Source organism: Acinetobacter sp. BMW17, from assembly GCF_001592855.1.
In the GTDB taxonomy this organism is placed as follows: domain Bacteria; phylum Pseudomonadota; class Gammaproteobacteria; order Pseudomonadales; family Moraxellaceae; genus Acinetobacter; species Acinetobacter johnsonii.
In genome coordinates, this window is sequence record NZ_LSOD01000028.1 from 1 (window position 1) to 57,671 (window position 57,671).

Consider the following 57,671-nt stretch of genomic DNA (forward strand, 5'->3'; position numbering starts at 1 on the left):
AAAAGCTTTATTTTCACCCGATAAAATACCCATAAAACAAGAGGAAGCTCATTTGAGCTTCCTCTTGTGAAAAATTGTGGGACAGCAATGGCCTTGAGCGCCTTTTTTTATGTTGTTTTGCGAGTCATGGAAATTATTGTGTGCGTTTTCAATACCGTCGCTTAATAACAAAAACGCACTGTTTATGGCTTGAAAGTTGCGTAAAATTTATTCTTTTCAAACATTATAATAAGAAGTTGAAAATGAATGGATCAAAACAACATATCTATATTGTGCATGGCTATCAAGCATCGCCCAATGACCATTGGTTTCCGTGGCTAAGTCAAAAACTCAGTCAGATGGATCTGCATGCTGAAGTAAAACGTTTAGTGCTTCCGCATAGTGATGCACCACATTTCGAAGAATGGCAACAGGCTTTGGCCCTGCAAATGACCACTTTGGATGAAAATACCATCATTATTGCGCATAGTTTGGGGTGTCTGGCGACTTTACATTATCTCAGTAGTAAACTGCGTGAACGTCGAATTAAAGCGATCTTCTGTATTGCGGGTTTTAAAGCGGCTTTAAAAAGCTTACCTGAGTTAAGTGGCTTTATTGCGCAAGCGAAGTTGGACAGCGGTATACTCCACTCTCACATCGCTTCACGTGTGGTTATGTTTTCCAATAATGACCCTTATGTTCCACCTCCTTTGGCACTTACCTTTGGGCACTTCTTGAGTGCAGAGGTACTGGAGGTGAAACGTGCAGGGCATTTTATGCGGGAAAATGGCTATGCTGAATTTGAGCTACTGCTTAATACCTTAAAACCCCTTTTACAACAGCAGGCGGTGGCTCAGGGGTGATGCTGAATATAATATTGTAGTCCTTTAAGTAATAAATCATTTTCAATGCATGGTGCATACTCTGCCAAATAGCGTGCAAATACAGGCGCATCACCGCCAGTTAAAATCAGTTGGCGTGGAGACTGTTGCAAGACTTTTTCAATGGTACTGACCAAACCGAGCAAAATCCCATGATGCACTGCGTCGATGGTATTACGACCGGGACCGAGTTCATCAAAAGCCGCATCTGGAATTTTAATGCCTTTGGTGTTTTGGATCAGCGAGTCTCTTTGTAAGTAGAGATTTGGTAAAATATAGCCGCCCAAATGCTGTAAACCATCCGCCAAGTCGATGGTCAACGCCGTGCCACAGCTAATCACACAATAGTTCTGCTCTGGATTACGTGCGACAGCTAACACTTGCAACCAACGGTCAATTCCGAGTTGTTCTGGATGTTCATAACCACACTGTAGGCCAGCATAGTTGGCCTGTACTTGAGCAAAGGTGATCGGCACATTTAAACTTTTTAAAAGTCTACGGATTCGGTCATTATTTTTTTTGTCCTGAACCGAAGAAACACCAATCTGTTGGATGTTTAAGTTTTTAAAATGCTGAATTAGACCTAAAAGCAAATCGGCAGGGGACTGTAAATGTAACTCAGCCCCTTGTTCCAAAATTTGATCTTCCTGCGTAATCCAATACTTCAGACGAGTATTACCAATATCTAACCATAAATTTTTCATGATGATGCTCAATCATTTAAACAGGAATTATTGGGCGTAAACGGCCTTGATAAAAGTTTTCAACACCATTGGCAGTCTGAATTTGTACCGCACCATCATCTTGAATGCCTAAAAAGATGCCTTGAGACAGACCTTTCATGTATTCAAATTCAACCTGTTGCTGCATAAATGCTGCGTAATGATTGAAACGAGAAGCCAAATTTGCACTGTTATGGGTGAACCATAGGCCTGCTTGTTGAATCGCTAGATATAGTTCCGCCATTAAGCGAATTCGCTCTGCTTGGGCTAAACCCAGCTGTTCAAGTGAGCTGGTGGCTTGATCAAGCTGGGTATCTTCGACTTGGTTGATATTGATACCCACCCCAATAATAGCTTGGTGGCTTGACAGTGGTTCAACTAAAATCCCGCCCCATTTACCTTGAGCACTATAAAGGTCATTCGGCCATTTCACTTGCAGAGCAAGGCCTTGCAAACTCGGCATTTGCAAGATATTTAACGCAATTTCTAAAGCCAAGCGCCCATCTATAGGTGTTTTGGTCTGTAGCAATGTGCTTAAATAGATGTTTCCTTCAGGAGAAACCCATTGTCGTTGACGCTGTCCACGACCTTGAGTTTGTCGTGTACTGCAGACCAAAACGCTCTGAATCCCTTTTTGCGCAATTTCACGCACATCGTCATTGGTGGATGTGGTAACTGGCTTAAGCAATAAAACTTCAGGAAGTTGCTGTGCTTCAGCGAGAAGCTGTTGTAATTGGCGTGTCTCTAAATCCATATGAATCTGAGAAAAGTGAAAAATGATCATGGAGTTAATCATATATTTACTGATTGGTGCAATCGCTGGTTTTGCTGCGGGGCTATTTGGGGTCGGTGGTGGACTCATTATCATCCCGATTTTATATGTGGTGTTTACTCATCTGAACTATGACCCGAGTGTCATTATGCATATGGCGGTTGGCACATCACTGGCTACGATTATTGTCACGTCAATGAGTTCAGTGAGTGCACATCATAAACGTGGGGCAGTGTTGTGGTCTGTGTTTCGCAATTTGGCCCCAGGTTTAGTTATGGGCGCTTTTTTAGGTGCAGGCATTGCAGACTATATGTCAGGACATGGCTTACAACTGCTGATCGGTTTTTTTGCGATATGGGTGGCGTACAAAATGTTTAGTGGCGCACATGTTGAGGTCGATCCATCGCGTCAGTTGCCCTCTACAGGCAAACAGTTATTTGTCGGTGCAGGCATTGGTGTGGCTTCTGCGATCTTTGGCATTGGTGGGGGCAGTTTGACAGTGCCGTACTTAAACCGTCATGGTGTGGTTATGCAAAAAGCGGTAGCGACGTCAGCTGCTTGTGGCTTACCAATTGCAGTGGCTGGAGCTTTAGGTTTTATGTGGTTCGGGCATCGGGCTGAAGTGAATGTACCGAATACCATTGGTTATATTCATGTCTATGCCTTTTTCGGGATTGCGGTCATGAGTTTTATCACCGCCAAGTTTGGGGCAAAAGTGGCGCATCTTTTATCGCCTGCGATGTTGAAAAAGTGTTTTGCTGGTTTGTTGGTGGTAGTTGGTTTATATTTTATTTATCAAGGTTTTAGTTCTTAATTTCTTTGACAATGTTGTATGCGTTGCTGTTGATTGGCATTATAGACGGTAAAATTGTTAGACAATGACATAGTGTTTAGCGTTTAAGATCGGGTAAAACCTAAAAATAGGTCACTAAAGACCATGGATTGCATCTTATAAAAACAAGTTAGGAACAGTATGCAAGCACATGATACAGAGAGTTTGTCCGAACAAATTGCCAAGCACATCAGTGAACAAATCATTCGCGGTGAGTTGGTCGAAGGTGAGCGCATACAAGAATTACGTATTGCCGCTGAACTGGATGTGAGTCGCGGCTCGGTGCGTGAGGCCTTGTTACTGCTTGAGCGCACACATCTGATTGAAATCTACCCGCGCCGCGGCGCTATAGTCTCTGAAATGTCCGCTCAGCAAGTGCGCGCCTTGTTTGATATCAGTAGTCTGCTGTTGGGGCAAATTGTGCAACGTATTGCGGAGACATGGCGTAGCTATGAAGCGGAAAGTTTACAGCTGTTATTGGATGAGTTGGGGAATCAACTGAAACAGGGCAGTATCGAAAAATTTTATGATTTGATTTTTGAAGGATTGGCACGCCAGCATGAAATGGTGGGCAATGCCTATTTGATGAAGTTTTACCAAGAACTGTTACCCTCGATACGTCGGAGCTATTTTTTAACCTTAAATACTTCGCGTAGAGAGTTACAAGAATCTTATGATTTATTTAAACTGGTGACTGATGCGGTTTTAATCAGAAAATCACAACAAGCTACTTTATTTATGGAAGATTTTTGTCGACACTTACGTAACTTGGTGTTGGAATCTTTGACCCGAATGAAACAAATTGAACTTGCGTGGGCGAGACGCTCACGACGTTAGTCAGGACATTATGCGTTTAAGCAGTTTAAAACTTTCCGGCTTCAAATCTTTTGCCGACAGTACCACATTACACTTTAAAGATAACCGTACCGCAGTCGTTGGGCCGAACGGTTGTGGCAAATCCAATGTGATCGATGCTATTCGCTGGGTCATGGGCGAATCCAGTGCGCGTCAGTTGCGTGGTGGCAGTATGCAGGATGTCATTTTTACAGGCACGGCAAAGCGCAAACCTGTCAGTGTCGCCAGTGTAGAACTGCGTTTTGACAACACTTATGGCAAGTTAGGCGGTAGCTATAATGCCTATACCGAACTGGCGGTTAAACGTCAGGTCAACCGAGATGGCAAGTCTGAATACTTTTTAAATGGTACCAAGTGCCGTCGTCGGGACATTACAGATATATTCTTGGGCACAGGTTTAGGGCCACGTTCTTATTCGATTATTGAACAAGGCATGATCAACCGTTTGGTCGATGCAAAACCTGAAGAAATGCGGGTTTTTATTGAGGAAGCCGCAGGGGTTTCGCGTTATCAAGCACGTCGCCGTGAAACTTTATTACATTTGGATCACACCACGCAAAATTTATCGCGTTTAGAAGATATTGCCTCCGAATTAAGATCACAGTTAAAAACTTTAAAACGTCAGGCTGAAACCGCGATTCAATACAAAACATTGGAAAGCCAAATTCGCACCATTAAAGTCGAAGTTTTATCTTTTCAGTGTGAACAAAGCAGCCGTTTACAGCAAGAATATACGCTGCACATGAATGATCTAGGTGAGCAGTTCAAGCTGGTGCGTTCAGAGTTAACCACTTTAGAGCATGATTTGACGTCAACCAGTGAACTATTTCAACGCCTGATTCAGCAGTCCACGCCACTACAGAGTGAGTGGCAACAGGCCGAGAAAAAGCTGGCTGAGCTGAAAATGACTTTGGAACAAAAGCAGACACTGTTCCAGCAAAACACCACCACTTTGGCACAGCTTGAACAGCAGAAGGCGCAAACTAAAGAACGTATGCAACTGATCGAGCTGCAACTGGAAAGTTTGCACGAACAAAATGAGCTTCATACCGAACAGTTACAACAGCAAGAAAGTCAAAACCAACAGCAAAGCCAAGGTTTAACGGATTTAAAAGCACAGCAGCAACAGTTGCTTCAACAGTTTGAACAAGTCAAAAGTTTGGTTGAAAAACAGCAGCAACAAAAAACGCAAATGTTGGCGCAAAGTGAACAGTTGGCCAAAAACATTTTACGCTTTGAACAGCAAAAGCAAATTTTAGAGCAGCAAGCGGCGCAAATTCAAAACCAAAGCCAGTTGGATGCGATTGATCAACTGTTACATGCCAAGCAAGATGCTGAGGCACAGCAGTTACAACGTGAGCAAAGTATCATTGAGGTGCAGTTGCAGCTGGATGATTTGCGTATCCAACATCAAGCTGCTCAAACTGAGTTGAATCAGCACAAAGCAGATATACAGGTTTTAAGTGCCGAGCAGAAGCATCTAAAGCAGTTGTTGGTCAAAGTCAGTGCCTTAAAAAATAGTGATCATCCACAGTTGATGCATGTGCTGAAGCTTAAAGATGCGGCTAAAACCCATGCCGCGCTGGTCGAAAAATTCTTAGCCAAATGGCTTTCAGCGCATTGTTTGGACAACAGCGATGCATTCACCGATGCCGTTGCACGTCAGTTAACGCCTCAGCCGCATGTTGAGCTGATCGAAATTGCAGGTTGCGATAGCCTAGCCAGTTGGATTGAATCACCGCAATCTTCTTTGTGGCAGCAGGTAGGGGTGACCACCAACTTAAAACAAGCCTTGGCTCTGCAAAAGCAATTGAAAGATGGTCAGTCTCTTCTGAGTTTAGACGGTTATCATGTCGGCATGGACTGGGTGATTGGTTTGGATTATGACGAAGCGAGCCAAGCTGGACAGGGTGCGCTAAGTCATCGAATTCGTTTAGATGAAATTGAGCAGAGTCTTGCTGAAAAAATAGGACTTCTGACTCAGCTTGAAACGAAAACCACAGAGCTTCGTACTCAAGTCCAAGCTGTGGATGAGCAGTTAAAAGCGGATCAACAACTGTTGAAAAAAGAAGTTCAAGCGACGCAGCAGATTGATTTGAATATTGCCAAAGTGCAAAGTACCAACCAAGCCTTTGAAGTGCAAAAGCAACAATTGGCCAATCAACTGGCGCAGCTAGACAGTCAGCTTGAAGAAGATGCCATGCAAAAAGATGATCTGGAGATTGATCTGCATGCATTGAATATTAAGCTCGAGCAAAACTTGCCAAACTACAAAAGCATGCAGTTCCAAGTGGAGTCTTTGACTGAGCAACTGGATGATAGCCAGCAGCAGGCGCAGCAGGTTTGGCAAGCACTTGAAATGGTGCGTCGTCAGGCGGTGCAAACCACACAGCAGATTGAACTGTTAGAAAAAGACAGTACATTCTTAAAAGCGCAGTACCAGCAAATATTGTCACAGATGGAGCAGGCCAAAAAGTTTATTGACCCTGTACAACTTGAGCTGCCTGCCTTGGAAAGCCAGTTTAGCGAACAAGCACAGATCACTGAAAAGCTGCAAAAAACATGGTCTGAATGGCAAGTTGAGCTGAATGCGGTGCAAGAACGTCAGCAAAGTTTGACCGAACACCGTCATCAACAGCAACAACAAGATGAAAAGCTGAGAACCCAGTTAGAAGAGAAGCGTTTGGCATGGCAAGCGGCAAAGTCAGACTTACAACATTATTCTGAACAGCTGAAAGAGATGAATGTTGAAGCTATTGAGGGTTTGAACATTGAGATCAGCAGCCATCAACAGATTTTGGAAAAAGCGCAGCAGCAGTTTGAGAAATTGGGTGCAGTGAATTTGGCGGCTTCAGAAGAATATGAAGACGTGTCTAAACGTTTTGAAGAGTTGAGCCATCAAATTCAAGATTTGGAAAATACCGTTGAGCAGTTGCGTGCTGCAATGAAAAGTATTGACCAAGAAACCCGTAAATTGTTCATGAGTACTTTTGATCGGGTCAATACCGAACTACAAGATCTGTTCCCGAAAGTTTTCAATGGCGGTGAAGCGAGTCTGACTTTAGAAGATGACTGGCAGTCTGGGGTTAAACTCATGGCCCGTCCGCCAGGCAAACGCAATAGCTCTTTGGCGCTACTTTCAGGGGGAGAAAAAGCCCTGACCGCATTGGCCTTGGTGTTTGCGATTTTCCGCCTTAATCCATCGCCATTTTGTGTTTTGGATGAAGTTGATGCGCCTTTGGATGATGCGAACGTGGGAAGATTTTGTAATCTTGTAAAAGAGCTTTCTGAACAGGTGCAATTCATTTACATTACCCATAATAAACTCGCAATGACGATGGCGACCGACTTGTTAGGTGTTACGATGCCTGAACCGGGAACATCAAAGTTAGTGACTGTAAATTTAGAACAGGCAAAAGAATACGGTTTAGTCGCGGAGGCCTAATAAGATGGAATACACAACAATTATTGGTATCGTCATAGCAGTGATCATTATGCTGTTTGGGGTTCGAATGATTTTTCGAAAGCCGGCAGATGCAGCGCCTTCACTTGAGTCCGCATTGCATATCGATGCTGACAGTCAAAAACCGATTATCCCGCGTCACGTACGTGATCAACTGCAAACGGCATCAGTTGAAGAGGCTGAACGTCAAGAGCCGACTTTAAATGAAAGCTCTGTAGAAGAGACACTGTCTGAAAAAGCCGAACCGAAAGCTTTGGATGCAGACAGTGTGCTCGAAAGCAGCAGTACTGAACCAAGTTTGGATGCGTCAGCTGAGGTAGAAAATAAAGCAATAGACTCAGTCGCTCCTGAAAATGCTGTAGCAGATGCAACGGAATTAACGACTGAAAGCGCAAGCTCCTCGCTTGTTGATGACCAAGCAAAAGCAGATAAAGCTGAATTTAGTTTAAATGCCAATGTCGAAAAAGCCGAAATTTCAGAGTTTGACGATGAAAGCAGCATTTTAGATGCACATTTGTATGAGCAAAAAATTGTCGATGATGAAAGTGCCTTAGCCACAGCAGAGTCGTTTATTGCCCTGAATGTTTATCCTGAACGTCGTGCATTGTCTGGTGAGAAAACTTTAAAAGTTTTAATGAAGTATGGTTTACGTTTTGGCGAAATGTCGTGTTTCCATCGTTATAACGAAGATGGAACCAAGTTACTGTTCTCTGTGTTGCAGATTACTGATACAGGTATGGATGGTTTTGACTTGGAAAATTTGTCGACCGATCCAATTAAAGGCTTGGCATTTTTCTTGGCTTTACCACACCGCGATGTCCAAAATGCCTTTGACACCATGGACAGTATTTCACGTTTAATTGCTCGTGAAATCGATGGAACAGTTTATGATCAAAACAACCAAGAGTTCACGCCACAACTGCGTGAGCATTGGCGCCACTTGGCGATTGATTACCGTGCTGGACAAGCAATCGACGCTTAATCTGATTGAAAGCAGCGGTAACGATTTCTATAATAGACAGTAGAAATACAATTTTTAGGGCGGAACAAAGACCGCCCTTTTTTATGGTGAAATTATGACTCAAACTTCGACTGTCGTTGCGCAAATGCGTCAACTGATCCAAATTTTGGCACAGCATAATCATGCTTATTATGTGATGGATCAGCCGACCATTTTAGACAGTGAATATGATCAGCTTTTTCATCAGTTGAAAGCTTTAGAAGAACAATACCCTGAGTATATTCAGCCAGATAGCCCGATCAATAAAGTCGGTGGTAAACCTTTGGCGAAGTTTACGAGCGTGACCCATGTGGTACCGATGCTGTCTTTAGGCAATGTGTTTAATCAAGAAGAACTCTTTGCCTTTGCACGCCGTGCAGAAGAACGGTTGCCGAATCAAACGATTCAATATGATGTCGAACTGAAGTTTGATGGCCTTGCTATTTCACTGTGGTATGAACAAGGTGTGCTGGTGCGTGGGGTGACACGTGGTGATGGTGAAACAGGGGAAGACATTACTCAAAATGTCAAAACCATTCGGAACTTACCGAAGGTGTTGAGTACAGATCAGGGCGAAGTACCCACGCTACTGGAAGTTCGTGGTGAAGTTTTGATGCCTAAAGCAGGCTTTGAAAAGCTCAATGCCGAAAACGAAGCCAAAGGTGAGAAGACTTTTGCCAACCCACGTAATGCCGCAGCGGGAAGTTTACGTCAGTTAGACCCGAATATTGCGGCTTCGCGTCCACTCGCATTTTATGCTTATGGTATTGCGCAGTGTGAACCGAACCATGGTCAAAGTACCATGTCGGAAAGTCTAGAGTGGTTGCAACAGTTTGGCTTTGCAGTTGGTGAGCGTCATTTTGTCTGCGATAGTATTCAAGAAGTTCAAGTGGTTTATGAGCAAATCAATGCGGAACGACCACAATTGAGTGTGGAAATTGACGGCATGGTGATTAAGGTCAACAGCCTCAAACAACAGCAACAGCTCGGGTTTTTAAGTCGAGAACCGCGTTGGGCAACGGCTTATAAATTCCCTGCGGTGGCTGCGCTCACCACGGTTGAAAATATTGACTGGCAAGTGGGGCGTACAGGTACACTCACACCTGTGGCGCGTTTGAATCCTGTTGCTGTGGGCGGCGTGACTGTTTCAAATGTGACTTTGCATAATATTGGGGAAATTCACCGCCTAGATGTGCGAATTGGCGATACTGTCAGTGTTTACCGTAGTGGTGATGTGATTCCCAAAGTGGAAAAAGTGTGGCCTGAGTTCCGTCCTGTCGATGCGACTGAAGTTGAACTCCCGAGCCAATGTCCCGTGTGTGAATCGCCTGTGGTGATGCCCGAAGGTGAAGCTTTAGCACGTTGCTCTGGTGGTTTGTATTGTGCTGCACAGCGTATTGAGGCAATTCGCCACTTCGTGTCACGTAAAGCACTTGATATTGAAGGTTTGGGGGATCGTTGGGTCGAATCACTGTTACATCTTGATTTACTTAAAGATGTGGCTGACATTTATCACCTACATGAGCACCGAGAAAAACTATTAACCATTGAAAAAATGGGTGAGAAGTCCGTTCAGAACTTGATTGATTCGATTGAAAATAGTAAGAAAACCACTTTGGCTGCATTTATTTATGCCCTCGGGATTCGTGGAGTGGGTGAAACCACAGCACGGATGTTGGCCAATACTTTCCAAACTTTAGATGCGCTACGTGTCGCAGACATTGAAGCTTTAAAGAAAACCCCTGATGTCGGGGATATCACGGCGGAGTGGATTGTCGACTTTTTCCAAGCACCGCATAATCTTGAAGTTTTAGACCGATTATTGGCAGCAGGTATTCACTGGGATGCGCCTGTGGCACCAAGTCGCCAGCCTTTAAATGGTGAAAGTTGGGTCGTGACGGGTACACTCAGTACGATGGGGCGTGATGAAGCAACACAGCTCCTACAAGCACTGGGCGCACGTGTGAGTGGTAGTGTGTCGAGTAAAACCAAGTGTGTTGTTGCAGGTGAAAAAGCAGGTTCAAAGCTGGATAAAGCGGAGAAGCTTGGGATTGCTGTGATCAATGAAGCTGAGTTTATTCAACTGATGAAAGATTATGGACAGTTAGAGGCTTAGATTTTTGATTTGGATCAAAAATATACTGTTCAGATAATTGCGTTCAGTTAAAGCACATGACTAAAACGAATTTTAATGATGAGGGTTACAGCGGAGTCTTAGGTATTCGCATCAAATGCTTGAAGTTCGTATGTTACTTTGGATTAGCCCAAAGTAACCAAAGGCATTAGTCATCAGCAAAACTCGTTCATTGCCATCAATGAATAAAATTGTCGCAGAAACAATTTTTTTTCTAATGTAGTGTTGTCTCGAACAGTTGCTGATGACATTTCGTGTATCCCATACCTTCATAAATTTAGAAAAAGCATAATGCTCGTCAGTTATGAAATTGACTAGTATTATGCTTTTTATTTATTTTTAAGGAATATATTGTTTGATGACACCGTCATCGAGCAATTGTTGGAAGTGCTCAACGAGGCTTTCTCTGACATCTCGGTACTCTAATCCCAATTCTTTTTGGCTCTTGTTTGCATCAAAATAAATCGGATAACCCATATTCAATTCAACAAACTCGCGGCTAAAACCAATGAATGGGCCAATCACCTTAAAAGCTGCTTTGGGCAGTTCATTTCGTGGAAATGGAAACTTCCAACCAAAATGTGCTTTAAGCAATTGACCGATTTCAAGCAAACTTAAAGTTCCACCACTTACAATGTAACGACCTGTTGCTTCTGGATTGAATGCTGCTTGTAAGTGCGCTTCAGCAACATCTTGAACATCGACTACACCATTCCACATAGGTGGGACACCAGCTAAAGTCAAACCATTGGTAAACTGTTGTAAGACCTCAATTGAGCCTGACTGTGTATTTGGTGTTAATGAACGACCAAAGACCAACGCAGGGTTAATACATACCAACTGCCAACGATCTTGTGCCTCAGCCATTTCCCAAGCTTTACGCTCAGCCATCACTTTAGAATATGGATAAGGCTGATGGGTCTCGGAACTGCTGGTGTTCCAGTGACTTTCATTAAAAGTATTGTGGTCTGTTTTTAAAATATCAATGGCATCGCCATAGGTCGACGCAATACTCGAAGTGACAATGACGCGTTTAACGGACTCAGTTTCATTCACGGTGTTTAAGACATTTTCTGTACCCAAAACAGCAGGTTCAATGATGTCTTTCACCGCATCTTTATAGTTGGTAACGACGAAAGGAGAGGCCATATGAAAGACAATTTCACAACCTTGCATCGCTTCTTTAAAGGAATTGGGCTCGAGCAAATTGGCTTTAAATAGTTTCAGTGTTCCAGCACTGCTGTCTGCAATTTTAGATAAATGTGCGAAGCTTTGGGTTTTGTTCAAGTCACGTACAGTGGCATGAACGGTATACCCTTGGGTTAATAATTTTTGAATCACCCAACTGGCAATATAACCCGATGCACCTGTAACCAGTACCGGTGCTTGTGTTGCTAAGTTTGTCATAGATTACCCATTGTTGTTTTAAGTATTGGCTTAGTGTAAACGTGAATGCCATGAAAGTCTTTGCCTATGGGGTGAACAGGTGTCTGACTTATGCGTCATTTTATAATATTGCACCAGACTGTATTGAAAATGAGCGAGTAAAACGTATTTTTTCGCAGTAAGCTTAAATTTGTATTTTAGATCAGATAGATAAGTCAAATGATAAAATACAATAAATAATGATAATTATTTTACATATAATAATGATTCTCATTAAAAATAAGTGTTGTTTAAAATGAAATCCTTCTCTAAGAAAATTCTTGCAAGCTCTGTTGGGCTTTTGATGATGGGTGGAGGCTGTTTACAGCTTGCTTTTGCAGAGGAGGTTTCAGTTTTACCTGTCTTAAAATCAGAAGCGCAATCACAACAAGGCTATGCCGATGGTAAATTGGCGAAGGCGGCTGACTTGGGTGCTTTAGGGAATAAGTCAACGATTGATACGCCATTTACGGTTTCTACTTATACAGAGCAACTGATTCGTGATCAACAAGCATCGACAGTGGGGGAAGTTTTAGAAAATGATGCCAGTATTCGTGCGACGACCAATCAAGGTCATTTAAACGAAAACTTCCAAATTCGTGGTTTTAGTGTCGGCTATGATGATATGGCTTATAACGGGTTATACGCTGTAGCTCCTATGGGACGTATACCAACAGATCTACTAGAATCGGTGACAGTATTGAAAGGACCGAATGCTTTGGTTGCAGGTATGGCACCAGCAGGAAGCGTTGGCGGAGTAGTGATTGCGAATTCTAAACGTGCCGACCAAGATCTAACACGTATTTCGACGTCATTAGAAGATGAGAGTTATTATAAAACCAATGTAGATGTTTCTCGTCGTTTTGGTGACCAAAAACAATTTGGCGTTCGTGTAAACGGCACATATGGAGACGGTGAGCATCTTATTGAAGGTATGGATGACCGTTTAGCACTGGGTTCGATTGCAGCGGACTATACGACCGATAAATTAAAACTAAACTTTGATGCTTATGCCATTCGTGAAAACCGTGATAATGGTTCACCTGCAATGGTCTCTATGCAAAAAACAGGCGTAGTTGCTGCACCAAAGGGGGATAATAATTACTTTGATCAAATTCATGGGGAAACCTATAGCCGTTATGCGGGCTTAAATGGTGAATATAAATTCACTCCTGATACTAAGGTTTTTGCAGGTGTGGGTTATGTTGAAAAAGGTTATTCGGGGCATATTTTTGGTACGCGTATGATCTTGCAGAACAGTGCAGGTGATGCAACTTCGCAGTATTATCGAGTCGCATCTAAAGAAAATAACCTAAGTGGTAATACGGGTATTGAAACTAAATTCAATACAGGCGCCATTAAACATACCCTTGGGTTACGTGCAGATTATGTGCATCGCGAATACGATCAACACTCTCGTGCGACCAGTTCATCATTTACAACGAATCTTTATAATCCTAACTCGAACGGGACAATGCCAACGACCTATCCAACAGTTGTACCTTATGAAGATGATAAATTCATGAGTTATACCTTGATGGATCAAATTTCAATGTTGGATGACAAATTGCAGTTGATTTTGGGTGCTCGTTATCAAGATATGCAGTTAGAAAGTCTCACTACAGATGTGAAATACGATGAAAATAAGCTTTCACCAAGTTTAGGCATCGTAATCAAACCGTTTGGAGAAAATTTATCTTTTTATGCAAGTTATGTTGAAGGTTTATCAAAAGCAGACTCAGTAACTTCTACCGCGGATGTGAATGAAGGAAAACTGTTTAAGCCTTACGAAACGAAGCAATATGAAGTGGGGACGAAGTATCAAGCTGGTTCTTGGTTAAATAGCTTGGCGCTTTATCAAATTGAAAAACCGACTCTGATCACAACAGCTTTGGCGACAGCGGTTAATGGTAATACACAGATCACTGAAGATGGTGGGGAAAGTCGATCACGTGGTATTGAATGGTCCTTCTCAGGGAGTTTGACAGAGGACTTAAGTCTACTGGGAAGCATGGCTTATATTGATGCTGAATATACAAAAGGTTCTACAAGCACCACTGATATTTCAGGCAATACGATTTATGGTGTACCAGACTTTACTGCCTCATTAGGTTTGGATTATGCCGTACCTGTGGTAGATGGTTTAAATGTTAATGCTCGGGCTAACTATGTTAGTGAACAATATTTAGATAGTTTGAATACCTATAAACTTCCTGACTATACTATTCTTGATGTTGGTGCGCGCTATAAAACAAAACTGGGTGGTGTAAACACGACTTTCTTAGCCAATGTAGATAACGTGACTAATAAAAAATACTGGGAAGGTGTGTTCAACTCTTACTATGCAACGGTTGGTGGTGCACGTACCTATAAACTTGGCGTCACTTTCGATTTCTAATTTTTATGATCAGCCCATTGCGATTCAGTGGGCTTTTTTTATGTCTGAATGCTGTCTCATTTAAGTTGAACGCAATGATGAAATTTCTCGGTTTACTCCTGTGCTGTGGTGGTTGTGTGCTGCTGTATTTGACACATCCTAACCAAACGGTTCTTAAACAGGCTGTGGCGAAAAAGTATCGTTGGGTCGGGTGGATTGGTTTTGTTTTGGCATTGGTTCTTTTACTGGCGGTATTACCAAAACTGGTGGCGGTGTTGATGTGGTTACTGATTCCATTGGTGTTGTGGTCAGCACTACCATTTATTCCTTTATTACATGGGGCTTTGACGCATGAGGTTACTACGCGATCAAAAGATACAACCTGACTGGTGGACGAAAAGCTTTGCAGGAGCAGTCCTTGGACTCAGCCTAGCTTTCGCTTTAGCTGCATTAATCACAATGTGGGGACTGCAATCTGAGTATCGTAGTCTTGCTCCACAGTTAGGGATGTGGTCGATTCCTTGGATTTGGCTACCGTTATTTTTTGTGGCCTATTTTATTCCACGCGGATGGCAGTCCATTGTGATTTATCTGTTTTTCAATGTTGTGGCTTACACACTCGTATTTTGGCTCAGAGGGCAATAGGGCATGAAGGTACGTACAGATATTCTCCGACTGGCCAAAGAGTTACATACATGGGTGGGGATTTGTGCAGGCATTCTCTTGTTCATTTGCTTTTTTGCAGGTGGGCTGAGTATGTTTCAGCATGATTTGAGTAAGTGGGCAACGCCACCGCAACAAAGTTTAAATACGGTTGAATTCCATCAGTACAACGATTTGGTGTCACAGGTACAGCAGCAGTATCCTGAAGCGCAAAAAAGTTTCCAGATCAATTTAAACTCCAAAGAGTTCCATTATGCCCCGATTCAGTGGCAACCTGCGCAAAGTCAAGCACATGATGATCATGCCTTTGATACCGATCAAAGCGCGATGTTAGCAACACTGAAACCAGATGGGACTTTACAGGTTGAACAAGAAAACTTATCTAAACTGGGTTGGTTGATTGAACAACTGCACGAAACGGCAGGCATTCCAGGGATGCTTGGGCATCATACACTCGGTGTTTATGTGATGGGTGTGGTATCCGTCTTATATTTTTTGGCGTTGATGACAGGCTTGATCGTTCTCTTGCCAACGTTGGTCAAAGATTATTTTGCGATACGGCAAGGTAAGAACAAAAAACGCTTTTGGCTTGATGCGCACAATGTGATTGGCATTACCAGTTTACCGTTTCATATTTTGATAAGTGTGACGGTGATTGTTTTTGCATTTCATGATCTCTTTTATGATGGTTTAGGGCAATTGGTGTCCAAAGGTAAGCCATTGTTTGAGCGTCCCGCTACGGTACAGATTGTAGATCCAGTTCCTCAACTGGATGTCGAAAAAATACTCTTACAGATACAGCAACAAGCACTGGGCTATGAGGTCTCGTCTGTAAGCTTTAACAACCTAGACCAATCTGCCAAGGCATCGGCACGCGTCAGTTTATATAGTCCAGATCAGATGTTACGCGGTGACAACTTTGATGTGATGTTTTTCAATCCTTATCAGCCTGCACCTTATAGTACAGCCAATTTAAATACCCAAAGTTCTGGTCTAGATCAACTGATTCGATCGATGTTCAGTTTGCACTTTGGTAACTATGGTGGAGATTTTACCCGTTGGTTGTATTTGGCCTTGGGTCTGGGCGGAGCATTTTTATTTTACTCAGGCAATATTCTATGGATTGAATCGCGTGTAAAGCGACAAAAAAATCCAAATTTAGCACCACTTGCCCAACGTAAAGATGTGCAATTCATTGCAAACTTAACCATAGGGGCATGTTTGGGAACGATCTTTGGCATTGTTATCAGTATGTTGATCGGGCGTTGGGCCTATGTCCTTAGTCCTGAGCTACACAGTATCAATGCATGGTTTATGTATATCTATTATGCGATTTTTATCTTCAGTTTAATGCTTAGCTTTGTACTGGGCGCGGCGCGAGCATTACCAACGTTACTGCTGTCGATTGTGATTGTTTTACTGCTCATGCCCTTGACTTCTGCTATAGCACTGCTCTTACCTGAGATTGGACTATGGTCATCTTTTTCCTCTTTATGGTGGATTGACGTCTTTGCTATTCTTTTTGCAGGGTTATTTTCCCGTTTTTATCGCCAAGCTCAGGCCCGACTCCAGTCCGCAGAAGTGGGTTCTCTTTGGTCCGTTGCTCAGAACAAGTGAAAGAATGAATACCGTTCCAAGGCTGAAATAAGAAGCATTTTTAATGGTTACAAAATGAAGCACAGGGCGGTTCAAGCCTAAAAAGCCTTTGTAAAAGGGATGAAGTTTTGCAAAGGCTTCTTTTATAACTATTATTTTGATGATTTATACTGCAAATGCGTATGTTTCTCATTTTAATTTTATAAAAATCATAAGCTTACATAATTTATCTTTTGCAAAGTGAATTAAATGTGTCCATAATGGTTGCATTAGAGAATGGAGATTTTGAAATGCGTGGCAATCCTGAAGTCGTAGACTACTTAAATATGTTGATCGGTGGAGAATTGGCTGCACGCGATCAATATCTCATTCATTCACGTATGTATGAAGATTGGGGTTTGAGCAAAATCTTTGAACGTATCGATCATGAAATGCAAGAAGAAGCACAGCATGCGGATGCGATCATTCGCCGGGTTTTGTTTTTGGAAGGCACACCGAATATGCAACGTGATGACGTTGAAATTGGTGAAGATGTGTTTTCATGCTTAAAAGCCGATTTAAAGCTTGAATATCATGTACGTGAAAAATTAGCACAAGGCGTAAAATTGTGTGAAGAAAAGGGTGATTACATTACCCGTGATATGTTACGTCAACAAATGTCAGATACCGAAGAAGACCATACCTATTGGTTAGAAAAACAATTACGTTTAATTGAGTTGATTGGTCTGCAAAACTACATTCAGTCTCAAATGTAAGAGATGCCAGCTACCAGTTTTATGTAAAGGTGGCATGTGTATTTACATACTGAGTAATCAAAAAGCCTTCGAATCAATGTCCGAAGGCTTTTTTGTATGGGTTATTTTTTAGAGAATTTTTGAATATCTGCCAATACTTGTCCCGCATGGGTTTGGGTATTCACACTGCTGTAGTGATAGACCACCGTACCTTGTGGGTCAATCAGAAAGGTTTCACGTTTCGCAATTTTCGTGATGCCTAAGTTCCGCACGATGCCGAGTTGATTTGCCAGTTGATGATTGTGATCAGCCAAAATAGGGAAATTCAGTCCCAACTTTTTAGAAAATTTTTGATGTGACTGTACATCGTCCAAACTCACGCCTAAGACCACCGCATTTTTTTTGCTAAATTGTGGGTAGAGTGCTTTGAACTGATTGGCTTCTTGGGTGCAGCCCGGCGAGTCATCCTTCGGATAAAAATAGAGAACGACCCATTTGCCTTGATATTGTTTGAGCTCATGCCATTTGGCATTTTGATCTTGTAACTTAAAACTCGGTGCGGGCTTGCCTACCCATTGTTTTTGGTCTGATGAAACGCTTGAAAAAGCTGGTGCTGCATAAGTGGCGCTACTGATGGCACAGAAACTACCTAGCGAAATTAAGCTAATCGTTGCCATTTGCATTATTTTCATTGTGTAGGCTGTCCAGAAATGTATTTCATTGATCTTAGCAAATTTTAAGGCACTAAAGTGCTGAAATTCTGGTGTCTAAATCTGAACTATTTATGTAAATTTACTGTTCATTCAAATGACTTGCTTTGCAACGGAGTCTGAGGTTTTATACTGTTTGAAATTTACAGTTTTAGAGTCTGCATTGAATCAACGTATTTTACTCATCACGGGCTGGGGTGGTGGGACCAAGTTACTGCAACCTTTGGCTCATGCTTTGCAGCACAAAGGGCATATGGTTGAGCTGATCAATATTTTTAATGGATTGGATACACAGGCGTTGCAGCAACATGCTGAACAAGCCAAAGATTTTGATGTCATTATCGGTTGGTCTTTGGGGGGGCAACTAGCGACTTTATTGGTCGATGCTATTGAACAGCAGTATCAACAGCAAAAAATATTAATCACTTTGGCTTCAAATCCGTGCTTTGTGGCGTATGAAAATTGGCAAACTGCAATGAGTCCAGCGACATTTCAAAGTTTTAAACAATCCTTCGAAGCAGATGCGATTGCAACCTTAAAAAAATTTGGATTTATGGTGTGCCAAGGGACGGCAACCACCAAGCAAGATTTTTTGCAGTTGCAAAGTTTGATTCAGCCTCAGTCTTTAGATCTGTTAAAACAGGGACTAAATTGCTTAGAGCATTTAAATACGGTTGAGATCTTACAAAATTATACGGGGCATCAACTCCATCTGCTGGCTAAACAAGATTTTTTAGTTAGCTACAAAGTCTTGGATAATTTAAAAGCTTTAGGTGCAAATTTTTTAGATGCGATGCTTTTAAGTGGCTCACATGGACTTCCAGTTTTTCATGCCAATGAAGTAACTGACAAAATCTGCCAATATTTACAAAAAATGGATTAAACAATTCGCTGAGTGGCGAATATCGCAATTTCTTTTTGATGCGCGCAGGTTTAAGATCAGTCAAATTGAAATTTTGCTGTAACTGTAGTCGATATGGAGTTAAGGATGACTGAGATCAATGCCAAATTGGATGGTGAGTTGGATGACTTAGCATTTGATCGGGAACATATTTGGCATCCTTATACCTCGATGACCAATCCACTCCCCACTTTTAAAGTCAAAAAAGCCTTTGGTTCAACCATTGAGTTAGATGATGGTCGTCAGCTGATTGATGGAATGTCTTCGTGGTGGTGCACCATACACGGCTATAACCATCCTGAATTGAATCAGGCCGTGACAGATCAACTACAAAATATGTCGCATATTATGTTTGGTGGTTTTAGCCATGATCCGGCCATTCAACTGGGCAAATTACTGTTGCAAATCACCCCGCCAAGTTTAGATAAAATTTTCTATGCAGACTCGGGTTCTGTTGCGGTTGAAGTAGCGTTAAAGATGGCAGTTCAATATTGGACTTCGCTTGGGAAACAAGACAAAACCAATTTTGTCACCCCGCGTTCGGGCTACCATGGTGATACATGGAATGCGATGTCGGTCTGTGACCCTGTCACTGGGATGCATCAAATTTTTGGCTCAAGTTTACCCAATCGTATTTTTGTTCCTGCCCCGCAAGTTGCCTTTGATGCAGCATGGAATCAGGATGATATTCATGAGCTTGAAAATACTTTAGCTAGACAGCATGAAAGTATCGCCGCGCTGATTATTGAGCCGATTGTTCAGGGTGCAGGTGGGATGCATTTTTATCATCCTGAGTATTTACGACAGGCCAAATTGCTCTGCGAAAAATACGGTGTTTTACTGATTTTTGATGAAATTGCGACGGGTTTTGGGCGTACGGGGAAACTCTTTGCTTGGGAACATGCGCAGGTCGAACCTGACATTATGTGTATTGGTAAGGGTTTAACAGGCGGCTATATGACTTTGTCTGCAACCTTAACCACAAAGCATATTGCTGAAACCATCAGTCGAGGCGAAGCGGGCGTATTTATGCACGGTCCAACGTTTATGGCCAATCCCTTGGCGTGTGCGGTGGCGGCGAAAAGTACAGAACTCCTCATTTCACAAGATTGGCAAAGCAATATTCAACGCATTGAAACACAACTTCGTACCGCCTTGACCCCGTTGCAGTCACTTGAATATGTTCATGAAGTTCGTGTATTGGGTGCCATCGGTGTGGTTGAGCTGACGTTTAATGTGGATATGAAGACCTTGCAACAGGAGTTTGTCCGCCGTGGTATTTGGGTGCGACCCTTTGGAAAACTGGTTTATGTGATGCCCCCTTATGTGATTACCACACAGGAACTGAAGACCTTGCTTGAGCAATTGGTTGAAGTGGTGGTGCAGATGCAGGAGCCTGTAGTATGAAGCATGTAGAGCATTTTGCAGCGCAGTTGGATATCCTTAAACAGCAAGGCAATTTGCGCCGGTTTACGTCCAATGTGCAGCAAGGGCGGATGATTCGAATCAATGATCATGAGATGTTGAATTTGGCATCGAATGATTATCTAGGATTGGCTGCAAATATCGAATTACGAGAACAGTTTTTCGATGAAACACCGAATGCGCAGCGCTGGATGAGTTCAGCTTCTTCACGTTTATTGACGGGTAATTTTCCTGAATATGAACAGTTTGAGGCCAGTCTAAGTCAAGCTTTTCATGGTCGAGCGGCTTTGGTATTCAACAGCGGCTATCACATGAATATTGGTATTTTACCTGCGTTAGCGGACAGTAAAACTCTAATTCTGGCTGATAAATTAATCCATGCCAGCATGATTGATGGTATTCGCTTATCGACAGCGAAGTTTGTACGTTATCGCCATAATGACTTGGCGCATTTGACTCAACTTTTACACAAGTATCATACCGATGATGCTTTTGAGCGAATCATTGTGGTGACGGAGTCCATTTTTAGTATGGATGGTGACGAAACCGATTTGGCTGAATTGGTCCGCATCAAAAAACAGTTTGAAAAAGTCATGCTCTATGTCGATGAAGCACATGGTATTGGTGTGCGTGGTGAGCAAGGTTTGGGCTGTGTCGAGCAATATCAAGTGATTGATGAGATCGACTTTTTGGTTGGTGCTTTGGGTAAGGCTATGGCTTCAATCGGCGGCTATCTGATTTGTCATCCTGTGATTCGAGACTATCTGATCAATACTATGCGTCCATTGATTTTTAGTACGGCACAACCGCCGATCTGCATGGCGTGGAGCAACTTTATCTTGCAACAAGTCTTGCAGTTAAAGACCGCACGACAGCATTTACACAGTATCAGTCAGACCTTGCAGCAAGCAGTTCAGACCAAAGGTTTTGCTTGTCCTTCAACGTCTCAAATTGTCCCTGTGATCATCGGTGATTCGAGCAAAACGGTGGAGAAGGCGAAAGCTTTGCAACATGCAGGTTTTTATATTATGCCTGTACGACCACCGACTGTGCCGCAGCATAGTTCTAGACTACGTATTTCCTTGACCGCTCAAGTTCGCCATACTGATTTAGATCAGTTGATTCAGTTGTTGTGAGTGAGTCGTGAAGAATTTAGAGATTGATAAATCCCAAGTCGCATTGCGCTTTGCTCAGGCAGGGCAAAGTTACACTGAGCATGCGATTGTGCAAAAGAAAATTGCACGACGGCTTTTTAATTTAATCCAACGTTATACCGCTAAAACGCAATTTGAGCGGGTGTTTGAAATTGGTTGTGGTTCAGGAAATTTAAGCCATTTATTGCTGAAAGATTTCCAAATTTCACACTATCTACTGAATGACTTATATGCCGAGGTGCAGCAGCACTTTCAGGGTTATTCAAATATAGAGTGGTTGTTGGGCGATATTGAACAGCTTGTTTTTCCAGCTCATTTAGAACTGATCGTATCGACCTCTGCACTACAGTGGATGACAGATCTTGATGCTGTTTTGCAGAAAGCGAATGACAGTCTGCTTCCACAAGGTCTATTTTGTTTTTCCACTTTTGGTGAGCGGAATTTACAAGAGATTAAGACCTTAACGGGGCAAGGTTTAGATTATGTCAACCTCGATCAACTACGGGAAAAATTGCAAAACCAAGGATTTGAAGTTCTGCATTTGTCTGAACAGATTGAGTACTTAGACTTTGCGACCCCGAAACAGATACTGCAACACTTAAAAGCCACAGGGGTTACGGCAACTGCCTCTAGCTTTCGCTGGACCAAGCACTCGCTTGAACGCTTTTATCAAGATTATCAACAATTTTCACAACTCGATACATCAGGTCAGATTCATTATCACCTGAGTTATCACCCTATTTATTGTATTGCACGGAGAATGCCATGACTGGATCAGTTTACTTTATCAGTGGAATCGATACAGGCATTGGGAAAACCTATACCACGGGCTACTTAGCCAAGCTTTGGAATGAGCAAGGCCAAAAAACCATTACCCAAAAGCTAGTGCAAACGGGCAATGTTGATGTTTCTGAAGACATTGAACAGCACCGTAAAATTATGGGTATGGGTTGGTTCCCTGAAGATGACAGTAAGCTGACCATGCCTGAAATTTTTAGTTATCCTGCATCGCCACATTTAGCGACTAAAATTGATGGTCGTGAGATTGATTTTGCAAAAATCGAGCGTGCTACTCAGCAGCTGGCTGAAAAATATGAGGTGGTGTTGTTAGAAGGTGCGGGTGGTTTGATGGTGCCTTTAACCACAGATTTACCTAGCATTGACTATATTGCAGCCAAGCAACTGCCTGTCATTTTGGTGAGTTCGGGGCGTTTGGGCAGTATTAACCATACCCTTTTAAGTTTAGAAGCACTGAAAAGCCGTGGTTTAGAGCTTTACGCTTTAGCCTATAACTTAAATGATGAGTCACAAGATGAGCTCATTTCTAAAGATACCGCGACCTATTTAAAAGCTTATTTGGCGACACATTTTCCGCAAGCATTGTGGATCGACATTCCCGTGTTGAAGTAATTTGTAGAGTCATAAAAAACCGCTAACAGCAAAAGTTGTCAGCGGTTTTTTTGACGGTTTTATTTATTGATTACTCACGACTCCAATTTTTTTCACATCAAGGCGTTGCGCTGCGGCCATGACCATCGCAATGTATTTATATTCCGTTGCACGGTCAGCTTTGAGTTTAATTTGGTCTTGATCTGCTTTTTGAGCAACGGTTTGAAACAAGGCTTCGAGCGCTTGTTTGGACTCCACAGCGTGTTCATTCCAAAACATTTTGCCTTGAGCATCTAGGCGTAATTCCACGATTTCAGGTGGTTTTTCCTGAACTGGTGGTGGTGTGCCATTCGGGAGGTTGATATTAATGGCGTTGTTTGGCAATGGAATCGTGATAATGAACATAATCAGTAATACCAACATGACATCAATCAAAGGCGTCATGTTGACATCAAGCATCACATCTTCATCATCTTGGTTGGAACCAACATTCATACCCATAGCTGAATCCTTTTTTGATTAAGGTGAAGAGGGCGGTGTGGTGACAAAGGCAATTTTGCCAATGCCCGCTTGCTGCGTAGTGGTAATGACTTGGTCAATCGCATCGTATGGCGTAAGTTGGTCACCACGAATGTGGACATCGGGCTGAGGTCTCTTTTGTGCCTCTGTCTGTAACCGAGTGAGTAATGTTGCTTTATCGGCAATGTAACTTTCATTCCAGAAAATATCGCCATTTTTATTGACTGCGAGTTGAATATTTTCAGGTTTAGTTTCATAAGGTACATTCTTTTCTTCAGGCAAATTGACTGGCACGGTATGAATCGCAACAGGCACTGTAATGAGGAAAATAATCAGTAAAACCAACATAATATCAACCAATGGTGTGGTATTAATGGTTCCGATTACATCATCATCGCTGTCATTTGAATTTACCGTCATTCCCATGGCTGATTCCTCATGTTCTTATTTCATGTCACGGTTAACAGGATTGTTGGTGCTGATTTCACCACTTAACAACACAGCATGCAGGTCTGAACCGAAGGTACGAACTTCTTCCATCACGGCTTTATTCCGGCGGGTTAACCAGTTGTAACCAAGCACTGCTGGAACAGCCACGGCTAAACCAATTGCAGTCATAATTAGGGCTTCACCCACAGGGCCTGCGACTTTATCAATAGATGCTTGACCCGATACTCCAATTGCCGTTAACGCATGATAAATGCCCCAAACGGTACCGAATAAACCCACGAAAGGTGCGGTTGAACCTACAGTTGCTAGAAAAGCCAGCCCACCACTTAAATGGCTGTGAATTTTGTCGATAGCGCGTTGAATCGAGATAGTGACCCACGTATTAAAGTCGATACGCTCTAATAATGTTCCACCATGGTTTTTTGTGGATTTAATGCCTTTTTCAGCAATAAAGCGATACACACTGGCATCATCTAAACCTTCAGTTGCACTATCGAGAGAGGTTGCTTCCCAAAAGTTTTTATCAGCATGTTGGCCTTGTTTACGAATTTTGCCTTGCTGTAAACACTTGGTGATGATGATGTACCATGTCCCAATCGACATAATCACCAAAATAAACAGCGTCACTTTAGACACCAGATCACCTTCTTTCCACATTGCTTCTAAGCCATAAGGGTTATGTACTTTTTCTGAAGCAGAAGGTGCTTTCTCAGCTAAGGGTGGGGGAACAGGTGTTGTTGCTTTTTCAGTCGTGGTGACTGGTGTAGTTAGTGCTGTAGTGGGCGCAGCTGTTTCCTCTGCGAAAACAGCTTGTAGAGGAAGTAATGTGCTCATTCCAAGTAGGCTTGCTGCGGTAAAGTTTTTTAATTTTTGCATTGTGTAACTCCTAATGTCGGCTGATCTTTTTCAATTATTCGAGAACAAATTCGTATGGGATGTCGAACCAAGCGCTTTGAGCTACGCCATCTTTCATTGCAGGTTTAAATGTGCACAAGCTATACGCTTTTGTTGCTGCTCGGTCTAAAGTACGGTCACCTGTTGAGCGTTTCACTTTGACTTCTTGCGCCTTACCATTGGTATCGACAAAGACCGAAATCAGTACGGTGCCTGAAATACCACTCATCTCTGCTTCGCGTGGATAGCTTGGTGCTTTACATCCAGCTTCACCTTCCGATACTCCACGTGTAACACCTGTGGGTTTGGGTGCCGGTGATGGAGCAGCGGCAGTCGGTGTTGGGGTTGGAGATGGGCTTGGAGAAGGCGATGATGCAACTGGCGTCGGCGTGCTTATCGTCGGTTTAGTGACGGGTGTAGCAACTGTTTTTTGCACTGGGACTACTTTTTCTACAGGTTTGGGGTCAGGTTGCTGCGCTACTTTTTCCACCATTTTTGGTGGCTCTGGTGGAACTTCTTTAGGTGGTTCAGGCTCAGGTGGCTTGATATCTTGCAGAATGACCAACTCCACAGGTTCGGTTGAGGGTTTAACAATATCTTTTGCCAAACCTGCCATTAGCACTAAGCCAACAAGAACATGTAAGAAAATCACAACGCCAATACCTGTGAGTTTTTTGGCGGAGTTTTTTTCTAAATCTTCAAATGTAGTGCCCATAATTACTCCTAAAATTTAAGCCAAATCTACTTTTTAAAAGCATTGGATTGCACTTGGGAAAATCCATATATATCTGGTTAAAGTTGAGCATGTATAAACATCACCACAGATTGAATACTTCAATCTGTGGCTCAGATCCGCTTAGAACGTATATGTACCTCTTACGTAGAAAGTACGTCCTGTTGGGTCGCTGTAACGTGGGTCATAGCCGTATTGGAAGTTATCGAGAACATTCGATGCAGCAGGTTCTTCATCAAATAGGTTTTTGATGCCACCCGTTAGGGTTAAGTTTTTGAAACCTTTATAGGTGCCTGCAATGTTGTAGAGGGTATAGTCGGGGACTTTGTGGTTATCAAAGCCTTCTTCACCTGTTGCATTTTGGTCGTGATAACCTCGGAAAAATTGCTGTTCAAAGACCAATTTCCAGTCTTCGTAGCTCCAGTTGATGTTTGCGGTATGTTTCCAACGCAGTACAGCAGGGTCATCATAAACGCCCACTAAGCCCTCCCAGTCTCCATCTTTTTCTTCTTGGTAGTCATTTTTGATGACATAAGTTCCATTAATTCCAAAGCCAAACCGACCTGTTGATGTCATAGGAGTGAGGTAATCTAAGCTAATGTCGATCCCTTCGGTTTTGATGCCACCTGTATTCATTAAAGTGGTATTGATGTATTGGATACGGCCATCTGCATCTCGCACAAAGCGATCTGCATATTTGGTTGGATCTTCGAAAATGGAAGTTTCACCCGTTAAGCCAATAAGATTTTCGATTTCGATATTGTAGTAATCGACTGCTAAGACTAGGTTTTTAAGGGGCTCAAAAACAAAGCCTGCTGTAAATGTGGTTGATTCTTCGGGTTGAAGCTCAGAGTTACCACCTTGCATACGCTTAAACTGGGTATTACATTCTGTTTGATATTGCGGTGAAGTTGCTACGCCACCTGGACAGAGCACAGGGTCATCGTATTTTGCCCCAGTGTAAGTTTGGCTTTGCGGCGCATTAATTTCATATAAGCTTGGAGCACGGAAACCTGTGCTGTAAGTACTTCGGAACATTAATTGCTTTAAAGGTTCCCAGCGTAAACCTACTTTCGGGTTGAAGGTGTCGCCAAAGTCACTGTAGTCATCATAACGTGCTGCAAGTTGCGCTTCTAAAGTGGAGGTAATTGGAATTTGTAACTCTGAGAAAACGGCTGTAATGTCACGGTCACCCTTACTGATAGGTTTGTCAGGGTCAATGCCACTACCTGGGACAAGTCGAACAAGGTCTGAGTTTACCCTTGCTTCCCAGTCTTGCGTGGTAAAGCTACCGCCGAAGGCAAAACCCACGTCACCCGCAGGAAGGGTGAAAATTGGACGGCTGATCGTAAAGTCAAAGGTGGTGGAGTCTAAGGTCGCATCATTGGTCGTACCGCTGACTTCTAATGAATTCCAAACACTTGAATCCGCTGAAGGACCAAAGGGGTTAATGGTGCCGTTATCTAGCCCTTCTTGCAGTTGACTACGATTTAAATAGCCACTAACGAAACTGTCCTTTGCTTTACCTTTTGCATAGGTCACGCCGCTGTCGATGTTCCAGCCATATGCTTCACCTTCAATCCCTGCAAAAATACGATGTGATTCATTGGTTGTCTTAGAAACACGGTTACCCGCTTGTGAGCGGAGATAGAGTTGTAAAGGATCACCACTTAAACCGGGAACAGCAGGAGTAATACCTTCCCCTGGATAATATTGACTTCCTTTGGGAAGTGTCACAGATCGGCTATAGACATCGGGTGCGATTGAGGTAGTGACTTCATTTTTTGCATATACATATTCAGCAATGGCGTTGAATTGGTCACTGAGTTTGAACGTTGCACGCCCTAGGGCCGATAAGTCTTCTGTTTCTGGTTGAATACCAATCAAGGCTTGAGTGTTTAAAAAACACAGACCATCTTCCGCAACGACATTAGGAGTGTTATTACAGTTGGCATTACCGTAAGGATTGGTTAATACACCACTGGTTGGGTCATAGAAGTTAGCAGGAAAACCATTCGCAGAGCCAGCATCGATCCCTAATTCAGGTAAAAGCCCACCACGACGGCTAACTTTACGGTCTTTGGCCATAATTTCTTTAGACTTTTGGTAGCTGATTGCGCCATATACGTTAAAACCTTGTTCGTCTAAGTCGCCATAGCCACCAAAGATAGAGACATCGTATTCTTCCCCCCCTTTTTCTTCGGGTTTGAGTACACCGCTGCTGATACCGAAACCTTCATATTGTTTTTTTGTGATGAAGTTGATCACCCCAGCAATGGCATCCGCACCATATACCGCGGATGCACCATCTCGAAGGACTTCAATTCGTTCAACCATTGCTAGAGGAATCGTATTGAGGTTGGTTTCAGAGGTACTAAAAGGGCTATAAGCCAAACGACGACCGTTTAATAATACTAAGGTTTTGTCTGGGCCTAGGCCACGCAAGTTAGCTGTTGAACCAGAGGTATTACTTGCCCCCACGTTTTGCGCGGTTGTGTAACCCGCTTGGTTGGCACTGATTTTGGTTAAAGCTTCTTCGGCAGTTGTGACGCCTTGTTGCGCAAGCTCTTCAACTTTAATGACGGTAATGGGTGAAGAACTTTGAGCTGCAACTCCTTTGATAGAGGAGCCAGTGACAGTCACTTTAGCAACTTTTTTAGTTGGTTCTGCTGAGACTGAGCTTTCGGTTTCTTCTGCATGAGCTAAAGACAAACACATCATACTTAAAGTCAGGGTACTTAGTTTAAGTATTGATTTGCTGATGGTTGGGGTCCCCATAGATCGAACAAGTTTGTTTTTTTGCATCGTAAATTCAACCCTTCTTTTTCTATATTTAGCGGTATTGCTGTGCTGAGGGAGTGCAAGGCAAATGCCAACTTTCAGGGATAGACAAAAGACTGTGAATTAAGTTATTGGAAAATATTGTTTTATTTTATTATTTAGATAGATTTGTGTAACTTGTTTTCATTTTTCTAGAATTTAAAAATTTAAAATGGCAAAAAATTACTTATAAATTGATTAAAAAATAATCATAAAATGATTATTCATATAATAAGTGATCAAAAATGAGTCGTGAATTTTTGAATTTTTAATACAAAATCTTATTAGTAATTATACTGAAATATTAATTTTTATCTTTAATAAATAAATACTTGAGATATTTTATTTGGTTTTTTGTATTTCTTTAGATGTTCGAATTTGAATCATTGGTGTATTAAATCTGTGCAATAGTTTATTTAAACTGAATGTTTAAAAATAGCTACTAATTGGCAAAATGTTCCGATGTGAGTTGAGCCTCTCATTTATAACTAATTAATATCCATATATTTTTCTTACAAAATGTTAAATTAGAATGATAAAAAAATAGGCGTGGCATGATATTCGCTTTGTTGCAGAGGTGAATATTTGCCCATGACCGTTTTTTAAATTTTGATAATTAAAATTTAATTTATAAAACATGGGTTTATGTTTTAAGTTTTTGTCAGTGTTGTCTTAAAAATAAAACACTGACATTGAACATGGATGGCATGAGATCACCTTGCTTAAAAAAAAGATGTGTATAGGTATGAACTTGAATTCAAAAAAACTGAAGCTTGCTGCTTTATCCCTTGCGATGGGTTTTGGCTTTTCTGCCTATGCAAAGTCGCCTGCAGATCCAAACAAAGTATTAAATATTGCTTATGAAGCGCCTGATGATGGTTTTGATACGGTTAAAACCTATAATTTTTATAGTGGTAGTATTGCCCAAGCCATTTTTGAACCACTTTTAAAATACGATTATTTGGCGCGCCCCGCTCAATTGGTTCCAAATACAGCAGTGGCGATGCCAAAAATAGAACAAGAGGGCAAAGTCTATATCTTTAAAATTCAGCCCAATATTTATTTTAGCGATGACACTGCCTTCAAAGGCAAGTCGCGAGAGTTGGTGGCGCAGGATTATATTTATTCCATGATGCGGATTATGGATCCGAAAAACCGCTCACCGACCTATTCATTTATTGAAGGCAAAATTGTCGGTGGCGATGCTGCTGTTGCTCAAGCCAAGAAAACAGGCCAGTTTAATTATGATGCCGCGATTCCGGGTTTAAAAGCCCTCGATAAATACACATTACAAATCACATTAACTCGTCCTGACTATAATTTCCCGTATATCTTGGCTTACGCCACATTTAGTGGAACAGCGCGGGAAGTGGTGGAGTTTTATGGGGACCGAATCGCGCAACATCCCGTGGGAACAGGGCCTTATCAACTGAGTAAATATGTACCGCGGAGTCGTATTGAACTGGTGGCCAACCCGAAATATCGTGGTTTTACATGGAGTTTTAAATCTACAGGTTCGAGTTGGGACAACCGTCTGGTCAAGGAGATGCAAGGCAAAAAAATGCCACAAATCGGCAAAGTCAGCGTCAGTATTATTGAAGAAGAACAGTCTCGCTGGCTCGCGTTCAAATCGGGACAACTCGACTTTGACAAACTGACTTCCAATGCGGTACCACAGGCTTTAAATGGCAAACAACTCAAACCTGAACTGGTCAAGCAGGGTATTCAACATTTCCCCAATAAAGATGCTGAAATCACCTATACCATGTTTAATATGCAAGACCCTACAGTGGGTGGTTTTGGGCTTGAAAAAGTTGCATTAAGACGTGCGATTAGTCTGGCCTATAACCAAGCAGAAGCGATTAAACAACTGTATAAAGGGCAGGCGGTGAAGTCGGAGATGTTGGTGCCTGAGGGGGTACAAGGCTTTAATCCGAATTATCGGAGTAGTGTGGCCTATAACCCGCTTTTGGCGAATAAATTACTGGATCATTTCGGTTATAAGAAGGGAGCAGATGGTTACCGCCGACTACCGAATGGTCAGCCTTTAACGCTCAAGTTTATGACTGAAAACAGTTCCAGTTCGGTGATTCAATCTGAACTATGGAAGAAAAATTTAGATGCGATTGGTCTGCGTGCTGACTTTGTGGTGAGTAACTTTGCTGACAATTTAAAAGCAGCGATGCAATGTAAATACATGATTTGGGGTGGGGCTTGGATTGCCGATTATCCTGAAGGGGAAAACTTTGCCCAGCTGCTGTATGGGCCCAATTCGGCTCAGGGCAATCTCAGTTGCTACCAGTCCAAAGCCTATGATGCACTTTATACACAAGCAATGGCACTCCCACCACCTCAGCGTTTGCCATTTTATGAAAAACTCAGTCGTCAAATTGAAGCCGATAATCCATGGATTATTCATAACAGTCGTATTCGAAATTGGTTGTTACATCCACAAGTTCAGGGTTTTAAAGCACATCCGATGATGAACACCAACTGGCAGTATTTGGATATTCAGCCCATAAAAAAATAATTGAGATGTAGAACAAAATGAGAAATCTAAATCAGAAATTGAAACGATGGGGTTTGGGAATTTTGGCAGGCAGCATTCTGCTGAGTAGTTCAGTTTCCAGTTTTGCGCAAAGTCCTGCCGACCCGAAAAAAGTTTTACGTTATGTTTTTCCTGTGGCTGAAACAGGCTTTGACCCTGCGGGTGTGCATGACTTGTACTCGGCGCATGTCAATGGTTCGATTTTTGAAACTTTGTTTACCTATGATTATTTGGCCTCACCTGCGAAATTGGTGCCACGAACAGCTGCGGCTTTACCCGAGGTGAGTGCGGATGGATTGACCTACACCATTCGTCTGCAAAAGGGGATTTATTTTGCTGCTGACCCAGTGTTTAAAGGTAAAAAGCGTGAGCTGACCTCGGCTGATTATGTGTATACCTTTAAACGCTTACTGGATCCGAGTTTGCGTTCACCTAACAGTTGGCTGCTCGATGGGCGAATCTTAGGGATGGACACTTTGCTGAAACAGGCGCAGAAAACGGGAAAATTTAATTACGACCAATCTGTCGCTGGTTTACAAACACCAGACCGTTATACCTTGGTTATTCGCCTGACCAGCCCAGATCAGAACTTTCCAATGCTGCTTGCGCATCAGCCTGCAGGTGCGGTTGCACGGGAAGTCATCGAAAAATATCGTGACAAAGCGGGTTTTGTGATGGGGCATCCAATAGGAACGGGGCCGTATATGCTCAGTCGTTGGACGCCGGGTTCGCGGATTATTTTAAAGGCTAACCCTGATTTCCGAAGTTTTGTTTGGAACTTTAAGGCCAGTACGCCTGAGGACCAAAAGATCGTCAAAGCCATGCAAGGCAAAAAGATGCCGCAAATTGGCGAGATTGATATTCAGGTGATGGAAGAAGGTCAGTCGCGATGGTTGTCCTTTATTAAAGATGAAGTGGATTTGTTTGCCTTAGATGGTGAGCTGACGGTTCAAGCCTTGCAAGATGGAAAACTTAAACCGGAATTGGTTAAGAAAGGTGTACAGCTGTCACGGATCACCGATCCTTCGATTGACTATCATTATTGGAACATGCAAAACCCAATAGTCGGCGGCTTAAGTAAAGATAAAATTGCCTTACGCCGTGCTATGGCGATGGCTTTTTCAGCCGATAATTACATCAATATTTTACAAAAAGGCGATTCGCAAAAACTGCAAGCACCGATTCCAAGTGGTGTGGTGGGCTACGATCCCAATTATCGAAGCAGTATTCCTTACTCAGTCAAAGCGGCAAATTTATTGTTAGATCGTTATCACTATAAAGTAGCTGCGGATGGTTGGCGTACTCAGCCGAATGGCAAACCTTTGGTGATTGAGATGACGCTTTCGGGCAATAATTTACGCAGTCAACAACAGGCTGAGTTTTGGAAGAAAACCTTAGACAGTATCAAAATTAAAATGACCACCAAGTCGATGCCTTTTGCTGAAGCTTTGAAATTAGAAAAACAATGTAAAACCATGTTTAAAGCATCAGCATGGATTGCAGACTACCCAGATGCAGATAACTTTATGCAGCTGTTTTATGGCAAAAACATCAAGATCACCAACAATGGCTGCGTCAAAATTCCTGAATATGACCGCCTATATGAACAAGCACAAAAGATGGCACCAAGCCCAGAGCGCGATGCAATCTACGCCAAAATGTCACGCCTGTTGGAGGTGTATATGCCTGTACAGGTGATTGGCGCGCGTTACCGCAATATCTTGGCACAACCGCGTGTGATTGGTTTTAAAAAGCATCCCATACTGCCCGCAGAGTGGATGTATATCGATATTGATTTGAAGAAATAGAAATTAAACAAAACTGGAGTCATGATGAAAAAGCAACATTTTAAATTCACTGCATTGTGCATGTTGGGCCTAGGGATGAGTCAGATGGCTTTGGCGGAAACAGCACCGCGCCAAACATTACCCAGCTTTCAAGCTAAAGACATCCCTGCAATGTGTAATGCCAAAATTGCGGATGTGAAAAAGCAACTTAAAACGTTTGAAAATAAGCCCCTTAAAAACGAAACGGCAGCAGCGCCTATATTGGCTGAATGGGATCGTATTTTTGCATCATTTGAAGATTTTTACGGCCCGATTGGTTTGTATAGCAATGTTGACCCTGATGAAGCACTGCGTAAAGCGGCTGAAGACTGTGAAATTAAAATTAGCCAATTCCAAACCGATGTGTATCAAAATCCAAAGCTGTATCAACAAATTAAGAAAATAAAAATTGCTGATCCAATTGAAGCCAAGTTCCGTGAAGATATTTTGGAAGGTTTTGAAAAAACAGGGATACAGCTTTCAGCAGATAAACAAGCACGCTTAAAAGAGATTTTTGATGAACTGGCAAAAATTGAACAAGAGTACGCACGTAATGTACGTGATAATCCTGAAAAACTCGAATTTACCCCTGATGAGCTAAAAGGCCTACCACAAAGTTATATCGACGGCTTAAAGAAAAATGATAAAGGCAATTATTTACTCGGTTTTGAGTATCCCGATTATCGTCCGTTTATGGAGTTGGCAGATAACGATGATGCACGTAAGCGTTATCAAATTGCATTTACCCGACGTGGCGGTGAGAAAAATCTAGTGCTGCTGAAGCAAGCCATGGACTTACGTTATGAGTTAGCCAAACTGTTTGGTAAGTCCAGTTATGCCGAGTGGGTATTGCAAAGCCGGATGGCGAAAACGCCTGAAACCGTGAATAAATTCTTGGCAGAGGTACATGCTACCGTAGCACCCCTAGAGAAGAAGGAAGTCCAAACTCTACGTGAGTTTAAAGCGCAAAGTTTAAATATCCCTGTTGAGCAAGCCAGTATTGAGCGTTGGAGCGAAGCATATTGGAGTGAAAAGTTACGCAAAGCCAAGTATCAGGTCGATCAAGAGCAACTACGTCAGTATTTTCCAACGCAAGCCTCTCAAGACTGGCTATTTGCCATTTCTGAAAACCTGTATGGCATCAAATTTAAGCCTGCCAAAGTCGAAGTTTGGCAAGATGAAGTGGAATATTACGATGTGACCGATGCCAAAACAGGGCAACTGCTCGGTGGCTTATATATGGATAAATTTCCACGTAAAGGTAAATATGGACATGCTGCTGTGTGGGGTGTTTATGGCGGGAGTAGCTTAACTGGGCGCAAACCGATTTCAGCACTGGTCACTAACTTTAACCGCAATGGTTTAAATAGTGATGAGTTAGAAACTTTTGTACATGAGTTTGGTCATGCGTTGCATGGCATTTTATCCAACACACGCTTTTCATCTCAGTCAGGAACTTCGGTTGAACGGGACTTTGTTGAAGCGCCGTCACAAATGTATGAAGAATGGGCGCGACGTAAAGAGACTTTGTCAAAGGTGGCAGACTACTGCAAACCTGACTGCCCACGCGTGGATGATGCGTTGATTACTAAACTCAATGCAGTGCATAGTTATGGGCGTGGTTTGCATTATGCTCGTCAGACGTTGTATGCGCAGTATGACATGGCGCTACATGGCAGTGATGCACGAGAGGTTCAGCCCTTAAAGGTTTGGGAAAAAATGGAAGGCGCAACGGCCTTGGGCTATGTTCCAACCACCGAGTTTCCAGGGCAGTTTGGTCACATCATGGGTGGTTATCAAGTGGGGTACTACGGCTATATGTGGTCAGAAGTGATGGCGTTGGACATGCTTTCAGCCTTTGGTGATAACTTAAATAACCCTGAAGTGGGACAGCACTATCGTCAAACGATTTTGTCCCAAGGCGGTCAAAAACCTGCCAAAGCATTGGTCAAAGACTTTTTGGGTCGTGAACCTGATAACAAAGCCTTTTTCGATGAAATTACTGGTCAACGGGTGAAATAAGGGGCATTTTTATGCTGGCATATATTATTCGTCGAATTTGGCAAATGATCCCGACCATGCTTGGGGTGGTGCTGCTGATTTTCTTCTTGTTTAACTGGGTCGGTGGCGACCCTGCCTATATTTTGGCAGGGAAAATGTCGAACCCTGAACAGATTGAAAATATCCGACAGCAGCTTGGGGTCGATCAGCCCTATTATGTGCAACTGTGGATTTTCATCAAACAGATTCTGACTTTTGATTATGGGTTAAGTTGGAGTACAGGAGAGTCAGTATCGCAAATCATCACGACACGACTCGGGCCTTCACTGACTTTGCTCATTCCACTGACGATCTTACAAACCATCATTTCTATTGTGTTGGCTTTGGCGGTAGCAGCGGTACGCGGCAGTTTAACGGATCGTATGGTGATGATGCTGTGTACGATTGGCATGTCGATCAGTATCTTGGTGTATATCATTGTTTTTCAGTATGTCTTTGCCTATCAGCTGAGCTGGTTTCCAGTCCAAGGCTGGAGTGATAGCTTTAGCGAAAACCTGTTTAAGTATGCTTTATTACCTATTCTGATCATGTTGGTGGTCAGTATTGCCCCGACTTTACGGTTGTATCGTAGTTTTGTTTTGGATGAAGTCAATCAAGACTATGTTCGTACTGCACGTGCCAAAGGAATTGGCGAACGGCGCATTTTAGGTGTGCATGTGCTACGCAATGCCTCGATTCCAATTATTACAGACGTGATGGCAAGTTTGCCTGCTTTGCTGATTGGTGCATTTTTGATTGAGCGTTTCTTTGGTATTCCGGGCATTGGTCGTGAAGTGATTATTGCGGTAGAGCGTAGTGATTTTCCTGTGATTAAAGCCATTACTGTGTACGTTGCTCTCGCAACGATGTTTTTCAACTTGATTGCCGATTTGATTTATAAATGGGTCGATCCACGTGTACAGTTGAAGTAGGTGAATTATGCTCAGTGTTCTCACTAAAAGAAAACCAGATACTGCTGAACCTACAACAGCATCTACAGGGCTATGGCAACTCGCCATGCGCCGTTTAAAGCGCGATCGAATCGCCATGTTTTCCCTCCTAATCGTACTGTTTTATTTGGTGCTGTTAATTTTGTCATCCACAGGATTGATTGCAAAAGACTGGAATAAAGAAGTCGCGGTGAGTTATGCACCGCCTACGTTTATCGGTGCAGCAGCGATACCTGCTACGCAAAGTGAAACACAAAAAGTCGAAGCGGCTGTGCCTGAAAACCCTGTCGATCCTTTAAAAGATGTGATTCGTGAGCTCAACGCAGAAATTGCTGCTGAACAGGGTGTAGGTGGTGCTATTGATTACTATGGGGTTGTTGATCCTTTAGCTGAAGACATGAAAGCGATTGACCAAGCGCTGGATGGTCATTTACTAGATCAGCAAGCGGAACTCAAGCAAAGCCTGATTTTAGGTGCCGACAAATGGGGACAAAGTGTTTTACTGAAAACCATTAAAGGCGCAGAAACATCAATTATTGTGGGCTTAGTCGCAGCTTTTCTTGCTGTCGTGATTGGTACCGTTCTAGGTGCAATTTCGGGCTACTTTGGTGGCTGGGTCGATGATGTCTTGAACTGGTTTTATAACATTTTTACTTCGATTCCTTATCTGCTCTTGGTTTTAGCGATTGCTGCAGTACTACAACAAAAAGGCGTCTTATCCATTGTTTTGATTTTGGGTTTAACGGGGTGGACGGGAGTATATCGTTTAATTCGTGCCGAATATATGAAGCATACTTCGCGGGAATATGTGCTGGCGGCAAAAGCGATTGGAGTGAGTCATAGCCGACGTATCTTTGTGCATATATTTCCCAATGTCAGTCATATTGCACTGGTTCAAATGTCAATTTTAGTGGTGGCCTTTATTAAGTCAGAAGTGATTTTGAGCTTCCTAGGTTTTGGTGTCCCTGTCGGTGTGGTGTCATGGGGCAGCATGTTGAATGAGGCGCAAAGTGAATTGATTTTAGGCAAGTGGTGGCAGTTAGCGGCTGCATCTGTGGCGATGGCTGTTCTGGTCACTGCATTTTCAATGTTTACCGATGCACTGCGAGATGCATTAGACCCGAAACTGAAATAGGAGCATGAGAATGTCTGAACTCAATCATATGACAGCGCCAGCCTTACTTCAGGTGGAAAACTTGCGTGTCAGCTTTAAAAATGAAGAAAAGCAGTACATTGAAACGGTCAAAGGCATCAGTTTTAGTATTCCAGTGAATACAACTGTGGCCTTGGTTGGGGAGTCTGGCAGTGGTAAATCGGTCACATCGCTAGCGACCATGGGACTATTGCCTCCTGAAAGTAGTCAAATTGCTTTGGACAGTAAAATTCTGTTTGAGGGGAAAAACCTACTCGACTTACCTCGCCGTGAAATGCGGAAAAAGTGCGGCAAAGATATTGCCATGATTTTTCAAGAGCCGATGTCATCACTGAATCCTGTGTTTACGGTAGGTTCACAAATTGCAGAAATTTTGCAGTTACATTTGGGTATGAGTCGTAAGCAGGCGCGTGCACGTGCTTTGGAACTCTTGGTAGAAGTTGGGATTCCATCTCCTGAAACCAAAATTGATGCTTATCCGGGGCAGTTGTCGGGTGGGCAGCAGCAGCGCGTCATGATTGCCATGGCGATTGCGTGTAAACCCAAACTCTTGATCGCGGATGAACCGACAACAGCACTGGATGTCACTATTCAAAAGCAAATTTTAGATTTGCTGGAGTCATTGCGGAAGAAGCACCAAATGTCGATGCTGTTTATTACCCATGATTTGGCTTTAGTCGGGGAAATTGCCGATCAGGTAATTGTGATGCGGCATGGTCAAATTCGTGAACAAGGCTGGGTTAAAGATGTGCTTGAACGCCCTCAAGATGTCTATACCAAAGCATTGTTGCACTGCCGTCCGCAACTATCTAAACGTCCCATGCGTTTGCCCATGATCAGTGATTTCATGCAGCAAAAGGGTGATGACTATATTGAGACGCATACTATCGATGTCGAGTCACTTCAACAAAGATCTCGCGGTTTAACTGGCCAAGAAGCGGTTATTTTAGATGTGCGTGACCTTAAAAAGTCATTTTATAGTCGTAAAGGACTATTCGGAAAAGAGGAATTTCAAGCGGTCAAAGGCGTGAGTTTTCAACTGGCAAAAGGCAAGACTTTGGGCTTGGTGGGTGAGTCTGGTTCGGGGAAAACGACCATCGGATTATTGCTGATGCGCTTACAGGCGGCGACAGGAGGAAAAGCGCTGTTTGAAGGTCAAGATATTTTGGCCATGTCAGAAAAAGAGTTTGCTCGGTATCAACGCAAGATTCAAATCATTTTCCAAAATCCCTATGCATCACTCAATCCTCGTTTTACTGTCGGGCAGATTTTAATGGAGCCGATGCAAGTGCATCGTATCGGGGCGGATGATACTGAACGCAAACAGATGGCTTTGGACTTGTTGGAACGCGTGAGCTTACCTGCACAGGCTTTTTATCGTTATCCACATGAGTTTTCAGGCGGACAGCGTCAACGTATTGCTATTGCCCGCTGTCTAACTTTAAAACCTGAGGTTTTGATTTGTGATGAGTCGGTATCAGCATTGGATGTTTCGGTACAAGCCCAAGTACTGAATTTGCTACAAGATTTACAGGATGAATTTGGACTGAGTTATATCTTTATTTCACATGATTTATCAGTGGTGAAATATATTTCAGATCAAATCATGGTGATGAACCATGGTGATTTGGTGGAAATAGCCAATTCAGATGATTTGTACCAGTCACCGCAGCACGAATATACCAAACGCTTACTCAGTGCTATTCCACAAAGTGTGTCATGAATGGGTGGTGGCTGTTGGCGGGAGAATAAAAACGCTCAATAGGTTGGGCGTTTTTTATGAGGAGCTTGCAGCTTGTTCGTGTTACAGAATAGAAAGTGATTATTGCAGCGTAAACACATATAAAAAGAGCCACTCGAAAGTGGCTCAAATTTTGACTTTAAAAATTAAAACTTTTTAAAGCCTTTATTTCCAAAAGGTTTACGTGGCGCATTTTCATCACGCGTGTCGCGTTGACCATAAGTGCCTTTGTTGCCAAAGTTCTCTGGACGGCTGTCACGTTGTGCATAGCCTGAGTTTTGGCGTGGTTCACGTTGACCATAACCAGTTTGTGCATTGTCCTGACGACGTTGGCTATGTCCATTTGGATTTTCACGGCGTTCACGATTGAAAGCTGGCTTCGCTTGTTGTTGGCCTTCATCTTCATTGTCACGGCGCTGTTGGCGTAAGAAACCACCACGACGCGCAGCCATTGGTTTTTCTTGCATACGTTCAGTACGACGTTTTGCCATGCCGTATAAACCAGTGCCTTGGCGCGGCTTTAGCTCAACCGCTTTGGTTAAGTTGTCGATGTCGTTTTTGTCCAACTCCATCCAACGACCCGTACGTAGTTCGCGTGGTAAAATAACCGTGCCATAACGTGTACGGAGTAGACGGCTGACTTTTAAACCTTGCGATTCAAAAATACGACGTACTTCGCGGTTACGGCCTTCTTTTACCACCACTTGATACCAGCGGTTAATCCCTTCACCGCCAATTTCAGAGAATGACTCAAACTTCGCTGGGCCATCATCTAACACCACACCTTTGAGCATGTTGTTCTTAATTTGAGGCGTCACTTCACCCATAACACGTACAGCATACTCACGTTCAACTTCATTTGATGGGTGCATCAAGCGATTCGCGAGTTCGCCATCATTTGTGAACAACAGTAGACCTGTTGAGTTAATATCCAGACGTCCTACCATCACCCAGCGATCATTCGCGATTGCAGGTAATTGATCGAATACCGTTGGACGTGACTCAGGGTCGTTACGTGAACAAATTTCGCCTTCTGGTTTATAGTAAATCAGAACACGACGACGAATTTCATCTTCAATTTGGAACGATACTTTACGACCATCGATGCGAAGCTCATCACCTGGTTCAATACGTTCGCCTACTTGGGCAACTTGGCCGTTGACACTCACACGACCAGCGGCAATGACTTCTTCCATATAACGGCGAGAACCCAAACCAACTCGTGCGAGTACCTTTTGCAACTTTTCACTCATGACAGCATAACCTTAGAAATTATCATCAACAGTTCACCTATTTACGACTTCGGTGCATTCGCATCGAGCGCCATAAAAGCTTCCTTGGCATCCTGCAGGGGAGGCAACTGACCTAAAGAATTTAGGCCAAATGCATTTAAAAATTGGGGCGTCGTAACTAACAACGCAGGTCTTCCTGGGAGTTCACGAAAACCAGATTCTTTAATCCAGTTCCAATCAAATAACGTGCGTAACAGTTGACTGTTATTTGAGACTCCTCGAATTTGTTCTATATCTGCTCGAGTGACGGGTTGATGATAAGCAACCACGGCCAACATTTCGAGTAGCGATGGCGAGAGACGAGTTGGTCGCTCTGGCCACGTTTGTGCAACCATTTGACGGTATTTTGCTCGAACCTGAAAACGAAAACCTTGAGCAGTTTCAATCAGTTCAATCGAACGACCATGCTGTAGCATGGCAAGTTGTTGTAAAAACTGGCGTAAATCTTGTTTGCTATATTGATTTTGGAACGATTCTTTCAATCGTGCAAGTGAAACAGGTGCATCACTGGCAAAAATAATCGCTTCTAATTGCATCAACACTTCATGCAAGTTGTCTTCATTCGTTACAGGAGCGGTTTGTTCTAACATTATTTTTTGACTCCTTGTATCGAAAGCGGTGCTTCAACACCTGAACTCACAATTTGAATACGTTGCTGACGGGTTAACTCTAAAATGGCCATAAACGTCACAACCATGCCCATGCGACCTTGGATGGGGCGCAGCAAAGATTCAAAAACTAAAACTTCACCTGAAGCGACTTTACTTTCAATAAAAGCCATACGTTCTTCAAGTAAAACGGGTTCTTGTGCAATTTGATGGGTGATCGGCTCAGGTCGGTTAAACACGCAGAACAGTGCATCACGCAGCTGTTGCACATCATGACCGTCATTATTGTCTAGAGTTTGGCCTAAGCTGACATTGGTTGAGAAGGTGTCTCGCTCTAATATAGGCATTTGCCCCAAGCGTTCAGCCGCTTGTTTAATACGGAGATAAGTTTCTAAACGGTCAATCAGCTCTTGTTTTGGATCTTTTTCAATTTGGATTGTATTGGGTGCTTTTGGCAACAGCAAACGTGACTTTAAATCAGCTAAGAGTGCGGCCATCACCATATAGTCTGCTGTCAGCTCAATGTTCAGCGACTTCATGGCATCCATATAAGACAGGTATTGCGCTGCAATCGGGGCAATATCTAACTGTAATAAGTCAAAGCCGTTTTTTTGAATCAGGTAAATCAGAAAGTCGAGTGGTCCTTCAAAATGCTCTAAAAGAATTTCAAATGCAGCGGGAGGAATATATAAATCCTCGGGGATGGAGTCATGCCACTCATCCATAACACGGATTTGTGGAAGATCTTCCATGGCATTATGGACGGATTGATTCATTACAGTTATTGGCCACGCGAATTTTCAAAGGCATGATTATGTTTTTTCGAATCAGTACTTAGGAGAAAAAGTAGAGGTGATTTAAAAAATACATAATTTTAATAGGGCTTAGTGTAAAACAAATTGCGGTGTGAATACATGATTTCACCGACCAAATAACAAAAAAAGCTGTAAATAAATATAGAGTATTTATTTGTGTGATGCTTTTTATCCACTGATGTCGTAGCTAAATTTGCAGAAATGGGGTGGGTTTGAGAGAACTTGGCACACTTAGGGCATAGTCCTGTAGTTTGCAAAATAATCGATTTACTGCAGATAGGTAGATGGGCGATACAGATTTATTGAGATTAGAATAGTGAGGGCAACGCTTTTATTTGATAGATGGTTTGAATGAGTGAAGAGAGTAGCTGAAGCTCAAGTAAATAGGTCAGTTGACGCCAAGGAAAAGATTCATTCACGATTTACTCAGGTGCTTGTAGCGCAAATTCAATGATGCGCTGACAGCTATCTTGTAGGCAGAGATTTTTGGGTTCAAGATATTTAAAGTATTGTTGGATGGTCGCGATCGAGAGAAAATAGCTGTACAGATTGTCTTTCTGCATATTGCAGTTGATTGAGCTATGGCGTTGCACCAAGGTCTCGGACTCAAGCGTCCAAGGACGCTGCACATATAAATTATGTTGCTCGGGAAATTGATCCAGATTGAGCAAAACCATAAACAGCGTCATGTTGATCTCTTGAGAATGTGAGATTCAGTTTCACTAGCGAATAAATGTAGCGCATCATTCAAATGCGCTGACATCGCCAAGCCCACGGCGGATCACTTCAGGGTGATCACCTGATAAGTCGACAATACTGGTGGTGCTCAAGGTGCCCAGCCCGCTGTCGATAAACACATCAATTCGTTTTGATAGTTGCATTTCAATATCATAGGGATCATCCAGCGGTTCTTCCTGATTCGGCAGGATTAAGGTACTGGTCAGTAGCGGCTCGCCTAACTCTTTAAGTAACATTTGGCACACTGGGTTACTTGGAATACGTAAACCAATGGTTTTTTTCTTCGGATGCATCAAGCGTTTAGGTACTTCACTGGTTGCAGGCAAAATGAAGGTGGTCACGGCTGGTGTATTGTTTTTCAGTAAACGATACATAGCATTGTCCACTTTGGCATAAGTGGCAATATCGGACAGATCTGCACAAATGATGGCATATTGATGTTTGGCCCCAAGGCCGCGAATTTGAGCAATCCGCTCCATGGCATTTTTATTCCCAATCTGGCAGCCAATGGCATAAGCGGCATCGGTCGGATACACCACCACATCGCCTGCGCGAATCCGTTCTACTGCTTGGCTGATTGAGCGTGCTTGAGGGTTATCAGGATGGACTCTTAAATGAAGCATCGTTTTTATCTCCTGATGGTTTTTTCAACATTATCGCGCTTTATCTCAGTGATGTTCAATGACCAAAATGTGAATCGTGCTAAATTTAGTCGAGCATTTCTCTTTGAAATTCATTGCTCTGTAATGTTTTGCCAGCACGGGTACATAGGCAAATGCAGTCAATGAAGTGTTTCGCATCGCGCGGTAATTGGGCTTGGCCTGAAAAATAAGCCTGAACTTGAGCGAAAACATGGTCTTTGAAGCGGTTGCCGTCACCACCTTCACCAGTCAGATTGTCTAAGGAAACACGGAACTTCCGACCAAAAGCTGTGGCAAATAACCATTCAATGGCTTGCGGCTTAATTTCAACCTGTTCAAATAAAGCTTGTTGCTCAGCCGTACGACCATCGGGTGCATACCAGTAGCCTAAGTCGGGGAGTAGACGGCGTTGGTCTCCTGCAATGCTCCAATGGCTGATTTCATGCAATGCACTATTAAAAAAACCATGGGCAAATTGGATACGCGCAGGGGTGCTGTCTATCGCGGGAAAATATTCAGGTTCAAAGTCACCTTTAACCAAGTTGACATTCAGGTGGGAAAACCAACGATTAAAGTGTAAGATGAGCCAATCAACTTGTTCTGCTTCTGTACACAAATTCTCCCACGTCGAGAGTTGCACTTGGCGGTTTGAAATGTCAGAATCGACAGTTGAAATTGTGCTCACAAGTGATGAAATACTCACTTCTGTTTGCGGCTGCAACAGATGCATGACTTAAGTTACCCAAATGGTCTGTCTAAATAAGTACAAAATTGTATCTTAATCTTTGACAGAGTACTGATGAATTTGTAGAATTGCCGCCTTAATTATGTCAGCAAATACCTTTCCGGCACAGATTGAGCCGTTTAAATGGGCCGAACAAGGCTTTACATGGTCAGGAACACTGCCATTGTCTCGCTTTGCTCGTATAGCCCGTGAAGCTGTTGGATCAATTGATGATCAATTGATTAACATAGACTGTAAGCTATCAATGGATGCGTATCATCGTATTGTATGGCTAGATGGTCACGTTGAAACGAATGTTCCAATGGAATGCCAGCGCTGTTTAGGCACGGTAAACATTGAACTCGTTTCAGATTTTCATCTAGCTCTAGTGGATGATGAGTCACTGATAGAGCGCTTGGATGAGGATGCTGATTTCATCGTCTTAGGTGAAAGTGAAGCAACGACGAAAGGTAGCTATGATGCGCCTGCGACGGCTGATTTACTGTCTCTGATAGAAGATGAATTGTTATTGTTGATGCCTTTGTCTGCTAAGCATGACGCTTGTGAACATAAGCACCAACCTGCCGTTGAAGAACTTGTTGAAGAAAAGCGGGATAATCCGTTTGATGTTTTGGCAAGTTTGAAGGGTAAACTTAACTAATTTTTGTGTTATACTCTTCCGTATAAGACAACTGAATTTGTTCTGATCCATATTTTTCGATTTGTAAGGAGCCATCATGGCCGTTCAGCAAAACCGTAAAAGTCGCTCTCGCCGTGACATGCGCCGTTCACATGACGCTTTAACCGAGAATGCATTAACTGTAGACCAAGCTACTGGCGAGACTCACCGTCGTCACCATGTATCTAAAGATGGTATCTACCGTGGTCGTCAATTATTCGCTAAAGCATCTGCTGAATAATTGTCGAAGCATTAAGCTTAAAGCTTAGTCGAAAAAAGGGGAGCGTAAAGCTCCCTTTTTTTGTTGTCGAATTTTTATCGCTGCTGTTTTTGTTGTATTTGGCAATTACATCGACCTAAATTAAGTGTTAAATTTTCGCTCCATAAACGAGAGCAAAGACAAGAAAGGACTTTTTTATGTCTGCGAAACAACTTGATCAAGTCGCTCAGGCAACAAAAACAGCTTTTGTATTTCCCGGTCAGGGTTCACAAAAGGTTGGCATGTTGGCTGAATTGGCAGAACAATTTGCCAGTGTTGAAGCAACATTTGCAGAAGCCTCTAAAGCGGTTGGATTCGATTTGTGGCACATTGCACAATCTGGTGAAGGTTTAGACCAAACTGAATTTACCCAACCGGTATTGTTAACTGCCAGCATTGCTTTGTGGCGTGTATGGTTAGAACTTGGTGGTGTTGCACCAAAGTATTTGGCGGGACACTCACTTGGTGAATACAGTGCGTTGGTTGCAGCAGGAAGCCTAAGCTTAGGCGATGCAGTCAAGCTGGTAAACTTGCGTGGCAAGTTGATGCAAAGTGCTGTACCTCAGGGTAAGGGCGCAATGGCGGCCATCTTAGGTTTAGATGATGCGCAAGTTGTTGCTTTATGCCAACAAGTTTCGAGTCAAGCTGAAGGTTCAGTTGAAGCGGCTAACTACAATGCTCAGGGTCAAGTGGTGATTGCTGGTGAAAAAGCAGCAGTTGAAGCAGTCATGGCTTTAGCCAAAGAAAACAGCGGCAAAGCGATTGCACTCCCAGTTTCTGTTCCATCGCATTGTTCATTGATGAAGCCTGCTGCAGAACAGTTCGCAGAAGCTTTGGAACAAACTGCCATTGAGCTGCCTAGCATACCTGTAATACAAAATGTGGGCGCGGAAATTGCTACAGATGTAGCACAAGTCCGCCAAGCACTTACCGCTCAGTTATATGAGTCTGTACAGTGGACCAAAACCATGCAGTTTATTCAGGATCAAGGGATCCAATATGTTGCAGAGTGTGGTCCAGGCAATGTTTTGGCAAACTTGGCAAAACGTCTACCTAATATTGAAAAAGCATTTCCACTCGATAGTAAATCACGCTTGGAAGATGCACTAAATGCCATTTTAGTGGCTGAAGGAAAAATTGCATGACACAGGAACGCAAAATTGCACTCGTGACAGGTGCAAGTCGAGGGATTGGTGCTGCCATCGCTCAGCAACTTATTCAAGACGGTTATTTTGTTGTGGGTACTGCGACATCTGAGTCAGGTGCAGAAAAACTTGCTGTAAGCTTCGGTGAACACGGTGCAGGTAAAGTGCTTGATGTTCGTGATGGTGCTGCCATTGATGCGCTTGTCACTGACATTGAACAAAACTATGGCCCTGTGTTGGTTTTGGTGAACAATGCTGGGATTACCAAAGATAATTTGTTACTACGTATGTCAGAAGATGACTGGGATGACATTTTAAATATCCATTTAAAAGCAGTTTACCGTTTGTCGAAACGCGTTTTAAAAGGTATGACCAAAGCGCGTTTTGGGCGAATTATTAATATTAGTTCTGTGGTTGCACATTTTGCTAACCCAGGTCAGGCCAACTATTCAGCAGCGAAAGCTGGTATTGAAGCATTTAGCCGTAGCCTTGCAAAAGAAATGGGCAGCCGTCAAATCACTGTAAACTCAGTGGCGCCTGGTTTTATTGCAACAGAAATGACTGAGCAATTAAGCGAAGATATCCGTAAAAAAATGAGTGATCAAGTGGCCTTAAACCGTTTAGGTGATCCACAAGATATTGCAAATGCGGTGAGCTTCTTGGCATCAGACAAAGCAAATTACATTACTGGTACGGTAATGCATGTAAATGGTGGTCTATACATGAGCTAATTGGCTGATGGATAAACTTTCAAAATTTTAAAGATTCAATTAAACTAACGGCATTAAAAACGCCACAAGCAATGAGGAGAATTCCTGTGAGCGATATCGAACAACGCATCAAGCAAGCAGTTGCAGAACAACTTGGTCTTAAGGCTGAAGAAATCAAAAACGAAGCATCTTTCATGGATGACTTAGGTGCTGACTCTTTAGACCTTGTTGAGCTTGTTATGTCTTTCGAAAACGACTTTGACATCACAATCCCAGATGAAGATTCTAACGAAATCACAACTGTACAATCTGCGATTGACTACGTTTCTAAGAAACTAGGTTAATACATATTGTTTCAGCTTTGCTGAATGAAAAGGCCACCCAGTTGGGTGGCTTTTTTATGCCTTTCAAAAAATGCAAAGCACCTAACTCACCTTTAAAATCTGCTATTTACTCGGGTAACTTACAAAGCTTTACCTTAAGAGGACTATTCGCTACCAAATCTGTTGTCTTTTTTGGGTATAAAAAAGGGTGTCTCATTTTTGAGCATTCAATATAACAACACTGATATAACAAGATGGAGCATACACATGGGTCTTTTTGATTTTGTTAAAGGCATTGGTAAGAAAAACACAGCAGCCGCCGAGCCTCAAGCCGCACCAACCACACCAGCAGAGCCATCGGCTCAAGAAATTGCCAACAAGTTATTGGGTCATATCAAAGCATTGGGCTTATCTGTGACGGGACTTTCAGTCAGCTATAACTCCACCACGGATTTGGCGACCGTGAAAGGGCAAGTTCAGACTCAAGCCGATAAAGAAAAGATTGTTTTAGCCGTCGGTAATATTGACCATGTAGCACAAGTCGATGATCAACTCACTGTGGCTAGCCCTGAACCTGAAAGTAAGTTCTACACAGTTAAATCGGGGGATAACTTATCGAAAATTTCCAAAGCATTTTATGGTGATGCCAACCAGTACAATAAAATTTTTGAGGCCAACCGTCCGCTATTGAAAGATGCAGATGATATTTTCCCAGGCCAAGTCCTACGTATTCCTGCTTAAGTTCAAAGGTTGAAGAAAAGGCGCATGAAGCGCCTTTTTTATTTGAGAGTGGAATGTTGATCGAGTGCTTAGTGACTTGCTTTCACAACAGCATGCTGATTGAGCATACCTAAAGTAATTTTTTTTACTTCATCTCGACTTTGTTGAATGTGAGCACTGATCTTTTCAACGGCAAGCTCCGTCTGTTGCTGTGCTATATAATTCAAAATGGCTTGATGCTCCGCATAGGTGGCTTCAATTCGATCCATTTTTGAAAAATCGAGGCGCCGAATAATGCGAATTTTTTCACTGACCTCTTGGTGAATTTTGATCATTTCTTGATTGCCAATGGCACGAACCAATGCACAGTGAAAATCTTCATCAATTTTCGCCATGGCTTTTAAACTTGACAGATACTGCTCAGGTGCAACCATCCAAGTCTTGTGCAAGTGTTTCATTTCCTTCGATGGCTGAGATGCACTGCTGCATAACTTTCGAATTGCATACTGCTCAATCATGATGCGTAGCTCATACAGCTCATCGTAGTATTGCAAGTTCAATGGACGGACAGTCCAGCCACTACGAAATGCTACCTCTACATAGCCTTCTTGTTGCAATCGATATAGCGCCTGCCGCGCAGGCGTGCGGCTGACCTGATAGTTCAAGGCGATTTCGGATTCGGTAAAACGTTCACCCGGCATCAATTTGAAATCAAAAATATCGTTCTTAATTTTCTGGTAAACCAGTTCAGACAAATTGTCTGAACTTGAACCTGCACGTGTCATATTGGGCATGTGTTATTCCATATAAACCAAAGGCTCACCGCTATGAACGGTTTGTCCAGCCCGACAAATAATGGCTTTGACAGTACCATCATCCGCAGCGTACACCGGTAATTCCATTTTCATGGCTTCAATGATAGCAATGGTTTCCCCTTTTTTCACAATCTGACCTTGTTCCACTAATATTTTCCAAATATTACCGGTCATCGAAGCATGTAGTGCTGCATAGGCGCTGTAGTCGGTCTCATCAGGTACTTCTGCAATCAGATGTTCTTGATGATCAACACTTTCTTTCCATAAGCCGACTTCAGCGCTAAAAGCCTGTTGTTGCTGTGCTTTAAACTCGGCAATGCTGTCTTTTTCATCTTCAAGTAGTTGTAAATACGCTGCATAGTCAAATTCAGTGTCTTCAATTTGAATTTGTGTTTGACCATTTTCAAAGTCGGCACGCCATTGCTCTAACTCTGACTCAGATACGGGGAAGTATTTGATTTGATCAAAGAAGTTTAAGAACCATTGTTTGTCGCCAAACTGTTTGTTCTTTTTGAACTTATTCCAAATGGGTAGAGTGCGTCCGACCAGTTGGTAGCCGCCTGGAGAGTCCATGCCGTAGATACACATATACATGCCGCCAATGCCTACGGTACCTTCAGCGGTAAAAGTACGTGCAGGGTTGTATTTCGAGCTTAATAAGCGATGGCGTGGGTCAATCGGGACTGCACATGGGGCGGTGAGGTAAACATCGCCGAGGCCTAAAATGAGGTAATGGGCATTGAAAATAATTTCTTTGACTTGCTCACGACTGTCTAAACCATTTATGCGTTGAATAAAATCGACATTGTTCGGTAGCCAAGGCGCTTTGGCACAGACACTTTCTTGATAGCGTTCAACGGCACCTAAAGTTGCGCTGTCTTCAAATGCCATCGGCAGATGGATGATCCGTGACGGGATCTTAATTTGGCTTAAATCTCCCATTTGCTGTTCAAGTTTGAGTAGAAATTCGATCAATTGATGCTGTGGAAGCGTGAGTCCATCATATTTGATTTGCAGCGAGCGTACACCGGGGGACAGTTCCAATATGCCTTTAATATTGGCTGCGCGGATTAATTGTATCAATTGGTGAACGCGCAAGCGCAGGGCCAAGTCTAAAACGTTGTCACCGTACTCCAGTAAGATATAGCTGTCACCCGCTTGGCGGTATACCGTGCGTGGAGACACGTCAGTTGCCTCTAAGCTGGCAAGAATTGCGGATGGCGGAATGTCACTGCTTGGCGGCTCAGAATTAAGGGCTGCGTGGGCAAAGTTTTCGATCCGTTCAATTTGTTGTTGTTCTAAGGCATTGGCTTGTTCAACAGTTAAAGGATAAAAGCTGATTTTATCATCGGCTTTAAGCTGACCCACTTTCCAAAGTTCAGCTTTGGCAATAGTTACAGGGCAAACGAAGCCCCCCAGGCTTGGCCCATCTTTGGCGAGAATGACAGGAAAGTCACCTGTGAAGTTAATTGCACCAATGGCATATTCACAGTCATGGACATTCGATGGGTGAAGTCCTGCCTCACCGCCATTTTCACGTGCCCAGCTTGGTGTTGGCCCTGACAGTCGGATGCCTAGACGGTTGGAGTTAAAGTGTACGGTCCATTCAGATGCAAAAAACTCTTCAATATATTCGGGTTTAAAGAAGTCAGGTGCACCATGTGGTCCATACAGCACCCCAATTTTCCACTCTTTGCCATAGCTTGGAATCAGTGCAGGAGATAGAGCTTGTGGTTCTTGTATGGCTAAAGGGATATCGCTATTTGGATGGGCTGTGTTGACGAGTTTGATCATGTCACCTGCACGAAGCACACGTCCTGCATGCCCGCCAAAGTTACCTAAAGCAAAAGTAGAACGACTGCCCAAATATAGGGGGACATCGAGCCCATGACGCACTGCTAAATAGCTACGACAACCAGACTCGACCTGTCCTAAGCTGAGTACTTGACCTGCGCAAATGTGAATCGGTTGCCAAAAGTTCACGGGCTTATCGTCGAGTTGCGCAGGGCATGGTGCACCTGTGAGTGCAATCACAGTGTCTTGGTGAAACTTGAGACTTGGGCCTTGCAGAGTGAACTCGAAGCCTGCTGCGCTAGCATCATTCCCTACAATTTGATTGGCCAATTGAAAAGCATAGTCATCCATAGGACCCGATGGTGGTACACCGATATCCCAATAACCAACACGTCCCGGAAAGTCCTGAATCGAGCTTTGTGTACCAGCTTGGAGTACTTCAATCACATTCGGTACGTAGTCAAAGTCATCTAGCAAGCGTGTCCAGATTTGCATTTGTGCAAAGCGTTCATCAGAGATCACGCTATGTGCATAGTCTAAATTGGTGCTGATGCCATTTAAACGAGTTTGAGAGAGCACACTTTTTAGTTGCTCAATGGCTTGTTCACGGGTGTCCGCATGTACGATGATTTTGGCAATCATTGGGTCAAAATATTGCGAAATTTCTGTTCCTGTTGAAACCCATGTATCAACACGACAATTGTCTGGAAATACAACTTCGGTCAGTACACCAGGGCTGGGTTGGAAGTTTTTAACTGGATCTTCTGCATAAATACGTACTTCAATCGCCGCACCTTGTGGTTGGATGTTGCTAAGTGCATTCCAATCCAGTGCATCGCCCGCAGCGACTTTAAGCATGCATTCAATCAGGTCTAAACCCGTCACCATCTCAGTGACAGGATGTTCTACTTGTAGGCGCGTATTGACCTCAAGGAAGTAAAATTCATCACGTGCAGCATCATAAATAAATTCGACCGTACCTGCGCTGCGGTAATTGACCGATTTGCCTAGTTCAACTGCTGCTTGGTGTAGTTTTTGACGTGTGGCTTCGGGGAGATGAGCCGCTGGGGTCTCTTCCACTACCTTTTGGTTACGACGTTGCAATGAACAGTCGCGTTCGCCCAATGCAACCACTTGACCTTGGCCATCACCAAAAATCTGAACTTCGACATGACGCGCACGGTCAATAAATCGTTCTAAAAATACGCCCGAATCTTTAAAAAATTGTGCGCCTAAACGTTTGACGCTTTCATAGGCTTCAACTAAGCCTTGTTCGTTATCACAGCGGGTAAGACCAATACCACCACCGCCTGCGGTACTTTTCAGCATGATGGGATAACCGATCTCTGTAGCCGCAGAAATTGCCTCATCTAAGCTTTCAAGTAAGCCTGTACCCGGTGTCATAGGAACCTGTGCAGCCGCCGCCAGTTCACGCGCACGGTGTTTTAAACCAAACTCTAAAATTTGTGTCGCGGTTGGCCCCATAAAAGCAATATTATTTTTTTCACAAGCCTCTGAAAATTCAGCACTTTCTGATAAAAAGCCATAGCCTGGGAAAATAGCTTCTGCCCCCGTTTTTTGTGCAGCTTCAATCAATTTTTCAATGCTTAAATAAGTGTCGGATGGTTTTAAGCCGTCTAAAGCAATGGCAATGTCTGCATCTTTGACATGTTGTGCGTAACGGTCACTATCTGAATATACCGCTACACTGGTCAGCCCCAGTTTTTTTAAAGTGCGAATTGCACGTACGGCAATTTCGCCACGGTTTGCAATCAATACAGTTTTAAACATTTTATAATTCCTAAATTTGACTAAGCTTGTTCTACTTTTGAATTGTTACAGTGTTGGATATAGGTGCGCCAACCGCCAAAGTGACTGATATTTTCGGCATCGTTCAAGCCATAAGGTTCGCAAATGAAACCTTTAACCCATCGACCGTCTGCCAGTTCGACATTGCCCATGCCCAGTGGTGTCGGAATCTCTGCGACAAATTCTCCAAAGCGAGCGGTGGGTACATCCCACAGTTCAACAATGATCTGCTGACCGTGTTCATCGACTCGGGCTAGACCGGGTTTAGGTGGGATCGTGCCATTCAGTGCAAACAGGGCATAGTGCTCAGCGGTATACGTGGTTTCCACAAGCACAGCATCACGTGTGAGCAATTGGAAGTTCAACGGCATTCCAGTCAAGTGTGCTCCAACCACCGCAACACGGATATGATGTGGAGAGACTGAGTTCTGTAGCCTTGGAATGGGTGCATAGCGGTCTAAAGCCCCCAGCTTTAAGTTCAAATGCGTCTGCCAAATTTTTCCGAATTCAATCAGAGCTTGGTCATACCATGCAGGTGCAATTAGGCTGATGCCGAAAGGTAAACCGTCGGTGCGGAAACCTGCGGGTAGGGCGAGAGCACTTAAATCGGCGAGGTTGGTAAAATTGGTATAAGTCCCAAACTCAGAGTTCAGACTAATCGGTGATTGTTCCATTTCTACAAGGGTATGAATGGTTGGGGAGGTAGGAACAATCAATGCATCAAATTGGGCCAAAGTATCTTGAATTTTTCGGGTCAAGTCTTGCTTTAAGTACTCTGCGTTATAGGCATCAACTGCACTAAAATCATGACCTTTTTGAATGATTGTGCGCACTGTCGGATCGAAAACCTCAGGCTGCTGAGCCAATAATTCGGCAACCGCCGCCGTACGTTCTGCCACCCATGAGCCTTGATAGAGTTGAGCTGCCAATTGTTCAAAAGCCGAAAAATCAATTTCAGTAATTTCAGCACCGAGAACTTTTAACTGTTCTACAGCCAGTTGGAAGGCATACTTAGCTTGGTCATCTCCAAAGAATTCCAGTTTTTGGGGAATAGCAAAATGCGGTTTAGCCGAGAGTTTCGCAGGTGTAGTCTTTGGATGCTGGCGTGAATAGCTATCTAGCGCATCGTAGTGTTCTATCATTTGGGCAATGGTGTCGGCGTCTGTTACAGTTAATGCGAAAATCGAAATACAGTCCAAGCTTTTACAAGCTGGTAATAAACCACGATTTGAAAAACGGCCTTTAGTCGGTTTTAGTCCAATAATATTGTTAAATGCAGCAGGAACACGGCCAGAGCCTGCAGTATCTGTTCCGAGTGCAAAGGGCACCAAGCCACGAGCTACAACACTGGCTGAACCAGAGCTAGAGCCACCACTGACATAGTCAGCGTTAAACGTGTTACTGACTGCACCAAAAGGAGAGCGTGTCCCGACAAGCCCCGTTGCAAACTGGTCTAAATTGGTTTTTCCCACAACAATGGCCCCTGCATTTTTAAGCAGGCGAATGGTTTTCGCATCTTGCGTAGCAACAGTTGTCAGGGCCTTGCATGCGGCCGTGGTGATAAATCCAGCAACATCGATGTTATCTTTCACTGCAAACGGAATGCCGTATAAAGGAAATTCTTTGCTGAGGTCTGTGGCTTGATCTGCTTTTTGCTTTAAGGCTTCAATTTGTTGGGAAAGTATTTCTGTCGTAGCAATTGAAATCCATGCATGATCAGGTTGTGGTAATTGCGCTACATAGTCGATTAAATCTTCAAGATGAATGTCTTGGTTGAGATAAGCGGTTTGCCATTCTTGAAGTGTCCAGCCAATGCATTTGTTCTGACTCATTTTTTGCATTCCAACTTGTATACATGATGGAATACAAAAATGCAGAATCTATGCCAATCTAATCAATTTGATTTGTTTTTGGTTATAATTGTTATAAATCAATTGGTTGTAGTTAAGTTTTTGGTTTAATTAAGTGATTATAAGTGTTTTTAGAGTTGCACCAAAACAAGCGCATAGGGGAGCTAATGGTGCTTTTTATGATCAAGCCTTGGATAATTTGACGTTAAACTATTTAAAAATAGGGTTTAAATCATATTCGTTTTTTATGTGAATTAAAGCCAAAAGAATTGAGGTTAAAACATATTCTAAAATAGGATGATTCAAAGAAAATATACACACTCAGTTTTTAATTTTTATGTATAACTTAATGTAATTTGAGCTATACCAAATCTGGAAAGTTGCAAGTTTCATTTAACTCTTGACCAATACAACCGTTGAAATTTGCAGAGATAATCAATAAATCACGCGTATAACTTATAATAAACTATAATTTTTCATTCAGATTTTCTCATCTTTCCTGTGTAATTAATTCTATGCCATATATTGATATACATAAGCAGGCTGGATCTCAATTCAAACATCTGACGTGAATAACTGGGTCTTTTTTTCGAATAATAATTGATGTACTTAACTTATATTTATCCTGCATAAGGTGATGATCTAAACTGTCTGTCGATAGCAGATCAATTGCTACTATGTATAAGCTATTGGTAGTAGCCTACTGTATCATCTATTGGGGAATGCCTATATTTCCTGATAAGCAACAGCTTCAAGAATTGCGGGTTATGTAGAAGGCTGTAATTGTTAACGGGTTAAATGAAAGTTGAGCAAATTGCAAACCAGTATGAAAAAAATAAAATTTTAGTGGTTTGGTATTAACTGAAAAACTTTAATATTTCTAGAGTGGATAAAGGAATGAATTTGGTTAAGGCTGAATATGACTGGGATAATATCAAAACTATAAAAATAGAAACTTACAGATGGATCGGTCATTTATTGAAAAAAGCTCTGAAACTTAAAAATTCTATTAAAGTTACAAAAAATTAAAGAAATTTTTTGAGACTTTTGTACAATCAGCCACAACTTAAAATTTAATAATAAAGATGCCCAATAATATTTATGCTGCAATAGAGCAACTTGGACTTAGTGCACAAAAACGTGCCATTCATATTCAGTTCAGCAATACCTCGCTTAACGAACAAGTATTCCTTCAGCGCATAGATGGAACACATGAACTGAATGCAGGTATAGAGTTACAGCTCCTTTGCTTATCTACCTCCGCTCATATTCCGTTAAAGCAATTTATTGGTAGTCAGGTGGCTGTCGATATTGTCACTGATAAATCAGAACTCAATCGTATTTCAGGCATCATCACCAAGGCTGATGTAGGGGCAAGCGATGGCGCTTTAACCATATACCGTTTAACCGTGGAAGACCCGACAGCCTTATGGAAGCATCGACGTAATTCTAGAGTTTTCATGGCGAAGTCTGTTGTTGATGTAGTTCAAACCATTTTTGCCGAGTGGCAGCAACGTAGTCCCTTATTTGCTTCAAGTTTGATTTTGGATAAAAGTGGTTTAAGTAAAGAATATGATGTGCGCCCATTTATTATGCAAGCGAATGAGTTGGACAATGAATTTATTCAAAGGTTACTCTCTTCAGAGGGGATTAACTGGCTTATTGATGAGTCTCAGCTCAAAGTGTCCAGTTCAAGTGAACCTATTCAGCCACAAAAACTTAGACTGATTGATGACAACGCCCAATATCAAAGTTTAGAGCGCCAGAATATTCGCTTCCATCGTAGCAGTGCTGTAGAAAGCAGTGATTCGATTACAAATTTGGTCGGGCAGCGTTCTATACAACCAACATCTGTGCATATTCAGCATTGGCAAGCAAACACTTTAGAAGTAGAAGAAGGTGCGGGTTCAGTTCAAAGCAAACATAGTCATAGTGATAATCAAGACAACGCCAGCCTAGGTTTAGAGCAAGCGTGGCATTTCTCACCTGCATGGATACAAGATCTTAAAGGTGAAGATGGAACGACCAAATCAGGCAATAGTCAGATTGAAAAGTTTAATCAAAATCTTGGTCACTTTTACGACTTACAAGCCAAGCAATTTATGGCTACCTCGACCGTACGAGATGCACAAGTGGGTTACTGGTTTGAACTCAATGAGCACCCTGAAATTGATCAGCATAGTGGCTCAGACAAAGAATTCTTAATCACATCCAAAAAATTCTATAATCAGAATAATTTACCTAAAGATTTGACCGATCAAATCACAGCTTTGCTGAAACAAACCAATTGGCAACAGGTTGAAATTACAACAAATAATAAAGAAGAACGCCAAGCCAATCACCTCGTCTTACAACGACGTAATATCACAATTGTTCCAGAGTACAATCCGCTGCGACAACGGCCTATTGCATCACCACAACGCGCGAAAGTGGTTGGACCAAGTGGTGAAGAAATTCACGTGGATGAATGGGGGCGTATTAAAGTCCGTTTCCTGTTCACGCGTAGTGAAGACAATACTCACGATGGCGGTGCAGGTTCAAATGACAATGACACAGATTCTGCTTGGGTTGATGTGCTCACACCTTGGGCAGGTGAAGGTTATGGTGCACGCTTCTTACCGCGTATTGGTGAAATCGTAGTTATCGACTTCTTTGATGGCAATATCGACAGACCCTTTGTCGTGGGGCGCATCCATGAAGCACAACGTCATCCAAGCAAGTTTGACAATACAGGCAAACTGCCTGATACCAAAAAACTGGCAGGGATCCGATCAAAAGAGGTTCAAGGAGAGGGCTTTGGGCAACTACGCTTTGATGACACGACGGGTCAGATCAGTACCCAACTACAAAGCAGTCATGGTGCAACACAACTGAATTTAGGGAATTTGAGTCATCCTAAAGAAACGGACACGAGTGAAGGGCGAGGTGAAGGTTTTGAACTGCGTACTGACCAGTGGGGAGTCGTCCGTGCAGGGCAAGGCTTACTTGTTTCCACGTATAAACAAGATCAAGCCAAAGGTGAGCATCTAGATGCTGAAGTTGCCAAGAAACAATTAGAAGGTAGTCAGACGAACAGTAAAGCTTTAAGTGATATTGCTAAAAATCAAAAGACTGATGAAATTGAATCGCTTGAGCATCTTAAAGAATTTGCAGAACAACTCGAACAAAAAATTGCAAAATTCAAAAAGGCAGTTTTATTACTCAATTCACCTGATGGAATTGCGCTAAGTACAGCTGAAGATATTCATTTCTCTGCTGATTCACAAATCAATCAGATTGCAGGCGATAGTATCAACTTCAGTACTCAAAAGAACTGGATTGCTCAGGCGCAAAATAAACTGAGCTTGTTTGCTGCGCAAGGTGGTATCAAAGCTGTAGCAGCACAGAGTAAAGTTGAGATCCAAGCTCAATCCGATGCGTTGGATATACTTGCTAAAAAAGGCATTATTATTTCCTCGACAGAGGACCGTATCGAAATTAGTAGTCCTAAAGAGATTGTCATCACAGGGGCTACATCACAAATCACCTTAAATGGTTCTGGGATTTTCCCAAAAACAGGTGGTGAATTTAGAGTGAATGCAGCACAGCACGTGTTCCAAAGTGGGGCGACAGCGAGTACCAAATCAAGTTTACCACCACCACCGAAGCGTGGTCAGGGGGTACTTGAGTTATTACATGATTATGCACATGGCGATTTTGTTAAACAGGGCGGCTATACCGTTACTGATTCACTTGGTAAGCAATTTAAAGGGCAACTGGATGATAAAGGCTTTGTCCGTGTTTCAGGATTAGCGACAGGCGCAGCCAAAGTTGTATTTGAAGAAGATCAACGTAATCCATGGGATGAAGCGAGTGACTTTAAACGACCACCTATGTGGCCAAATGAAAATGATCCTGATGCACAAAGTTTAATGGGGAAGGCTGAATCTGTACTAAAAAATGCAGTAAGTGAAGCGAAGAAAACATTAGGTCAAGCATTTACCAATCCTGAAACAATTAAGAAAACAATTGGAGCAGCCAGCATGTTGAAAGATGGAGGGGCAAAGACATTGCTCCCAATGCT

The 57,671-nt window shown here is 42.8% G+C and carries 46 protein-coding genes and 1 pseudogene (1 of these 47 running past the window's edge); 29 read left to right on the top strand and 18 right to left on the bottom strand.

Going from position 1 to position 57,671, the window contains the following annotated elements; genetic code table 11:
- The first annotated feature begins 242 nt into the window (after positions 1-242).
- A complete protein-coding gene (locus tag AXW61_RS08700; protein WP_062034026.1) occupies positions 243-842 on the top strand; it encodes an alpha/beta hydrolase in 600 nt (199 codons plus the stop codon).
- Here AXW61_RS08700 and AXW61_RS08705 read toward each other — a convergent pair.
- Together AXW61_RS08705 and AXW61_RS08710 are read right to left on the bottom strand one after the other, a co-directional pair.
- On the bottom strand, positions 833-1,564 hold the full coding sequence (locus AXW61_RS08705; protein WP_062034027.1) for a type III pantothenate kinase: 732 nt from the start codon (positions 1,562-1,564) through the stop codon (positions 833-835). The genes AXW61_RS08700 and AXW61_RS08705 overlap by 10 nt on opposite strands.
- 16 nt (positions 1,565-1,580) lie before the next feature.
- Positions 1,581-2,336 carry a biotin--[acetyl-CoA-carboxylase] ligase gene (locus tag AXW61_RS08710; protein ID WP_062034076.1) on the bottom strand — a complete coding sequence of 252 codons (756 nt, stop codon included), beginning with the start codon at positions 2,334-2,336 and terminating at the stop codon, positions 1,581-1,583.
- A 28-nt stretch (positions 2,337-2,364) separates the two neighbouring features.
- On the opposite strand from AXW61_RS08710, the gene AXW61_RS08715 reads away from it, so the two are divergent.
- From AXW61_RS08715 to ligA, 5 genes are all read left to right on the top strand, one after another.
- Positions 2,365-3,168, top strand: coding sequence for a sulfite exporter TauE/SafE family protein (locus AXW61_RS08715; RefSeq protein WP_062034028.1), 804 nt, complete (start codon positions 2,365-2,367; stop codon positions 3,166-3,168).
- A 159-nt stretch (positions 3,169-3,327) separates the two neighbouring features.
- Positions 3,328-4,023 carry a GntR family transcriptional regulator gene (locus AXW61_RS08720; protein ID WP_062034029.1) on the top strand — a complete coding sequence of 232 codons (696 nt, stop codon included), beginning with the start codon at positions 3,328-3,330 and terminating at the stop codon, positions 4,021-4,023.
- Positions 4,024-4,033: 10 nt separating this feature from the next.
- Positions 4,034-7,486: a chromosome segregation protein SMC gene (gene smc, locus AXW61_RS08725; protein WP_062034030.1), complete on the top strand. Its 3,453-nt coding sequence runs from the start codon at positions 4,034-4,036 to the stop codon at positions 7,484-7,486.
- Positions 7,487-7,490: 4 nt separating this feature from the next.
- Positions 7,491-8,486: a cell division protein ZipA C-terminal FtsZ-binding domain-containing protein gene (locus AXW61_RS08730; protein ID WP_062034031.1), complete on the top strand. Its 996-nt coding sequence runs from the start codon at positions 7,491-7,493 to the stop codon at positions 8,484-8,486.
- Between the two features lie 94 nt (positions 8,487-8,580).
- Complete coding sequence (gene ligA, locus AXW61_RS08735; RefSeq protein WP_062034032.1) at positions 8,581-10,620, top strand: NAD-dependent DNA ligase LigA; 2,040 nt, start codon at positions 8,581-8,583, stop codon at positions 10,618-10,620.
- Between the two features lie 357 nt (positions 10,621-10,977).
- On the opposite strand, the gene AXW61_RS08740 is transcribed toward ligA, so the two are convergent.
- Positions 10,978-12,045, bottom strand: coding sequence for an aldehyde reductase (locus AXW61_RS08740; protein ID WP_062034033.1), 1,068 nt, complete (start codon positions 12,043-12,045; stop codon positions 10,978-10,980).
- 274 nt (positions 12,046-12,319) lie between these two features.
- On the opposite strand from AXW61_RS08740, the gene AXW61_RS08745 reads away from it, so the two are divergent.
- The 5 genes from AXW61_RS08745 (at position 12,320) to bfr (ending at position 17,454) form a co-directional block, all read left to right on the top strand.
- Positions 12,320-14,461, top strand: coding sequence for a TonB-dependent receptor (locus AXW61_RS08745; RefSeq protein ID WP_062034034.1), 2,142 nt, complete (start codon positions 12,320-12,322; stop codon positions 14,459-14,461).
- A gap of 74 nt (positions 14,462-14,535) precedes the next feature.
- Positions 14,536-14,826 carry a hypothetical protein gene (locus AXW61_RS17485; protein ID WP_155858667.1) on the top strand — a complete coding sequence of 97 codons (291 nt, stop codon included), beginning with the start codon at positions 14,536-14,538 and terminating at the stop codon, positions 14,824-14,826.
- Positions 14,792-15,085, top strand: coding sequence for a hypothetical protein (locus AXW61_RS08755; RefSeq protein ID WP_062034036.1), 294 nt, complete (start codon positions 14,792-14,794; stop codon positions 15,083-15,085). Before AXW61_RS17485 ends, AXW61_RS08755 begins: the two co-directional genes overlap by 35 nt.
- 3 nt (positions 15,086-15,088) lie before the next feature.
- On the top strand, positions 15,089-16,720 hold the full coding sequence (locus tag AXW61_RS08760; RefSeq protein WP_062034037.1) for a PepSY-associated TM helix domain-containing protein: 1,632 nt from the start codon (positions 15,089-15,091) through the stop codon (positions 16,718-16,720).
- A 269-nt stretch (positions 16,721-16,989) separates the two neighbouring features.
- Positions 16,990-17,454 carry a bacterioferritin gene (bfr, locus tag AXW61_RS08765; protein ID WP_062034077.1) on the top strand — a complete coding sequence of 155 codons (465 nt, stop codon included), beginning with the start codon at positions 16,990-16,992 and terminating at the stop codon, positions 17,452-17,454.
- 101 nt (positions 17,455-17,555) lie between these two features.
- On the opposite strand, the gene AXW61_RS08770 is transcribed toward bfr, so the two are convergent.
- Positions 17,556-18,125 carry a peroxiredoxin gene (locus tag AXW61_RS08770; RefSeq protein ID WP_062034038.1) on the bottom strand — a complete coding sequence of 190 codons (570 nt, stop codon included), beginning with the start codon at positions 18,123-18,125 and terminating at the stop codon, positions 17,556-17,558.
- A 154-nt stretch (positions 18,126-18,279) separates the two neighbouring features.
- Between AXW61_RS08770 and AXW61_RS08775 the strand changes: the two genes are divergently transcribed.
- The 5 genes from AXW61_RS08775 to bioD all read left to right on the top strand — a co-directional run bounded on the left by AXW61_RS08775 (position 18,280) and on the right by bioD (position 23,033).
- Positions 18,280-19,026, top strand: a complete 747-nt coding sequence (locus AXW61_RS08775) for a hypothetical protein (RefSeq protein WP_062034078.1) — start codon at positions 18,280-18,282, stop codon at positions 19,024-19,026.
- Positions 19,027-19,131: 105 nt separating this feature from the next.
- On the top strand, positions 19,132-20,451 hold the full coding sequence (gene bioA, locus AXW61_RS08780) for an adenosylmethionine--8-amino-7-oxononanoate transaminase (protein WP_062034039.1): 1,320 nt from the start codon (positions 19,132-19,134) through the stop codon (positions 20,449-20,451).
- Entirely contained in the window at positions 20,448-21,605 is a 1,158-nt protein-coding gene (locus tag AXW61_RS08785) for an 8-amino-7-oxononanoate synthase (protein ID WP_062034040.1), read from the top strand. Before bioA ends, AXW61_RS08785 begins: the two co-directional genes overlap by 4 nt.
- A 7-nt stretch (positions 21,606-21,612) precedes the next feature.
- On the top strand, positions 21,613-22,392 hold the full coding sequence (bioC, locus tag AXW61_RS08790; RefSeq protein WP_062034041.1) for a malonyl-ACP O-methyltransferase BioC: 780 nt from the start codon (positions 21,613-21,615) through the stop codon (positions 22,390-22,392).
- Positions 22,389-23,033 (top strand): dethiobiotin synthase, encoded by a 645-nt coding sequence (bioD, locus tag AXW61_RS08795; protein ID WP_062034042.1) that lies wholly within the window; start codon positions 22,389-22,391, stop codon positions 23,031-23,033. The genes bioC and bioD overlap by 4 nt, the downstream gene beginning before the upstream one ends.
- 63 nt (positions 23,034-23,096) lie before the next feature.
- Here bioD and AXW61_RS08800 read toward each other — a convergent pair whose 3' ends face one another.
- From AXW61_RS08800 to AXW61_RS08820, 5 genes are all read right to left on the bottom strand, one after another.
- Complete coding sequence (locus tag AXW61_RS08800) at positions 23,097-23,513, bottom strand: biopolymer transporter ExbD (RefSeq protein WP_062034043.1); 417 nt, start codon at positions 23,511-23,513, stop codon at positions 23,097-23,099.
- A gap of 18 nt (positions 23,514-23,531) precedes the next feature.
- Positions 23,532-23,957 carry a biopolymer transporter ExbD gene (locus tag AXW61_RS08805; RefSeq protein WP_062034044.1) on the bottom strand — a complete coding sequence of 142 codons (426 nt, stop codon included), beginning with the start codon at positions 23,955-23,957 and terminating at the stop codon, positions 23,532-23,534.
- 18 nt (positions 23,958-23,975) lie between these two features.
- On the bottom strand, positions 23,976-24,857 hold the full coding sequence (locus AXW61_RS08810; RefSeq protein ID WP_062034045.1) for a MotA/TolQ/ExbB proton channel family protein: 882 nt from the start codon (positions 24,855-24,857) through the stop codon (positions 23,976-23,978).
- 34 nt (positions 24,858-24,891) lie between these two features.
- Positions 24,892-25,590 (bottom strand): energy transducer TonB, encoded by a 699-nt coding sequence (locus tag AXW61_RS08815; RefSeq protein WP_004695319.1) that lies wholly within the window; start codon positions 25,588-25,590, stop codon positions 24,892-24,894.
- Between the two features lie 141 nt (positions 25,591-25,731).
- Positions 25,732-28,413, bottom strand: a complete 2,682-nt coding sequence (locus AXW61_RS08820; protein WP_062034046.1) for a TonB-dependent receptor — start codon at positions 28,411-28,413, stop codon at positions 25,732-25,734.
- 754 nt (positions 28,414-29,167) lie between these two features.
- Between AXW61_RS08820 and AXW61_RS08825 the strand changes: the two genes are divergently transcribed.
- Genes AXW61_RS08825 through AXW61_RS08850 form a run of 6 tightly spaced genes read left to right on the top strand, consistent with a single transcriptional unit; the run spans position 29,168 to position 38,668 of the window.
- Positions 29,168-30,958: an ABC transporter substrate-binding protein gene (locus AXW61_RS08825; RefSeq protein WP_171254062.1), complete on the top strand. Its 1,791-nt coding sequence runs from the start codon at positions 29,168-29,170 to the stop codon at positions 30,956-30,958.
- A gap of 17 nt (positions 30,959-30,975) precedes the next feature.
- Positions 30,976-32,784, top strand: a complete 1,809-nt coding sequence (locus AXW61_RS08830) for an ABC transporter substrate-binding protein (RefSeq protein WP_062034048.1) — start codon at positions 30,976-30,978, stop codon at positions 32,782-32,784.
- A 24-nt stretch (positions 32,785-32,808) separates the two neighbouring features.
- Positions 32,809-34,824: a M3 family metallopeptidase gene (locus AXW61_RS08835; RefSeq protein ID WP_062034049.1), complete on the top strand. Its 2,016-nt coding sequence runs from the start codon at positions 32,809-32,811 to the stop codon at positions 34,822-34,824.
- Positions 34,825-34,835: 11 nt separating this feature from the next.
- Positions 34,836-35,774, top strand: a complete 939-nt coding sequence (locus AXW61_RS08840) for an ABC transporter permease (RefSeq protein ID WP_004695335.1) — start codon at positions 34,836-34,838, stop codon at positions 35,772-35,774.
- A gap of 7 nt (positions 35,775-35,781) precedes the next feature.
- Positions 35,782-36,927: an ABC transporter permease gene (locus AXW61_RS08845; RefSeq protein WP_062034050.1), complete on the top strand. Its 1,146-nt coding sequence runs from the start codon at positions 35,782-35,784 to the stop codon at positions 36,925-36,927.
- A gap of 10 nt (positions 36,928-36,937) precedes the next feature.
- Entirely contained in the window at positions 36,938-38,668 is a 1,731-nt protein-coding gene (locus AXW61_RS08850; protein WP_062034051.1) for an ABC transporter ATP-binding protein, read from the top strand.
- Positions 38,669-39,087: 419 nt separating this feature from the next.
- Here the strand turns inward: AXW61_RS08850 and rluB are convergent.
- From rluB to AXW61_RS08880, 6 genes and pseudogenes are all read right to left on the bottom strand, one after another.
- Positions 39,088-39,939, bottom strand: a pseudogene (gene rluB, locus AXW61_RS08855) (23S rRNA pseudouridine(2605) synthase RluB); the annotation flags it as partial.
- Between the two features lie 41 nt (positions 39,940-39,980).
- A complete protein-coding gene (scpB, locus tag AXW61_RS08860) occupies positions 39,981-40,568 on the bottom strand; it encodes an SMC-Scp complex subunit ScpB (protein WP_062034052.1) in 588 nt (195 codons plus the stop codon).
- Complete coding sequence (locus tag AXW61_RS08865) at positions 40,568-41,362, bottom strand: segregation/condensation protein A (protein ID WP_062034053.1); 795 nt, start codon at positions 41,360-41,362, stop codon at positions 40,568-40,570. Before AXW61_RS08865 ends, scpB begins: the two co-directional genes overlap by 1 nt.
- Positions 41,363-41,823: 461 nt before the next feature.
- Positions 41,824-42,090 carry a hypothetical protein gene (locus AXW61_RS08870; RefSeq protein ID WP_062034054.1) on the bottom strand — a complete coding sequence of 89 codons (267 nt, stop codon included), beginning with the start codon at positions 42,088-42,090 and terminating at the stop codon, positions 41,824-41,826.
- Between the two features lie 54 nt (positions 42,091-42,144).
- The gene (locus AXW61_RS08875) at positions 42,145-42,762 is read right to left on the bottom strand and encodes an L-threonylcarbamoyladenylate synthase (protein WP_004695345.1); all 618 of its coding nucleotides are present in this window, start codon (positions 42,760-42,762) and stop codon (positions 42,145-42,147) included.
- An 85-nt stretch (positions 42,763-42,847) separates the two neighbouring features.
- Entirely contained in the window at positions 42,848-43,510 is a 663-nt protein-coding gene (locus AXW61_RS08880; RefSeq protein ID WP_062034055.1) for an elongation factor P hydroxylase, read from the bottom strand.
- Between the two features lie 97 nt (positions 43,511-43,607).
- On the opposite strand from AXW61_RS08880, the gene AXW61_RS08885 reads away from it, so the two are divergent.
- The 6 genes from AXW61_RS08885 to lysM all read left to right on the top strand — a co-directional run bounded on the left by AXW61_RS08885 (position 43,608) and on the right by lysM (position 47,361).
- The gene (locus tag AXW61_RS08885) at positions 43,608-44,165 is read left to right on the top strand and encodes a YceD family protein (RefSeq protein WP_004982945.1); all 558 of its coding nucleotides are present in this window, start codon (positions 43,608-43,610) and stop codon (positions 44,163-44,165) included.
- A gap of 76 nt (positions 44,166-44,241) precedes the next feature.
- Positions 44,242-44,424, top strand: coding sequence for a 50S ribosomal protein L32 (gene rpmF / locus AXW61_RS08890; RefSeq protein WP_004279227.1), 183 nt, complete (start codon positions 44,242-44,244; stop codon positions 44,422-44,424).
- A 176-nt stretch (positions 44,425-44,600) separates the two neighbouring features.
- Positions 44,601-45,587: an ACP S-malonyltransferase gene (gene fabD / locus AXW61_RS08895; protein ID WP_062034056.1), complete on the top strand. Its 987-nt coding sequence runs from the start codon at positions 44,601-44,603 to the stop codon at positions 45,585-45,587.
- Positions 45,584-46,318, top strand: a complete 735-nt coding sequence (gene fabG / locus AXW61_RS08900) for a 3-oxoacyl-ACP reductase FabG (RefSeq protein ID WP_062034057.1) — start codon at positions 45,584-45,586, stop codon at positions 46,316-46,318. Before fabD ends, fabG begins: the two co-directional genes overlap by 4 nt.
- 86 nt (positions 46,319-46,404) lie before the next feature.
- Positions 46,405-46,641 carry an acyl carrier protein gene (acpP, locus tag AXW61_RS08905; protein ID WP_004695351.1) on the top strand — a complete coding sequence of 79 codons (237 nt, stop codon included), beginning with the start codon at positions 46,405-46,407 and terminating at the stop codon, positions 46,639-46,641.
- Between the two features lie 246 nt (positions 46,642-46,887).
- Entirely contained in the window at positions 46,888-47,361 is a 474-nt protein-coding gene (lysM, locus tag AXW61_RS08910; protein ID WP_062034058.1) for a peptidoglycan-binding protein LysM, read from the top strand.
- 68 nt (positions 47,362-47,429) lie between these two features.
- Here the strand turns inward: lysM and AXW61_RS08915 are convergent, their stop codons facing one another.
- The 3 genes from AXW61_RS08915 to atzF are packed head-to-tail and all read right to left on the bottom strand — an operon-like array spanning position 47,430 to position 53,590.
- The gene (locus tag AXW61_RS08915) at positions 47,430-48,134 is read right to left on the bottom strand and encodes a GntR family transcriptional regulator (RefSeq protein WP_062034059.1); all 705 of its coding nucleotides are present in this window, start codon (positions 48,132-48,134) and stop codon (positions 47,430-47,432) included.
- Positions 48,135-48,137: 3 nt separating this feature from the next.
- Positions 48,138-51,740, bottom strand: coding sequence for an urea carboxylase (gene uca / locus AXW61_RS08920; protein WP_062034060.1), 3,603 nt, complete (start codon positions 51,738-51,740; stop codon positions 48,138-48,140).
- Positions 51,741-51,760: 20 nt separating this feature from the next.
- Entirely contained in the window at positions 51,761-53,590 is a 1,830-nt protein-coding gene (gene atzF, locus AXW61_RS08925; RefSeq protein WP_062034061.1) for an allophanate hydrolase, read from the bottom strand.
- 1,103 nt (positions 53,591-54,693) lie between these two features.
- Between atzF and AXW61_RS08930 the strand changes: the two genes are divergently transcribed.
- Positions 54,694-57,671: the 5' portion of a type VI secretion system Vgr family protein gene (locus AXW61_RS08930; protein WP_062034062.1), read on the top strand. The gene runs 235 nt beyond the window's last position; the window shows 2,978 of its 3,213 coding nt (coding positions 1-2,978); it begins with the start codon at positions 54,694-54,696; its stop codon lies off the right edge, out of view.

Coding starts and splice junctions, on each gene's coding strand:
- ligA (WP_062034032.1), top strand. CDS start 8,581: ATGACTCAAACTTCGACTGTCGTTGCGCAAATGCGTCAACTGATCCAA.
- AXW61_RS08830 (WP_062034048.1), top strand. CDS start 30,976: ATGAGAAATCTAAATCAGAAATTGAAACGATGGGGTTTGGGAATTTTG.
- AXW61_RS08785 (WP_062034040.1), top strand. CDS start 20,448: ATGAAGCATGTAGAGCATTTTGCAGCGCAGTTGGATATCCTTAAACAG.
- AXW61_RS08760 (WP_062034037.1), top strand. CDS start 15,089: ATGAAGGTACGTACAGATATTCTCCGACTGGCCAAAGAGTTACATACA.
- AXW61_RS08815 (WP_004695319.1), bottom strand. CDS start 25,590: ATGGGCACTACATTTGAAGATTTAGAAAAAAACTCCGCCAAAAAACTC.
- AXW61_RS17485 (WP_155858667.1), top strand. CDS start 14,536: ATGATGAAATTTCTCGGTTTACTCCTGTGCTGTGGTGGTTGTGTGCTG.
- AXW61_RS08745 (WP_062034034.1), top strand. CDS start 12,320: ATGAAATCCTTCTCTAAGAAAATTCTTGCAAGCTCTGTTGGGCTTTTG.
- AXW61_RS08875 (WP_004695345.1), bottom strand. CDS start 42,762: ATGCTTCATTTAAGAGTCCATCCTGATAACCCTCAAGCACGCTCAATC.
- lysM (WP_062034058.1), top strand. CDS start 46,888: ATGGGTCTTTTTGATTTTGTTAAAGGCATTGGTAAGAAAAACACAGCA.
- uca (WP_062034060.1), bottom strand. CDS start 51,740: ATGTTTAAAACTGTATTGATTGCAAACCGTGGCGAAATTGCCGTACGT.
- AXW61_RS08840 (WP_004695335.1), top strand. CDS start 34,836: ATGCTGGCATATATTATTCGTCGAATTTGGCAAATGATCCCGACCATG.
- AXW61_RS08915 (WP_062034059.1), bottom strand. CDS start 48,134: ATGCCCAATATGACACGTGCAGGTTCAAGTTCAGACAATTTGTCTGAA.
- AXW61_RS08810 (WP_062034045.1), bottom strand. CDS start 24,857: ATGCAAAAATTAAAAAACTTTACCGCAGCAAGCCTACTTGGAATGAGC.
- AXW61_RS08770 (WP_062034038.1), bottom strand. CDS start 18,125: ATGAAAATAATGCAAATGGCAACGATTAGCTTAATTTCGCTAGGTAGT.
- AXW61_RS08755 (WP_062034036.1), top strand. CDS start 14,792: ATGAGGTTACTACGCGATCAAAAGATACAACCTGACTGGTGGACGAAA.
- bfr (WP_062034077.1), top strand. CDS start 16,990: ATGCGTGGCAATCCTGAAGTCGTAGACTACTTAAATATGTTGATCGGT.
- AXW61_RS08700 (WP_062034026.1), top strand. CDS start 243: ATGAATGGATCAAAACAACATATCTATATTGTGCATGGCTATCAAGCA.
- AXW61_RS08835 (WP_062034049.1), top strand. CDS start 32,809: ATGAAAAAGCAACATTTTAAATTCACTGCATTGTGCATGTTGGGCCTA.
- AXW61_RS08885 (WP_004982945.1), top strand. CDS start 43,608: ATGTCAGCAAATACCTTTCCGGCACAGATTGAGCCGTTTAAATGGGCC.
- bioD (WP_062034042.1), top strand. CDS start 22,389: ATGACTGGATCAGTTTACTTTATCAGTGGAATCGATACAGGCATTGGG.
- AXW61_RS08865 (WP_062034053.1), bottom strand. CDS start 41,362: ATGAATCAATCCGTCCATAATGCCATGGAAGATCTTCCACAAATCCGT.
- bioA (WP_062034039.1), top strand. CDS start 19,132: ATGACTGAGATCAATGCCAAATTGGATGGTGAGTTGGATGACTTAGCA.
- AXW61_RS08720 (WP_062034029.1), top strand. CDS start 3,328: ATGCAAGCACATGATACAGAGAGTTTGTCCGAACAAATTGCCAAGCAC.
- AXW61_RS08740 (WP_062034033.1), bottom strand. CDS start 12,045: ATGACAAACTTAGCAACACAAGCACCGGTACTGGTTACAGGTGCATCG.
- atzF (WP_062034061.1), bottom strand. CDS start 53,590: ATGAGTCAGAACAAATGCATTGGCTGGACACTTCAAGAATGGCAAACC.
- fabG (WP_062034057.1), top strand. CDS start 45,584: ATGACACAGGAACGCAAAATTGCACTCGTGACAGGTGCAAGTCGAGGG.
- fabD (WP_062034056.1), top strand. CDS start 44,601: ATGTCTGCGAAACAACTTGATCAAGTCGCTCAGGCAACAAAAACAGCT.
- scpB (WP_062034052.1), bottom strand. CDS start 40,568: ATGTTAGAACAAACCGCTCCTGTAACGAATGAAGACAACTTGCATGAA.
- AXW61_RS08880 (WP_062034055.1), bottom strand. CDS start 43,510: ATGCATCTGTTGCAGCCGCAAACAGAAGTGAGTATTTCATCACTTGTG.
- AXW61_RS08730 (WP_062034031.1), top strand. CDS start 7,491: ATGGAATACACAACAATTATTGGTATCGTCATAGCAGTGATCATTATG.
- smc (WP_062034030.1), top strand. CDS start 4,034: ATGCGTTTAAGCAGTTTAAAACTTTCCGGCTTCAAATCTTTTGCCGAC.
- AXW61_RS08800 (WP_062034043.1), bottom strand. CDS start 23,513: ATGGGTATGAATGTTGGTTCCAACCAAGATGATGAAGATGTGATGCTT.
- AXW61_RS08870 (WP_062034054.1), bottom strand. CDS start 42,090: ATGACGCTGTTTATGGTTTTGCTCAATCTGGATCAATTTCCCGAGCAA.
- rpmF (WP_004279227.1), top strand. CDS start 44,242: ATGGCCGTTCAGCAAAACCGTAAAAGTCGCTCTCGCCGTGACATGCGC.
- AXW61_RS08820 (WP_062034046.1), bottom strand. CDS start 28,413: ATGCAAAAAAACAAACTTGTTCGATCTATGGGGACCCCAACCATCAGC.
- AXW61_RS08705 (WP_062034027.1), bottom strand. CDS start 1,564: ATGAAAAATTTATGGTTAGATATTGGTAATACTCGTCTGAAGTATTGG.
- AXW61_RS08710 (WP_062034076.1), bottom strand. CDS start 2,336: ATGGATTTAGAGACACGCCAATTACAACAGCTTCTCGCTGAAGCACAG.
- AXW61_RS08805 (WP_062034044.1), bottom strand. CDS start 23,957: ATGGGAATGACGGTAAATTCAAATGACAGCGATGATGATGTAATCGGA.
- AXW61_RS08850 (WP_062034051.1), top strand. CDS start 36,938: ATGTCTGAACTCAATCATATGACAGCGCCAGCCTTACTTCAGGTGGAA.
- AXW61_RS08845 (WP_062034050.1), top strand. CDS start 35,782: ATGCTCAGTGTTCTCACTAAAAGAAAACCAGATACTGCTGAACCTACA.
- AXW61_RS08715 (WP_062034028.1), top strand. CDS start 2,365: ATGGAGTTAATCATATATTTACTGATTGGTGCAATCGCTGGTTTTGCT.